General features: G+C 51.8%; 53 protein-coding genes and 1 tRNA gene (1 of these 54 running past the window's edge). 22 read left to right on the forward strand and 32 right to left on the reverse strand.

Translation table 11 applies throughout. The annotated features are described in order from the left end of the window. The coding region (locus NZ653_03635) for a hypothetical protein (GenBank protein ID MCS7286210.1) at positions 1-748 on the reverse strand (748 nt) is incomplete at its 3' end. A 190-nt stretch (positions 749-938) separates the two neighbouring features. On the opposite strand from NZ653_03635, the gene NZ653_03640 reads away from it, so the two are divergent. The 3 genes from NZ653_03640 to gap are packed head-to-tail and all read left to right on the forward strand — an operon-like array spanning position 939 to position 3,955. Beyond that, positions 939-1,883, forward strand: a complete 945-nt coding sequence (locus NZ653_03640) for a radical SAM protein (protein MCS7286211.1) — start codon at positions 939-941, stop codon at positions 1,881-1,883. Positions 1,884-1,898: 15 nt separating this feature from the next. Next, positions 1,899-2,936 carry a YvcK family protein gene (locus NZ653_03645; GenBank protein MCS7286212.1) on the forward strand — a complete coding sequence of 346 codons (1,038 nt, stop codon included), beginning with the start codon at positions 1,899-1,901 and terminating at the stop codon, positions 2,934-2,936. Next, positions 2,933-3,955, forward strand: a complete 1,023-nt coding sequence (gene gap / locus NZ653_03650) for a type I glyceraldehyde-3-phosphate dehydrogenase (GenBank protein MCS7286213.1) — start codon at positions 2,933-2,935, stop codon at positions 3,953-3,955. The genes NZ653_03645 and gap overlap by 4 nt, the downstream gene beginning before the upstream one ends. 254 nt (positions 3,956-4,209) lie before the next feature. Here the strand turns inward: gap and NZ653_03655 are convergent, their stop codons facing one another. Genes NZ653_03655 through rplS form a run of 5 tightly spaced genes read right to left on the reverse strand, consistent with a single transcriptional unit; the run spans position 4,210 to position 8,580 of the window. After that, positions 4,210-5,451 carry an ABC transporter permease gene (locus NZ653_03655; GenBank protein MCS7286214.1) on the reverse strand — a complete coding sequence of 414 codons (1,242 nt, stop codon included), beginning with the start codon at positions 5,449-5,451 and terminating at the stop codon, positions 4,210-4,212. Next, positions 5,448-6,131 (reverse strand): ABC transporter ATP-binding protein, encoded by a 684-nt coding sequence (locus NZ653_03660; GenBank protein MCS7286215.1) that lies wholly within the window; start codon positions 6,129-6,131, stop codon positions 5,448-5,450. Before NZ653_03660 ends, NZ653_03655 begins: the two co-directional genes overlap by 4 nt. Positions 6,132-6,144: 13 nt before the next feature. Continuing rightward, positions 6,145-7,545, reverse strand: coding sequence for an efflux RND transporter periplasmic adaptor subunit (locus NZ653_03665; protein MCS7286216.1), 1,401 nt, complete (start codon positions 7,543-7,545; stop codon positions 6,145-6,147). Between the two features lie 26 nt (positions 7,546-7,571). Beyond that, positions 7,572-8,222 (reverse strand): ribonuclease HII, encoded by a 651-nt coding sequence (locus NZ653_03670; GenBank protein ID MCS7286217.1) that lies wholly within the window; start codon positions 8,220-8,222, stop codon positions 7,572-7,574. Between the two features lie 7 nt (positions 8,223-8,229). Next, complete coding sequence (rplS, locus tag NZ653_03675; protein MCS7286218.1) at positions 8,230-8,580, reverse strand: 50S ribosomal protein L19; 351 nt, start codon at positions 8,578-8,580, stop codon at positions 8,230-8,232. Between the two features lie 220 nt (positions 8,581-8,800). On the opposite strand from rplS, the gene NZ653_03680 reads away from it, so the two are divergent. The 6 genes from NZ653_03680 (at position 8,801) to NZ653_03705 (ending at position 16,665) form a co-directional block, all read left to right on the forward strand. After that, a complete protein-coding gene (locus tag NZ653_03680) occupies positions 8,801-10,798 on the forward strand; it encodes an ABC transporter substrate-binding protein (GenBank protein MCS7286219.1) in 1,998 nt (665 codons plus the stop codon). A 78-nt stretch (positions 10,799-10,876) separates the two neighbouring features. Then, positions 10,877-12,028, forward strand: coding sequence for an ABC transporter permease (locus NZ653_03685; protein ID MCS7286220.1), 1,152 nt, complete (start codon positions 10,877-10,879; stop codon positions 12,026-12,028). Between the two features lie 12 nt (positions 12,029-12,040). Beyond that, positions 12,041-13,036, forward strand: coding sequence for an ABC transporter permease (locus NZ653_03690; GenBank protein ID MCS7286221.1), 996 nt, complete (start codon positions 12,041-12,043; stop codon positions 13,034-13,036). A gap of 11 nt (positions 13,037-13,047) precedes the next feature. Further along, a complete protein-coding gene (locus NZ653_03695; GenBank protein MCS7286222.1) occupies positions 13,048-14,694 on the forward strand; it encodes a DUF885 domain-containing protein in 1,647 nt (548 codons plus the stop codon). A 12-nt stretch (positions 14,695-14,706) separates the two neighbouring features. Beyond that, positions 14,707-15,675 (forward strand): ABC transporter ATP-binding protein, encoded by a 969-nt coding sequence (locus NZ653_03700; protein MCS7286223.1) that lies wholly within the window; start codon positions 14,707-14,709, stop codon positions 15,673-15,675. A 3-nt stretch (positions 15,676-15,678) separates the two neighbouring features. Next, positions 15,679-16,665, forward strand: coding sequence for an ABC transporter ATP-binding protein (locus tag NZ653_03705; protein ID MCS7286224.1), 987 nt, complete (start codon positions 15,679-15,681; stop codon positions 16,663-16,665). Between the two features lie 61 nt (positions 16,666-16,726). Here NZ653_03705 and NZ653_03710 read toward each other — a convergent pair whose 3' ends face one another. Genes NZ653_03710 through asnS form a run of 4 tightly spaced genes read right to left on the reverse strand, consistent with a single transcriptional unit; the run spans position 16,727 to position 21,818 of the window. Then, positions 16,727-18,247, reverse strand: a complete 1,521-nt coding sequence (locus NZ653_03710) for a S8 family peptidase (GenBank protein ID MCS7286225.1) — start codon at positions 18,245-18,247, stop codon at positions 16,727-16,729. Beyond that, positions 18,241-19,497: a S8 family peptidase gene (locus tag NZ653_03715; protein MCS7286226.1), complete on the reverse strand. Its 1,257-nt coding sequence runs from the start codon at positions 19,495-19,497 to the stop codon at positions 18,241-18,243. Before NZ653_03715 ends, NZ653_03710 begins: the two co-directional genes overlap by 7 nt. Next, entirely contained in the window at positions 19,494-20,453 is a 960-nt protein-coding gene (locus tag NZ653_03720) for a GDP-mannose 4,6-dehydratase (GenBank protein ID MCS7286227.1), read from the reverse strand. Before NZ653_03720 ends, NZ653_03715 begins: the two co-directional genes overlap by 4 nt. Positions 20,454-20,465: 12 nt before the next feature. Further along, a complete protein-coding gene (asnS, locus tag NZ653_03725) occupies positions 20,466-21,818 on the reverse strand; it encodes an asparagine--tRNA ligase (protein MCS7286228.1) in 1,353 nt (450 codons plus the stop codon). A gap of 176 nt (positions 21,819-21,994) precedes the next feature. Between asnS and NZ653_03730 the strand changes: the two genes are divergently transcribed. Then, positions 21,995-22,957 (forward strand): alpha/beta fold hydrolase, encoded by a 963-nt coding sequence (locus NZ653_03730; GenBank protein MCS7286229.1) that lies wholly within the window; start codon positions 21,995-21,997, stop codon positions 22,955-22,957. Here the strand turns inward: NZ653_03730 and NZ653_03735 are convergent. The 3 genes from NZ653_03735 to NZ653_03745 form a co-directional block, all read right to left on the reverse strand. Continuing rightward, positions 22,874-23,680: an ABC transporter permease gene (locus NZ653_03735; protein MCS7286230.1), complete on the reverse strand. Its 807-nt coding sequence runs from the start codon at positions 23,678-23,680 to the stop codon at positions 22,874-22,876. The genes NZ653_03730 and NZ653_03735 overlap by 84 nt on opposite strands. After that, positions 23,677-24,609, reverse strand: coding sequence for an ABC transporter permease (locus tag NZ653_03740; protein ID MCS7286231.1), 933 nt, complete (start codon positions 24,607-24,609; stop codon positions 23,677-23,679). The genes NZ653_03735 and NZ653_03740 overlap by 4 nt, the downstream gene beginning before the upstream one ends. A gap of 190 nt (positions 24,610-24,799) precedes the next feature. Next, on the reverse strand, positions 24,800-26,317 hold the full coding sequence (locus NZ653_03745; GenBank protein MCS7286232.1) for an ABC transporter substrate-binding protein: 1,518 nt from the start codon (positions 26,315-26,317) through the stop codon (positions 24,800-24,802). A 289-nt stretch (positions 26,318-26,606) separates the two neighbouring features. On the opposite strand from NZ653_03745, the gene NZ653_03750 reads away from it, so the two are divergent. Further along, positions 26,607-27,689: an inositol-3-phosphate synthase gene (locus tag NZ653_03750; GenBank protein MCS7286233.1), complete on the forward strand. Its 1,083-nt coding sequence runs from the start codon at positions 26,607-26,609 to the stop codon at positions 27,687-27,689. Positions 27,690-27,719: 30 nt separating this feature from the next. Here the strand turns inward: NZ653_03750 and NZ653_03755 are convergent, their stop codons facing one another. The 19 genes from NZ653_03755 to NZ653_03845 all read right to left on the reverse strand — a co-directional run bounded on the left by NZ653_03755 (position 27,720) and on the right by NZ653_03845 (position 46,416). Beyond that, on the reverse strand, positions 27,720-28,595 hold the full coding sequence (locus tag NZ653_03755) for a class I SAM-dependent methyltransferase (protein MCS7286234.1): 876 nt from the start codon (positions 28,593-28,595) through the stop codon (positions 27,720-27,722). After that, positions 28,588-29,298, reverse strand: a complete 711-nt coding sequence (locus tag NZ653_03760; GenBank protein MCS7286235.1) for a ubiquinone/menaquinone biosynthesis methyltransferase — start codon at positions 29,296-29,298, stop codon at positions 28,588-28,590. Before NZ653_03760 ends, NZ653_03755 begins: the two co-directional genes overlap by 8 nt. A gap of 6 nt (positions 29,299-29,304) precedes the next feature. Further along, entirely contained in the window at positions 29,305-30,006 is a 702-nt protein-coding gene (locus NZ653_03765; protein ID MCS7286236.1) for a C4-type zinc ribbon domain-containing protein, read from the reverse strand. A gap of 278 nt (positions 30,007-30,284) precedes the next feature. Continuing rightward, a complete protein-coding gene (gene selA / locus NZ653_03770) occupies positions 30,285-31,652 on the reverse strand; it encodes an L-seryl-tRNA(Sec) selenium transferase (protein MCS7286237.1) in 1,368 nt (455 codons plus the stop codon). Then, complete coding sequence (locus NZ653_03775) at positions 31,649-32,413, reverse strand: transaldolase family protein (GenBank protein ID MCS7286238.1); 765 nt, start codon at positions 32,411-32,413, stop codon at positions 31,649-31,651. Before NZ653_03775 ends, selA begins: the two co-directional genes overlap by 4 nt. A gap of 30 nt (positions 32,414-32,443) precedes the next feature. After that, positions 32,444-33,319 carry a protein kinase gene (locus tag NZ653_03780; protein MCS7286239.1) on the reverse strand — a complete coding sequence of 292 codons (876 nt, stop codon included), beginning with the start codon at positions 33,317-33,319 and terminating at the stop codon, positions 32,444-32,446. A 7-nt stretch (positions 33,320-33,326) separates the two neighbouring features. Continuing rightward, positions 33,327-34,559, reverse strand: a complete 1,233-nt coding sequence (gene fabF, locus NZ653_03785; protein ID MCS7286240.1) for a beta-ketoacyl-ACP synthase II — start codon at positions 34,557-34,559, stop codon at positions 33,327-33,329. Positions 34,560-34,609: 50 nt separating this feature from the next. Beyond that, positions 34,610-35,101 (reverse strand): hypothetical protein, encoded by a 492-nt coding sequence (locus tag NZ653_03790; GenBank protein MCS7286241.1) that lies wholly within the window; start codon positions 35,099-35,101, stop codon positions 34,610-34,612. 39 nt (positions 35,102-35,140) lie between these two features. Then, the gene (gene larA, locus NZ653_03795) at positions 35,141-36,412 is read right to left on the reverse strand and encodes a nickel-dependent lactate racemase (protein ID MCS7286242.1); all 1,272 of its coding nucleotides are present in this window, start codon (positions 36,410-36,412) and stop codon (positions 35,141-35,143) included. A 1-nt stretch (position 36,413) separates the two neighbouring features. Next, a complete protein-coding gene (locus NZ653_03800) occupies positions 36,414-37,151 on the reverse strand; it encodes a pyrimidine 5'-nucleotidase (protein ID MCS7286243.1) in 738 nt (245 codons plus the stop codon). Continuing rightward, positions 37,148-38,032 carry a DMT family transporter gene (locus NZ653_03805; GenBank protein MCS7286244.1) on the reverse strand — a complete coding sequence of 295 codons (885 nt, stop codon included), beginning with the start codon at positions 38,030-38,032 and terminating at the stop codon, positions 37,148-37,150. The genes NZ653_03800 and NZ653_03805 overlap by 4 nt, the downstream gene beginning before the upstream one ends. A gap of 116 nt (positions 38,033-38,148) precedes the next feature. After that, entirely contained in the window at positions 38,149-40,644 is a 2,496-nt protein-coding gene (locus tag NZ653_03810; protein MCS7286245.1) for a mannose-1-phosphate guanyltransferase, read from the reverse strand. A gap of 10 nt (positions 40,645-40,654) precedes the next feature. Next, positions 40,655-41,236: an indolepyruvate oxidoreductase subunit beta gene (locus NZ653_03815; GenBank protein ID MCS7286246.1), complete on the reverse strand. Its 582-nt coding sequence runs from the start codon at positions 41,234-41,236 to the stop codon at positions 40,655-40,657. A 215-nt stretch (positions 41,237-41,451) separates the two neighbouring features. Further along, positions 41,452-42,399, reverse strand: coding sequence for a carboxypeptidase-like regulatory domain-containing protein (locus tag NZ653_03820; GenBank protein ID MCS7286247.1), 948 nt, complete (start codon positions 42,397-42,399; stop codon positions 41,452-41,454). Between the two features lies 1 nt (position 42,400). After that, the gene (locus NZ653_03825; protein MCS7286248.1) at positions 42,401-42,574 is read right to left on the reverse strand and encodes a zinc-ribbon domain-containing protein; all 174 of its coding nucleotides are present in this window, start codon (positions 42,572-42,574) and stop codon (positions 42,401-42,403) included. Positions 42,575-42,577: 3 nt separating this feature from the next. Next, positions 42,578-44,476, reverse strand: coding sequence for a cytochrome c biogenesis protein CcsA (gene ccsA, locus NZ653_03830; GenBank protein MCS7286249.1), 1,899 nt, complete (start codon positions 44,474-44,476; stop codon positions 42,578-42,580). Between the two features lie 11 nt (positions 44,477-44,487). Continuing rightward, positions 44,488-44,880: a cytochrome c maturation protein CcmE gene (locus NZ653_03835; GenBank protein ID MCS7286250.1), complete on the reverse strand. Its 393-nt coding sequence runs from the start codon at positions 44,878-44,880 to the stop codon at positions 44,488-44,490. 25 nt (positions 44,881-44,905) lie between these two features. After that, positions 44,906-45,364, reverse strand: a complete 459-nt coding sequence (locus NZ653_03840; GenBank protein ID MCS7286251.1) for an arginine decarboxylase, pyruvoyl-dependent — start codon at positions 45,362-45,364, stop codon at positions 44,906-44,908. Positions 45,365-45,375: 11 nt separating this feature from the next. After that, on the reverse strand, positions 45,376-46,416 hold the full coding sequence (locus tag NZ653_03845; GenBank protein ID MCS7286252.1) for a bis-aminopropyl spermidine synthase family protein: 1,041 nt from the start codon (positions 46,414-46,416) through the stop codon (positions 45,376-45,378). A gap of 168 nt (positions 46,417-46,584) precedes the next feature. On the opposite strand from NZ653_03845, the gene NZ653_03850 reads away from it, so the two are divergent. From NZ653_03850 to NZ653_03900, 11 genes are all read left to right on the forward strand, one after another. Continuing rightward, positions 46,585-50,016 (forward strand): ATP-binding protein, encoded by a 3,432-nt coding sequence (locus NZ653_03850; protein ID MCS7286253.1) that lies wholly within the window; start codon positions 46,585-46,587, stop codon positions 50,014-50,016. A gap of 9 nt (positions 50,017-50,025) precedes the next feature. Further along, positions 50,026-51,126 carry a response regulator gene (locus NZ653_03855; GenBank protein ID MCS7286254.1) on the forward strand — a complete coding sequence of 367 codons (1,101 nt, stop codon included), beginning with the start codon at positions 50,026-50,028 and terminating at the stop codon, positions 51,124-51,126. Between the two features lie 105 nt (positions 51,127-51,231). Then, positions 51,232-51,438: a zinc ribbon domain-containing protein gene (locus tag NZ653_03860; protein MCS7286255.1), complete on the forward strand. Its 207-nt coding sequence runs from the start codon at positions 51,232-51,234 to the stop codon at positions 51,436-51,438. 60 nt (positions 51,439-51,498) lie between these two features. Beyond that, the gene (locus NZ653_03865) at positions 51,499-52,143 is read left to right on the forward strand and encodes a thioredoxin family protein (protein ID MCS7286256.1); all 645 of its coding nucleotides are present in this window, start codon (positions 51,499-51,501) and stop codon (positions 52,141-52,143) included. A gap of 10 nt (positions 52,144-52,153) precedes the next feature. Further along, a complete protein-coding gene (locus NZ653_03870; protein MCS7286257.1) occupies positions 52,154-52,372 on the forward strand; it encodes a hypothetical protein in 219 nt (72 codons plus the stop codon). Positions 52,373-52,374: 2 nt separating this feature from the next. Continuing rightward, complete coding sequence (locus NZ653_03875) at positions 52,375-52,596, forward strand: 4Fe-4S binding protein (protein ID MCS7286258.1); 222 nt, start codon at positions 52,375-52,377, stop codon at positions 52,594-52,596. Further along, a complete protein-coding gene (locus tag NZ653_03880) occupies positions 52,589-53,770 on the forward strand; it encodes a 2-oxoacid:acceptor oxidoreductase subunit alpha (GenBank protein ID MCS7286259.1) in 1,182 nt (393 codons plus the stop codon). The genes NZ653_03875 and NZ653_03880 overlap by 8 nt, the downstream gene beginning before the upstream one ends. Next, positions 53,757-54,902, forward strand: a complete 1,146-nt coding sequence (sucC, locus tag NZ653_03885; protein MCS7286260.1) for an ADP-forming succinate--CoA ligase subunit beta — start codon at positions 53,757-53,759, stop codon at positions 54,900-54,902. The genes NZ653_03880 and sucC overlap by 14 nt, the downstream gene beginning before the upstream one ends. A 422-nt stretch (positions 54,903-55,324) precedes the next feature. Beyond that, positions 55,325-55,415, forward strand: a tRNA-Ser gene (locus tag NZ653_03890). A gap of 7 nt (positions 55,416-55,422) precedes the next feature. Next, positions 55,423-57,276, forward strand: coding sequence for a hypothetical protein (locus tag NZ653_03895; protein ID MCS7286261.1), 1,854 nt, complete (start codon positions 55,423-55,425; stop codon positions 57,274-57,276). Beyond that, positions 57,273-57,671, forward strand: the start of a protein-coding gene (locus tag NZ653_03900) for a glycosyl hydrolase (protein MCS7286262.1). 1,080 nt of this gene lie beyond the right edge of the window; only the first 399 of its 1,479 coding nucleotides appear in the window; it begins with the start codon at positions 57,273-57,275; its stop codon lies beyond the right edge, outside the window. Before NZ653_03895 ends, NZ653_03900 begins: the two co-directional genes overlap by 4 nt.

The raw sequence follows: 57,671 nt of genomic DNA on the forward strand, positions 1-57,671 counted from the left end.
AGCCTTTGGTGTGGGCAGCGGAGGCTCCGTGGATTTCCTTAACCTTCACCGAAAGGGGCTCTATTCTGGCCCCAGGGCCAGCAGACGGACCGATCTTCTCCTTCCCAGGAAAGGATGGCTTGGGAAGGGGAGCCCTCTGGGGCCTTATCTCCTGCAGCTTCTGGCGCAGGAGTTTCTTTCCCCCCTTGCGCAGGATCTCTCCGATTTCCTTCTTTGTGAGCTTAATTCGGGCAGGTTTGAAGTCCTCTTCCCCTGGCACATCTACAGGTTTATAGGACTCGGTGGAGATAACGGAGATCACACCGGGGATGCCTGCCAGCTTCTTGAGGTTGGTGTCCAGAATCTCCCCTGTAGCCCAACGAATCCCGTTCAGAGGCCTGGAGTAGACCACCCGTTTCATCAGGCCACTGAGGTTGACATCCCTGGTCATAAGAACGCTGATCAAGATGGACCGGCCAGTGGGGTTCCTGGCAGGCCCACGCAAATCGGGAGCCAGTTTGGCTAAAGAAGGGTCAGATGCTGTTTGAACTTTCTCCGGCAAAGGCTTTTGAGGTTCTGGCGAGGAGGCATAGGCATAAGGGGCTAATCCTACCAGGAGGGCTGCTATGAGCAACAGATACAAAACATATATCTTTTTGTTTTTGACATCGGACCCTCCTTTGAGGCTTGAGCCCGCTTCAGCTCCAAAAGTATTATACCACGGAAAAATTTTGAGAGCAAATTGATAACTTATGGGTTCCTTCCCCATTTTTAAACCAGATGCATGATAGCTTGCCTTGCTCACATCTTCCAGGGATAATTGAACCTCACAAAAGCCACCGCTGCTGGCATCCCCATCGTGGCCTGAGTGAAATCCCCTTCGGCACTCTGGATGCCTCCTTGACAAACATAAATCAGTGTCTTATATTAACCGTAGGAAAGGCAAAGGGAGGTAGGCGGTGGATTTTGTGCCTTCTTATCTTGCCCTTTACGAGTCAGGTGAACTGAAGAGAAGAGTAGAAGAGGCGGTGGCTCGCCTGGCTAAGTGCGATATCTGCCCCAGGGAATGCGGAGCTAATCGTCTGGAAGGAAGCAAAGGGGCAGGTTGCCGCACCGGAAGAAAGGCCGTGGTTTCAAGCTTTCACCCTCACTTTGGGGAAGAGGATCCTCTGGTTGGTATCCACGGCTCTGGAACGATCTTCTTCACCTGGTGTAACCTCCATTGTCAGTTCTGCCAGAACTACGAGATAAGCCAGCTGGGTCAGGGAAGGGAAGTGGAACCCGCAGAGTTAGCAGCGATGATGCTTTACCTTCAAGATCTGGGCTGTCATAACATAAACCTGGTATCTCCAACCCATGTCGTCCCCCAAATCCTGGAGGCTCTCCTCATAGCAGTGGGAAAAGGCCTCCGTCTCCCCCTCGTTTACAACACCGGAGGTTACGATTCTCTCAAAACCTTAAGCCTCCTGGACGGGATCGTGGACATCTACATGCCCGATATGAAGTATTCCGATCCTGAAATTGCCTGGCGCTATTCAAAAGTCAAGGACTATCCAGCCGTGAACAAAGCTGCTGTCAAAGAGATGCACCGCCAGGTTGGAGACCTGGTCCTGGATAAAAGGGGAATAGCCTTAAGGGGGCTTCTCGTCAGGCATCTGGTCCTCCCAAATCGCCTGGCAGGGACAGAAGAAATAGTCCGGTTTTTAGCGGAGGAGATTTCCACCAATACTTACCTCAACATTATGGACCAATATCGTCCGTGCTACAGGGCTCATCAGATCCCGGAGCTTTCCCGGCGCATAACCTTTGAAGAATACGAAGAAGCCATAGAGATGGCTCGCAAAGCAGGCCTTAACAGGTTAGATAAACGTCGGCCAAGGTTTATTTGGCTTTTTCCCCAGTGATTTGGGAGAAAACCAATGCCTTTCCATATTAACTCTATTGCAGGTATTGGCTGCGGTTTTTTGCCTTTTCTAATCGTTTTCCTCAGAAAATTGGGCCGCAGGCCCTCTCCTTCGGGCCCCAGGGTGGTGGCCATAGGAGGAGGGCATGGCCTTTATACCCTGCTCAGAGGGCTTAAAAAATACACTCCCAACATAACAGCTGTTATTACAGTCGCCGATGATGGCGGCTCCTCAGGCAGGATCCGCAGGGACTTTAACACCCTCCCGCCGGGGGATTTTCGCAACTGCCTAGTAGCTCTCGCCGATGACGAGGACCTTATGGCCAAACTTTTTCAATATCGCTTTGGGCGAGGGGCAGGGCTTGATGGGCACACCCTGGGTAACCTGTTCATAACTGCTCTAACTGAGCTAACCGGAAGCTTTGAGAAGGCCCTCTCCAGATCCGCCCAGGTTCTGGCCATCCACGGGCGTATCCTCCCCTCCACCACCGAAAGGATAACCTTATGTGCCGAAATCCATTGCCCCGAGACCCTTGAAGTCGTCCTGGTGGAGGGAGAATCAGCCATCCCCCGGAAGATGGGGAAGATTGAAAGGGTTTTCATAAAACCCGAAGGGGCAAGAGCCTACCCGGAAACCCTTAAAGCTATCCTTGGGGCGGATATCATAACCCTCGGGCCGGGAAGTCTCTTTACCAGCATAATGCCAAATTTACTGGTGGAAGAGATAGCCTGGGCTATAAGGGCTTCAAAAGCAATGAAAATCTACATCTGCAACATAGCCACTCAGAAGGGTGAAACCGATGGATTCACTCTTGAGGACCACGTGAAGGCCCTCGAAAAAATTGCAGGAAAAGGACTTTTTGATATAATAATAGCGAACAATAACCTGGATTTCGAAGTCCCTGGGGGCGAACCCGTCCGCCCCACCATGACCGAGCTCAGCTACCGGGTAGTGGTAGCTGACCTTGTGGATCGAGAAAATCCCTGGCGGCATGACCCTGTGAGGCTCGCCGAGGTTATCATGACAATATACCATCAAGGAGGGTTGAAATGATAAAGGTAGCTATAAACGGATTCGGCCGAATAGGACGGCAGGTTTTCAAGGCTATGTGGGAAAATTACCCCCAAGTCTTCGAAGTAGTCGCAGTAAACGATCTGACCGACGCTAAGGTTAACGCCCACCTTCTGAAATACGATTCCAACTATGGGCGTTTTCGGGCGGATATAAAAGCTGAAGGCGATTCCATAACAGTGGATGGTCATGTCATAAAGGTTTTCTCTGAAGCTAACCCGGCAAATTTACCCTGGGGGAAACTGGGCGTGGACATAGTGATTGAGTCCACCGGTGTCTTCACCGACGCTGACAAAGCCAAGGCTCACATAAGCCCAGCCGGGGCCAAGAAAGTTATCATCACTGCCCCCGCCAAAGGCGAGGATATAACTATAGTAATGGGAGTCAATCACGATAAATATGACCCTGATAAGCACCACATCGTTTCCAATGCTTCTTGCACCACCAACGCTCTGGCTCCGGCCGCCTACGTGCTTCTCAAAGAATTCGGAATTCAGAAAGGGCTTATGACTACCGCCCACTCCTACACCAATGACCAGCGGATACTGGACTTGACCCACAGGGACCTGCGGAGGGCAAGGGCTGCGGCTTTGAACATAATCCCCACATCTACAGGTGCGGCTAAAGCTATCCACCTGGTTATACCTGAACTCAAAGGCAAGATGCATGGCATCGCCCTTCGGGTCCCGACCCCTACCGTTTCCGTGATAGATTTAGTGGTGGTGACAGACAAAGAAACCACCGCTGAAGAAGTCAACGAAGCCTACAAACGGTGGCAGAAGAAGTGGGAGGACCAGGGATTCAAAGTATTGAGGGTTGAGGAAGAACCTCTGGTTTCCTTGGACTTTAAGGGCGATGAATACTCCACCATCATTGACGCTGAAAACACCATGGTTATGGGCGGCAACCTGGTGAAGGTCCTGGCCTGGTACGATAACGAATGGACCTATAGCCTTAGGGTGGCCGATCTGGCTAATTACATGGCTGGCTTCATGAAGTAGCTTTAACCTTTGAATTGACGGCTATAGCCAGCATTAGACAGTAAAATAAGGGAAAACGCTCCAGAGAGAGGCTGGTAAGCCCTCAATGCCTGCGGTTTGCACCGTTTAGGCGTAAAGATTGTTTTTGAGGCTGGTGGATCTTCACCACAGCCTAAATCATGATTATTCCCGCAGGTTCTGGACTTCAGGCCACCTGACGGTGACCAGAGAGCGATTTGACTAAAGAGATGCCAGGCACAGGTTCAGCCTCATAACTATTCGTAGCGCAGCGCTTCTATGGGATTGAGATTGGCCGCCTTATTGGCAGGATAGATCCCGAAGAAAAGCCCGACCGCTGCTGAGAAAATTACAGCCAGAATTACAGACCAAGGGGTGACCAGGGTTTCAATGTTGCTACCTCCAATGTTTATCCTACTCACCCCCCACGAAACCAGCCACCCAAGAATTATGCCTATTATTCCTCCGAGGAGACTCAGAACTGTGGCTTCTGTCAAGAATTGAAGGAGTATATCCCTTCTCTTGGCCCCCACGGCCATCCTTATGCCTATCTCGCGGGTTCGCTCCGTTACCGAAACCAGCATTATGTTCATTATCCCAATCCCACCCACTATGAGGGAAATAGCCCCTATGCTCCCCAGGAAAATGGTGAAAATGTTGGTGATAGAGTTTGCCATGCTGAGCATATCTTCCTGAGTGACTATGGAGAAGTCATCATCGGCTGATGGGGCAAGGTTGTGGCGCTCCCGAAGCAGGCTGCGGACCTCTTCTATGGCCTGGTCCAGGAGATTTCTGTCCCTTGCCTGAGCGTAAATGGCCGTTACACTCGGCTGCCCCCGCCAATCGGCGCGGCGCGGGAAATAAGTAAAAGCGGTAGTTATGGGAATTATCACCAGATCATCCTGGGTGAACATTCCAGCCCCGCCCTTTCTCTCCAGGACCCCAATCACCCTGAAGGAAACCCTGTTAATTTTCACAACCTGCCCCACCGGATCCTGATCGCCAAAGAGGGTTTTGGCCACATCGTTTCCCAGAACAGCCACCAAAGAACGCGCCCTTATGTGAGAATCCGTGATGAAGGAGCCTGATACTACCTTGTGGTTGCGCACCCTCGTGTAATCGGGGGTCGTCCCAATCAGGTTGGTCTGAATGTTGGAATCCAAGTAAACCACTTGAACTGAGCTCTGAATTATAGGAGCTACACCTCCTAAGGAAGGAAGTCTCTCCAGTGCTTCCGCATCAGCGTAGGTTAGGGTTATGGCTGAGCCAATCCCTCCCCTTATGGCTCCCGTAGTTAAACGGCCCGGAAGGATTATGAGAAGATTAGTGCCGATGCTCTCAATCTGCCTTGTCACCGATGCCTGGGTACCTCCCCCTATAGAAAGCATGGTTATTACAGCCATCACTCCAATGACTATGCCCAAGACGGTAAGGCCAGAGCGAAGCCGATTAGCCATTATGCTCTGAAAGGCTAATTGAAGGTTTTCCATAAAGCTCATAGTCTTTCCTCCCCCACTATCTGCCCATCAAGAAGCCTTACGATTCGACCTGCGTAGGACGCAACTTTCTGGTCATGGGTCACCAGCACTACCGTGATGCCCATTTCCCTGTTGAGCCTCTTGAAGATCTCCATTATCTCTGCCCCGGATCTGGAGTCCAGGTTACCTGTGGGCTCATCAGCCAGGATAATTGAAGGGTTGTTCACCAAGGCCCTGGCTATGGCTACCCTCTGTTGCTCCCCTCCAGAAAGTTCTGCAGGCCTGTGGTTCAACCTATCCCCAAGCCCCACTATTTGTAGGGCTTCGATAGCTCTCCTCTTTCTCTCTCTACCATTGACCCCCGCATAGATGAGGGGAAGCTCCACGTTCTGAACTGCAGTAGCTCTGGGCAGAAGGTTGAACAACTGGAAAACAAAACCGATTTTGCGGTTGCGCACCTCAGCCAGCTGGTTCTCGTTGAGAGTTTCAACCGCAACTCCTTCAAGCCAGTATTTTCCGGAGGTTGGCTGGTCAAGGCAGCCTATTATGTTCATCAAGGTTGATTTGCCCGAGCCTGAGGGGCCCATTATGGCCACCATTTCCCCCTTCTCAATGGAGAGAGAAACACCTCTGAGGGCAAAAATTTCCACCTTGCCCATCCTGTAAATCTTTATGATGTCCCTGAGCTCTATAAACGCCATAGTTTCCCCCCTTTTACCTGCCTCGGAAAGCTCCCCCTCCGAACATGAAGGGTCCGGGAGGACGCATCACCGGCTGAGGCAAACTGACCAGCACAAGGTCCCCTTCCTTTATATCTCCTTCCACTACTTCAGCCATCGTTTCGTTAGCCATCCCTATTTTAACGGGAACTGGGGTAAAAGTTTCACCTCTTTTCACCATAACCACCTGCCTCCCCTGGCTGGAACGAACAGCTCTGATCGGAATCAGAAGGGCATTTTCAACGCGCCCCACTAAAATATTGAGGTTAGCTGTCATCCCAACTTTTACACGTTCATCGGGGTCTTCCATAAGGATTGTCACTGGATAATTGACCACGCCCTGGACGGTTTGGCCCACTTTGCCAACTTTTGCCACCTTCCCGCGGTAGGTTCGATCGGGAATAGCGTCGAAGGCGATCTCCACTTCCTGACCTTCCTGGATTTTGCCTACGTCCAATTCCACCAGCTGGGTTTCAATTTCAAGGGAAGAAATATCTGCCAAGGTAATAGCTGGAGTTCCGGGTCCTGCAGTGCCCCCCACTACGATGTTCACATCTGCCACTATTCCATTGAAAGGGGCTATAAGGGTAGCATTTTCCAGGTTGAACCGGGCCTGTTCCAGAGCTATCTCAGCCTGGCGAACTTGAGCTCTGGCTATGATGAGGTCTTCTTCGGAAGGATAATTTTCCAGTTCTTCAAGCTGAGCTCTGGCCTGAGCCAGCTGTGCAGCAGCATTGTAAAGGGCAACGTCGGTATACCTGGATACGGTGAGCTCGTAATTGAGCCTGGCGGCTTCGTAATCCAAAGTGGCCTGGTATAACTGCTGAGCCTGAGGCAGAGAGGCGGCTTCCGGCCTCCATCCTATTTTATCGTACTGGGCCTGAGCCTGTTCTAAAGCTATGCGGGCTTTTTCCACACTTATTTCCGCCAGACGGATCTGTTTTTCTCGGTTAGCTGCATCAATTTTGGCAGCTTCATAGGCAGCCTGAGCGCTACGAAGAGCCGCTTTAGCGGCTTCAATCTGAGCTCTGGATTTACCTTTTAGGAGCTTATCAAGCTGGGCCCGGGCTATTGCCAGGTTCACTTCAGCCTGAGCCACCTGCAACTCAAGGGTTCTGGTGTCAAGACGCGCCAGGGGCTGCCCTTCTTCTACAAAATCCCCTTCACTTACCAGTACTTCCGCTACCCTGCCTGAAGTCTGGAATGCAAGGCTTACCTGAGCCCTGGCTTTAACCGAGCCAACAGCCGAGACCGTTATGAGCAGATTCCCGCGCCTGACAGGAACCGCTTCCACAGCTGCCCGATCGGTGCTCCTGGGTCTGAAGGCAAACCAGTATATTAGCCCCCCAGCAAGCACAAGGAGAACAAAACCTACTATCATCCGTTTGAGGCGCATCTCCACCTCCTGATTTAATGGGCCCTTTATTTTCTATTATGCTGCAACTCTGTAAAGGAGTTGTGAAGAAGCTTTAAGGGGGCGAAGGATAAACGGTGTATGGGGCAAGGCCCCAGCCTTTTCAGAGCCTCCCAGTGCTGGGGAGTGCCATAACCTTTGTGTTCTGAAAACCCATAACCGGGGAAAAGTTCCTCCATAACCGCCATCCACTGGTCCCTCAATACTTTGGCTATTATAGAAGCAGCGGCAATGGAGAGGCAGAGAGCATCGCCTGAGGTTACAGCCTCCTGTGGGATGGAGATCTCGGGAAGGCGGAAGTAATCAATTAGAAGGAACTGAGGAGGCGGATTAAGTTGAGAAATAGCCAGGGCCATCGCCTCTCTTGTAGCCCTGGCTATTCCCACCCGGTTAATACGCTCCGGGGGAACAAACCCAGCTCCCCAGGATACCGCCAGAGAGGAAATGAGTTCGAAGAGCTCTTCTCTCTTCTCGGGCCTAAGCTTTTTGGAATCGCACACTTCGGCCAGAGCCGAACAGATTTCGGGATTGTCAAGGGGTAAGATCACTGCCCCCGCCACTACCGGTCCAGCCCAGGCTCCTCTGCCAGCTTCGTCAACACCAGCGATATAACAGTAGCCTTTTCCCAGGAGCTTTTTCTCCAGGGATGAAATTCGCATCGCTTTTTTAGTCTCTTTTTTCCTTCAAACGCGCGGCTTTACCGCTGAGGCCTCTTAAGTAATAAAGCTTACTTCTCCGAACCTTGGCCCGGCGCACTATTTCAATTTTCTCTATCCTTGGGGAATGGAGAGGGAAAATCCTCTCAATGCCTATATTGTGGGCCCCAATCCTCCGGACAGTAAAGGTAGCTCCTGTTCCGGTTCCCCTTACCCTTATGACCACTCCCTCGAAAACCTGGACCCTTTCGGTTTCATCCTCTACGAACTTATAGTGAACCCTGACAGTATCCCCCGGGCGTATATCCGGGACCGAAGGCTTCTGGCTTGTGCTCTCCACTGCCTTTATAGCCTGCTGCACGTTCATTTCCCTTCACCCCTTTCCAGATAGTGCCCAATATTTTATCACACCGCCTCTGAAAACACAAATTGAAAAAGCCATAGATTCCACGCGATCTTACGGAAGCCTTTCCCGATGGGGCAAGGTCACAAAGTTGAGCTGTTTTGACAAAACAGGTTATTTGTGGTATTAATGCATAAAGAAGCCTCCCCGCCAGTAAAAATTTAATGGAGGAGGAAACATGGGTAGAAAACTTTGGATAATCGCAGGGTTGCTAACGGTCCTTGCCATGCTGGTGGCAGCCTGCAAGCCTGCCCCAACCCCTACACCCACGCCGGTTGCCACCCCAACGCCGGCCCCACCCCCCACACCCACACCTGTGCCGGCTAAGCCCTATAAGGTAGGCATTTTCTCTGACCTCACCACCATAAACTACTGGAACTATCTGGGGCCAGCTGCTACTGTTTGGAACGCTTACGTCCTTGCCCCCCAACGAGTCTCCCTCTACGCCCTCGCTGACCGAACTTTCCAGATTGTCCCAGCAGTTGCCGATGGAATGCCTGAACCTCTCAAGCAGGAAGGGGAATTCTGGGTCTCCACCGTCAAGATGAAAAAAGGTATAATGTGGAGCGACGGCAAGCCTCTCACGGCCCACGATGTTGCCTTTACTGTGAACTCTGCCCTGGAACTCAAGCTTCCCGGCAACTGGGCTACCATTTATGATCCCAACTTCCTGGACCGCGTTGAAGTGGTAGATGATTACACCGTCAAGTTCGTCTACAAGAAGAAGCCTGGTCTTGCCGTCCATGAGTACGGAGCGCTTCAGGGTCCCATCCTCTCCAAAGCTTACTGGGAGCCTGTAGTGGAAGAGGCCAAGAAGGCCCTGGCTGCCCTTACCCCTCCACCTGAGGGTGCTCCAGAAGAGGAAGTGAAGGCCTATGAGGAGAAGCGTGCCGAAGCTCTGAACGTCCTCTTCGGCCATGAACCCAAGAATGAGCCAGTGGCTGGCGCCTTCACCTTCAGCAAGTGGGAGAAGGGAGCTTTCGCTGAGAACCTCGCTAACCCCAACTACTTCTTCAAGGGCGTGAAGGTCACCCAGTACAAGAACGGGGCCTACAAAGAAGTTAAAGAAGGGGTCTACGAGTTCGTGGGCTATGGCGAGCCTGTTGGCGATATAGACAAAGAATGGGAGGTTGGCCCCTTCGTTTCCTCCGTCATCTACACCCTCTACGGCACTCAGGATGCAGCTGTCCTGGCCCTCAGGAACGGTGAAGTCCACTTTGTCCTTAACCCGCTTGGCCTCCACCGGGGTCTGCGCGCTCAAATTGAAGAGGATCCCAACCTGGCCGTCATTGAGAACCCCACCAACGGCTTCCGCTACATGGGCTTCAACTGCCGCAGGCCTCCTATGAACGACAAGGCCTTCCGCCAGGCTGTGGCTGTCCTCATCGACAAGGAGTTCGTGAGCAAAACGGTGCTCCAGGGAGTAGCCTTCCCAATGTATACTCTGGTCCCGCCCGGGAACAGGGCCTGGTATACTGACGATGTGCCCAAGTTTGGCCTCAAGGAAGACGGCACCCCCATGACCCGTGAGGAGCGCATCAACAAGGCCATTGAGATCCTGGAGGCCGCTGGTTACAAGTGGGAAGGCAACAAGAAGCCCGCCTGGGATCCAGAAAACCGCGAGGTTATCCCCGGTGGTCGCCTGATCATGCCCGATGGCAAGCCAGTGCCTGAGATGGAGCTTCTGGCCCCCAGCGCCGGTTATGACCCGCTCCGCGCTACCTTCGCTATCTGGATCGAGAAGTGGCTTACCGAGTTCGGCATCCCCGTTAAGGCCAACCTCACTGGCTTCAATATCATCGTTACCAAAGTGTTTGATGAGCAGGACTTCGATATGTGGATGCTGGGCTGGAGCCTGGGCATCTTCCCCGACTTCTTGCGCGACTTCTTCCACAGCGAGCGGTCCGGCCTGGGTGACTTCAATGCCGGTGGCTACTCCAACCCTGAATTCGACAAACTGGCTGACGAGATCAAAGTATGTGACACTTACGAATCCTGCAAGAAGATTGCCGATCAGATCCAGAAGATCCTGGCTGAAGAGCTTCCTTATGTAGTCCTCTTTGACACCGGCATCATGGAGGCTTACCGGGCCGCCGAAGTGGAGTATCCTTACACCGATACCCTGGGAGGCCTCCAGTATGTGAGCGGTCTGCCATCTCTGGTCCATGTAAAGTAAACCTGGGGAGGCTTTCAGGGGGTAGGGGGAATCCCCTACCCCCCTTTTATATGGGGAAGAATCCGGGGAGGAGGATTTATGACTAAATACGTGTTGAGGAGATTGGGGCAGATTGTCATAACCTTGTTTATTTTTCTTACCCTCGTTTACTTTCTGCTGGAAGCCCAGCCGGGGGATTATGCCCACACCTTTTTATCTAATCCAAAGCTCACTAAAGAACAAAGGGAAGCCCTCAAAGCTCAGTTTGGCCTGGATAGGCCTGTCTGGGAGCGCTACTTGCGCTATATGGGTTCCCTGCTCAGAGGCAACCTGGGAATTTCCTTTGAATATTACCCCAGGCCAGTTATTTCCGTAATAGCTGAAAGGGCACCCCGCACTATCCTCCTATTCCTCACAGCCCAAATTTTATCGTTCCTCCTGGGCTTTTCACTGGGCAAAATCCTGGCCTGGAAGAGAGGCCAGGCCTTTGAATACGCCCTTACCGTAGGAGGAGTTACTCTTTACACTGTTTTTACCCCCTGGTTTGGCCTGATGATGATATGGATATTTGCTTACATCCTGGGCCTTTTCCCCGTGGGTAAATTTGTTACTCCCACCTTGTGGCGTGGCGCACCCGTGGATGCTAACTATGTCTTCATAAGGATGTTGCTTTCAGCTTTTATAGCTTCGGTCATCCTTTTTGTAATTTTACTAACCACCAGGCGTCTGGAGCTGAAACTGAGAAGGGGATTGAGGTGGGCAGGAGTTTTAGTGATTGTGGCAGGCCTTCTTGCCTACTGGCTCCCCTCAGGCATAGCCCGCTACGCTCTGGATATCCTCCACCACCTCATTCTGCCAGTTATGACCCTCACCCTCATAAACTTCGCTGGAATGATGCTTCTTACCCGCAACAGCATGTTGGAAACCATGCGGGAAGATTTCGTAATGGCTGCCAGGGCCAAAGGCCTGCCAGAGGGAGTTATAAGAGATAAACACGTAGCCCGCAACGCCATGCTCCCAGTTGTGACATCCTTTATCTTCTCCATCGCCTTTGTGCTGGATGGCGGAGTAATAACTGAAACGGTTTTCTCCTGGCCCGGGATGGGCCTTACCCTCATGGAAGCAGCTCTGTCTCATGATATACCCATGGTTATGGGAGCTCTCGTCTTTACCGGAACCCTCGCCCTCATAGGCCACCTTGTGGCCGACATAACTTACGCTTACCTTGACCCAAGGATCCGTTACAGCTAAGGGGGGAAAATAATGAAAGAGGTAACCAGAACCGTTACTAGGCCTAAGGTTGAGATCATCTTAGAAGAGGAGGAGCGGAGAAAGCTACGGGAAATGCCCCTATGGAGGGTGCGCCTCTATCTAACCTGGCGGGAAATTCGCAATAACTGGAGGCTTTTCTCCGAAAACAAGATAGGCCTTATAGGGCTGGGAATCATCATCTTCTTCGCCCTTATGGCCATAGCTCATCCAATCTTGATGAAATGGGTGTGGGACCCCACCATCTATGACCCGATAGTTGGATATGCCTTTGATGAACCGGTGCAACCGGCTCCCCCCTCCCTGCGCCACCCCCTGGGTACCGACCCCCTGGGTAGGGATGTCCTGAGCCAGCTTATGTATAGCACCCGCTCCGAATTCGCCCTGGGAATCCTGGCAGCTATTATAACCGTAACTATCGGAACTACCGTGGGAGCAGTGGCTGCTTACTTCGGCGGGATAATTGATACCATCCTTATGCGCCTGGCTGACCTCATCATAATGCTACCATTCGTTACTATCCTTATAGTTCTCAGCGCTATGTTCAAGATGAACCTCATAATTTTGGCCATAGTGATAGGCATCCTTTCAGGTTTTGGAGGCACAGGCATAGTTATAAAGTCGCAGGCTCTCTCCATCAAAGTGCGAGCGTACATAGAGGCAGCCAGAGTTGCAGGAGGCTCTCACTGGCATATTATTTTCCGTCACATCATCCCCAACCTCATGCCCCTTTCTTTCCTTTACATGATGTTTTCTGTAACCAGCGCTATCTTCTCCGAAGCAGTGCTTTCCTTCTTCGGCCTCCTTAACATCCGAATGTCATGGGGCCTGATGATCCACACTGCCCAGACAGCCGGCTATCTCCTTAACCCTAAAACCTGGTGGCTCATTGTTCCCGCAGGTATGTCCATCACCTTGCTCTGCTCTGCCTTCTACCTGGTGGGTAGAGCCCTGGACGAAGTAGTTAACCCTCGCCTTCGCAAGAGATAGGGGGGAGTGTGTTGAGCTCAGAAACTCAGTTTTATCGGCGCTTTGAAAAGTGGCTGGAGACTTTCCTGGAAGAATATCCTGTCGTTGCTACTTTCCTGGGCGATCACCGCTTTGACCATCGCCTTGGCACCTATTCTCCTGAGGCCGTTGAGGCTCGAGTCCGGGGCCTCAGGGAAGCCCTTGAAGAGTTCACCCGGATGGATTCCCCAGCCTTTTCCCTTGATGGCCGCATTGATCACACCCTGACAGTGCAAATAATCAAACTGATATTGCGAGAATACGAGCATGAAAAGCTTCAGAGTCACCTTCGCAATCCCGGTTTCTATCTGGAAGAGGCGATGGAAGGGCTTTTCGGCCTTTTGGTAAAGGATTTTGCCCCTCTGCCGGAGCGCCTGCGTTCGGCCCTGGGTCGCCTGAAGGAGATGCCCAGGCTCTTGAAAGAGGGAATGAGCAACATTGTGCCTGAGCGCGTCCCACCCGTTTGGGCAGAAGTTGCCTTGGAACAAGCACGCATGGCCCCCCTTTTCTTCTCAAGCCTGTTTTTGCCAACAGTTCAGGAGGCAGCGCCCGAACTTTTACCGGAAGTGGAAAGAGCAGCGGAAGAGGCTTCTAAAGGGCTGGATGAATACGCATCCTTTATTCAAAACGATGTTCTGCCCCAGGCCCGGGGGGATTTTGCCGCAGGGGTAGAGCTCTTCAATGAGTTGCTTCGGGAAAAACACCTGGTGGATTACGATGCCGAGGCCTTGCTCAGGATCGGGTGGGAGCAGTTTGAGCGAACTCGCTCCCAGATGGAAGAACTCGCCCGGCAAATTGATCCCCGTAAAACAGCCCGCGAACTCCTGGAGGAAGCCAAAGAGGACCACCCCGCAGAAGAAGAGCTCTTAAAGGCCTATGAAGAAGCGATGAGAGCAGCGCGGGATTTCGTGATAGAAAAAGAAATAGCCACAATCCCGGAAGGCGAAAGCCTCCGAATTGTGGAAACCCCTCATTACCTGCGCCCCCTGATACCCTATGCTGCTTACATGAGCCCCGGCATTTTTGAGGAAAAACAGGAAGGGCTCTTTTTCGTAACACCAGTGGACCCAGATGCTTCTCCTGAAGAGAAAAAGCAAAAGCTCCGCGGACACACCTACGTGAAACTGCCCATCACAGCCCTTCACGAAGCATATCCCGGCCATCACCTCCAGCTGGTTTGGGCTAATAGACATGAATCCCTCCCCAGGCGCCTTGGGTCATTTATTGCCACTTTATTCATTGAAGGGTGGGCTTTCTATTGCGAGGAGATGATGGAAGAGATGGGCTTCATTGATAAACCTATCCAGAAGTTAGGCCGCCTTGCGGATCAGTTGTGGCGCGCAGCGCGTATCATCCTGGATGTTTCCCTGCACTCTGGGAAAATGACTGTTGAAGAAGCTGTTAATTTCTTGGTGGAAAGATGCCAGCTGGAGCCCGCCAACGCCCTCGCGGAGGTGCGTCGCTACACCCAGACGCCCACACAGCCCCAATCTTACCTTATGGGCAAACTCTTAATCCTTGAGCTTATATCAGATTACCGCCAGGTGAAACCAGGAGCTTCGCTGAAGGAACTCCACGATTCAATTCTGGGATGTGGGAGCTTGCCACCAGCTCTGATGCGACAGAGACTCTTGGGTTAGGGAGGGGAAACAGTGACCAGAAGTATTCTGAAGATAGAAAATTTTACGATGCACTATGCCACCAAAGCAGGTGAGGTCTCCGCAGTGGATAACGTTGACCTTGAGGTATTCAAGGGTGAATCCCTGGGCTTGGTGGGTGAATCGGGCTGCGGCAAGACATCTCTGGCCATAAGCATAATGAAACTATTGCCAGAAAACGCTATCATAAAGGGCGGTCACATCTATTTCGATGGCACGGACCTTATCCCCCTTAAGGAAGAGGAAATGAGGCGCTTCCGCTGGCGCCGCATATCCATGATATTCCAGGCCGCTATGAACTCCCTCAACCCTGTTTACAAGGTAAGCCACCAGATCATAGAGGCGATGGAAACCCATTTTGGGAGCATTAACTACTCGGAGGCACGAGAAAAAGTGGCCAATCTTTTCCGCCTGGTTGGGCTGGATCCCAAGTTTATGGACCAATATCCCCATGAGTATAGCGGAGGAATGAGACAAAGAGCAGTTATTGCCATGGCCTTGGCCTGCGACCCGGATCTTATCATCGCTGATGAGCCTACTACAGCCCTTGATGTTATCGTCCAGGATAATATCCTTCGGGAATTGAAAAACCTTCAGGAAAAACTCGGCACCACCATGATTTACATCTCTCACGATATAGCTGTCATCGCCGAGGTAAGCCATCGCATCGGTATAATGTATGGAGGTAAACTTGTGGAACTGGCCAGCGCGGCGGAGATCTTCCACCACCCAATTCACCCCTACACTGCCGGGCTGATGTCAGCTTTCCCCAGCATTGTGGGGCCCAAGAGGGAGCTGGTAACCATCCCTGGAGAGCCTCCAGACCTCCTGAACCCTCCCCCCGGCTGTCGTTTCCACCCCCGCTGCAAATTCGCCACAGATATTTGCCGGGAAAAGGAGCCGGAATTAAAGGACTATGGCGCTGGCCATCTGGCGGCGTGCTGGAATCCTCTGGAGGGATGAAAGATGAGTGAACCCCTTGTGCGGGTGGAAAACCTTCGTAAGCACTTCCCCCTCACCCGGGGCCTCTTCAGAAAAACAAACCTTTTTGTCCATGCCGTTGATGATGTAAGTTTCGTCATAAACTCCGGTGAAAGCCTTGGCCTCGTAGGTGAATCAGGCTCCGGAAAGACCACCACCGGGAAACTCTTAGTGCGCCTGCTGGAACCAACCTCCGGACACATCTTCATGAAGATGGATGGCGAAGAAGTGGATATTTCGACCCTAAAAGGTAAAAGCCTTAAACTTTTCCGCCGCAAAGTTCAGATGATTTTCCAGGACCCCTACGAGTCCCTCAACCCCCGCTTTACCGTCTTTGACACAGTAGCAGAGCCCCTCGTAGTTCAAGGCATAGGGGACGTTCTGGAAAGAGAGGAAAGAGTAGCTCAAATGTTAGCTCTGGTGGGCCTTACCCCCCCTTCCTCCTTCCTCTTCCGCTTCCCCCACGAGCTTTCGGGCGGTCAGAGGCAGAGGGTAGCCATTGCCAGGGCCCTCATCATTGAGCCTTCCTTCGTGGTAGCGGATGAGCCCACTTCCATGCTGGATGTATCCATCCGCACCGGCATAATGTATCTTATGCTGGATTTGGCTGAACGCCTCGGAGTTACGTATCTTTATATAACCCACGACTTGGCCGTCGCCAGATATATGGCCAGACGCCTGGCTGTAATGTATCTCGGCAAAATTGTGGAGATGGGAGAAACAGAGGAAGTGCTTCAGAGGCCACTGCACCCTTATACCCGGGCCCTTATCTCCGCTGTCCCCGTTCCCGACCCCCTCTACAAGCGCTCGGTGCCGCAAATAAAGGGGAGCATAACGGAACCCATAAACCCACCGCCTACCTGCCGCTTTCTGGAAAGGTGTCTGCAGGCAGCAAAAATCTGCAGGGATAGCCCCCATCCGCCCCTTGAGGACAAAGGCGGAGGCCACTATGTAGCCTGTTACCTTGCCTGAGCTGACCTCGGGCACGGAGAGTTCGTTCTATCAAGCCGTGGGGTTTTAGCCCGCGGCTTTTTTATCTGAACACTACCGGTAAGAAAATCCGGAAAAGGCTCCCGGTGTAGTTCACGGTCACAGTAACAGTTTCCCTTATGACCTGACCGCCAGGGGCAGTTCCTGTTATAAAGATTCGCTCTGTGTAAAGGCCGTAGGTGGGCGGAAGGGTGGCTGTAATGAGCAGAGACCCTCTGACACCCTGAAAGATAGGGCTTCCACTGGTATAGAAGCTCAGCCACGAGACCGAAGTTGCTCCTGCAGTCCAGCTTGTGGGCACGCACCCGGGGTTTTCCACTGAAACGGTCGCCATGGAAGGCCCGACAAAGCCGGAAGAATCGGCCAGGAAAAAGACCCTCGTCGGTGCACGGATCACCCGGGCCCTGAGGGCTTCAGCCGCATTGATTGCTCCGTAGCCATAATAATGATCGCGCCCCGGAACCCCCAGATCCACAGCGGTGGAAGTAATGCAGTAGCGAACCTGCGCCGCGGTAAGGCCCGGATTCACAGACCAGATAAGCGCCGCCAGGCCCGCCACATGAGGGGCGGCCATTGAGGTCCCTGCATCATATCCATACCAATCATCCGGAAGGGTGCTGAGTATTTCATAAAAACTGTCCCCGCCCGGCGCCGCTACCTCTATCTCCGGCCCGTAGTTTGAATACCACGCTGTTCCAGAATAATAATTGATGGCCGAAACAGCCATAACCTGGGGGTAAGCTGCAGGGTAGAGAACTTGATTGCTTGCAAAATTGCCGGCAGCAGCCACCAGAAGACAGCCTTTCCGGGACGCATAGTCCACCGCACTGGCCATAACTGCGGAAGAGGGTCCTCCCAGGCTCAAATTTATGACTCTTGCTCCCCTATCGGCAGCGCTAACGATGGCGTTTGCTACATTATAATCGTAGCCCTCACCTTTGTTGTTCAGAACTTTATAGGGCAATATTTTTACGTTCCACGCCATCCCGGCGATGCCTATATAGTTGTTCCCGCGCGCGCTGGCTATCCCTGCTACATGGGTTCCATGCCCATTATCATCGCCGGGATAAGGGTCATTTTTGACAAAATTCCATCCCTGGACAATCCTTCCGGAAAATTCAGGATGGTCAAGGTCAATCCCGGTGTCTACTATGGACACCGTTACAACGGAGGTCCCCGTTGTAACATCCCAGGCCTGAGGGGCTCCGATAAGGCTCATGTTCCACTGGTAGGACCAGAAGGGGTCATTGGGCGTAAGGAGAGCTCTCACCAGCTGGGCAGGCTCAGCATATTCCACAAGGGAGCTTGCTCTGAGACGGTTGATCCACTCTTTCTCTTTCCCGCGAGGGACCAAGAGCACTTTGACCCTGAGAGGTGGTATCTCGCTGATTACCCTGACCTCGCGGCCCAGGAGGGATTGAAGGGAACGCTCGGAGACGCCCGGGCGGAGCCCCACAACCACTTTCCCGGAGGTGGAGGGGATCTCAGCTTCTACCAGCTTGAAAAGCAACCAGATTAAAGTGAGGCTGGAAAAGATGGGAATAGCGAATTTCCTTGCTAACACTTTCGTCTTTCCTTCTGGAAGAGTGCGTTGAGAAAATAGAGACAGCCCCTGGGTTTTGGAGGTTGAGGCACCTCTGTTTCAAGGGCACCAAGGGCATCCCCACGTCCTGCGCCCTGGGTATTAGGGTCCTGATTGAGGTTCAGAGCAGAGTTCATCATCTTAGCCTTTACCTGGGCTGGGGTCAGATCGGGGTAAGCCTGGAGGAGAAGAGCAGCCACTCCTGAAGCATGAGGCGTGGCCATGCTGGTCCCGCTGGCAGAAGTGTAAAAATCGTCCACAGGATTGCCCATAGAAGTCCCTGCGGCGCGGCAGGACACAATTCCAACACCGGGGAAAAGGATATCCGGTTTGGTCCGGCCATCAGCGGTAGGGCCACGGGAGGAGAAATCAGCCACCTGGTCGTTATCATCGGAAGCCCCTACGGTTATTACTTCCTCAGCGCATCCAGGGCTTCCGATGGTTCCCGGATCTGGGCCATCGTTCCCGGCAGCGGCACACACCACAACTCCCGCTCTTACAGCGGCATCACACATGGCCGAGAGAGCATCAGTTCCGTCACAAGGCCCCGGAGAACCCAGGGAAAGGTTTATGACTTTTGCCCCCTGCTCCACTGCCCACTCTATCCCGGCCATTGCATCGCTCATCATCCCAGAGCCATTGGCTTTCAGGACTTTGGCGCTCAATATGAGAGCTTCCGGGGCTACTCCCCGGTACTTTCCCCCAGAGGCTTCCCCGCTCCCGGCTATTATTCCGGCCACGTGAGTGCCATGGCCGTGGTCATCTTGCCCATCCCCGCCGACAAAGCTGGTGAAAGCCAGGATCCGTCCAGCGAAATCGGGATGCCGGTAATCAATGCCTGTGTCCACAACAGCCACCTTAACCCCTCGTCCGGTAAACCCTTTTTCCCAGACCTGAGGTGCTCTTATCAGGGGCACGGAAACATCCAAAAGGGCATAGACGGGCTTATCGAGCCATATAGCTTCCACCCTTGGATCCTCTTCCAGGGCTTTGAGCTCTTCCACTTTTACCCTTAAAGCTGAAGCGGGGACGAGGCGAAAGTGGCGGAAAATAGTTTCCCGCCACGGCCCGAGGATTTCCTCGGCTAAACGGGCCAGAGCCTCCAGACTCAGGGCGAGGCCCTCTACAAGACCAGCTCTCACAAGGAAAGCGGAACTATATTTCACAATCACCGGGACAAATTCTTCAGGGGGTAAGGTAGAAATTTCAGGAGGACGTTTGTAAGGGCTCATTCCCCCTCCTTGACTTTCTTTCTCCAGTAATCCATTATGTCTTCCAGGGTCTTCTCCAGAGGAATGGAGGGTTCCCAGCCGGTATCACGCTTAAGCTTGGAGTAATCGCAAAGGGTTACTGGGACATCGCTGGGACGCATTAAGGCTGGGTCCTGCTCCACTTTAACTTCTATCGGGCACATTTTCAGGAGCATATCCAGCACCTCTTTTATGGAGTAAGCTTTCCCGGAGCCAACGTTGTAAACTTCCCCAGGCTTCCCCTTTGTGAGGGCTAAATAATAAGCCCGAACTACATCCCGCACATCGGTGAAATCACGCCTGGGCGATAGATTCCCCACTTTTATGACCGGTGGACGCAAGCCGGCTTCAGCTTCTGCCAACTGTTTGGCAAAGGCCGGGATTACAAAATCGGGCCTCTGGCGGGGCCCAGTGTGGTTGAAAGGCCGAACCCTAACCACATAAAGGCCATGGGAAAGGTGAAACTGGAGGCCGAGGAAATCCTGGGCCACTTTGCTGACCCCGTATGGATTGTTGGGGCGAAGGGGAGTATCCTCACGGACGGGAAGGTCTTCTTCCGGGATTATCCCGTATTCTTCATTGGATCCGACCACCAGGATGCAGGAATCCAGCTTGATGTTTACCACTGCCTGGAGGACGTTGAGCTGCCCCCGGACGTTGTTTTCAAAAACACCCCAGGGATCTCGCCAGGAATCGGGAACAAAAGCCATGGCTGCCAGATGGAAAATGTAGTGAGGACGTATCCGAGCCAGGATCTCTTCTATGCTCTGGTAATTTCCCAAATCGCCTCGCTCCAGGCGGACCCTATTCTTGAGGTGTTCCGCATTTCCTGGCGAACGGTGTATGAGGCCTGAGATTTCCCAGTCAGTATTTTCCAATAGGAATTCCGCCAGATGGCTTCCAGCGAAACCCCCTATGCCTGTTATAAAAGCGCGCACCAGGTCCTCCGCTCAGGGGTATATTCTTCCCAGGGTTCTCGGGAAGGGGATAGTTTCCCGGATGTGTTGCAATCCACATATCCAGGCCACTGTGCGTTCCACGCCCAGCCCAAAACCGGAGTGGGGAACCGAACCGAATAACCTCAAGTCAATGTACCACTGGTAAGCTTCCCTCGGTAGGTTGTGCTCCCTTATACGCTGTTCCAGCAATTGGGGATCTGAAATCCTCTGGCCTCCCCCTATTATTTCTCCATAGCCTTCAGGAGCTAAAAGGTCTACCGAGCGGCAAACTTCGGGGCGATCCGGTTCCGGTTCCATGTAGAAAGCTTTGGCTCTGGTGGGGTAATGGTGGACAAAAACAGGTTTGTCAAATTTCATGGAAATTATGGTCTCATGGGGAGCTCCGAAATCCTCACCCCATTCCAGGGGCTCCCCGGCTTCTTCCAGGATTTTCAGAGCTTCATCGTAAGAAATGCGGGGGAAAGGCGGCTCCACTCTTTCCAGAAGGGAAGTATCCCTTTCCAGAACTTTAAGCTCGCTTGCCCTTTCCTTTAAAACCGTCTGGACCACGTAGGTTACCAGCTCTTCTTCAACCCGCATGCAATCTTCCAGGTCAGCGAAAGCCATTTCAGGCTCCACCATCCAGAACTCCATGAGGTGGCGGCGGGTCCGGGACTTCTCAGCCCTAAAGGTGGGACCGAAACAATACACTTTCCCAAAAGCCATTATGGTAGCTTCGTTGTAAAGCTGCCCGCTCTGGCTCAGATAAGCCGGCTGCCCGAAGTAATCGGTGGCAAAAAGGGTGGTAGTGCCCTCGCAGGCGGCTGGAGTTAAGATAGGGGCGTCAATGTTTATAAAGCCGTGGGAATCAAGCCAATCCCTTATAGCCTTTATCACTGTAGCTCTTATGCGCATAATAGCCCATTGGCGGGTGGAACGAAGCCACAGGTGTCGGTGGTCCATGAGGAATTCTATTCCGTGCTCCTTCGGGGTTATCGGATAATCCTGGACGAACTGGAGCACTTTTAAGTCCTTCACTTCCACTTCATACCCACCCGGTATACCCGGGGCTTTGGGTTCGGCTTTGAGAGTGCCTTCAATGACAAGGGATGACTCCTGGCCTATCCGATGCGCGGCCTCAAAGACTTCTGGAGAGACATTTTTAACGAAGACAACAGCCTGAATTATCCCTGTCCCGTCCCTTACCTGAAGAAACTGAAGTTTGCCTTTATCTACCTTGCCGTAGAGCCAGCCCTTTATCCTGACCTCTTCCCCCACAAATCTCGGAGCCTCTTCAATCCTTATATCTCTCGCCACTTCTTCGCCCTCCACTCCTAATTTTGCATCCATTATATCATTATCCAAGAAGCCTGACAAAAAAGGAAGTTTTCACCTCCCTTTCCTCAAGCATTTTCCCAGAGGCCAAATCCGCTGCCCCTGCTGCCCGGTGGCGACTTGCACGCACAGGAACTGGTGAAAATTGCCATATCGCGGCTCCCTGGCTATAATAGGCTATCAATTGCCGGAAAGGAAAGGAGGAAATGGAAAAGTTCATCCTGAAAGTCTTAGTATCTCTCAGCGGAGGCATCTTCGGCACCTTCTCCCTGTTCATCCTGGTCTCGGTAATTCTGGAATCCTGGATGACAAGCGCGCCTGCCTTCCCCAGAAACTGGCAAATCCCACAGTTTGGCTTCCCCTTTGAAGAAGTAGTTTTTACCTCCCAGGATGGAATTGCTCTCAGGGGATGGCTTTTCCCGCCCCTAAACCCCGATGGACCCGTTGTAATCTACGCCCACGGTTCCGGGAAAGACCTGAGGGAAGGACTGCCTTTCGTTCCTCTGCTCAGAGAAGCCGGCTTTGGAATACTGCTTTTCAGCTACAGGAACCACGGTTTCAGCCATCGTTTTTTAAAAGGACATACCTATGGTTTGAAAGAGAGCGAAGATTTAGAGGCAGCAGTGCACTTCCTGAAAGAGCGAGGTTATAAATCCATAGCGGTAATAGGTTATTCCCTGGGAGCAGCAAGCGCCGTAATGACCGCTGCTCGCTCTCAAGATATAAAAGCGGTGGTGGCCGTAGCTCCCTTCGCCTCGGTCACTGACCTGTGGTTTTCCAATAGTCCTCCTTTCATCCCCAGGCCGTTCCTCTACATCACCATGTGGTTGACGGAAAAACGCAAAGGCATAAAGTTTTCGGCTATATCTCCAGTGGAAGCTATAAGGAAAATAACTCCCCGGCCTATCCTTCTGATCCAGGGCGCTAAAGATTCTTACATCTCACCCGAACAAACCTGGAAATTGTTTGAAGCCGCAGGGGAAGGAGCCACCCTGCTTCTAATTGAAGAGGCTGACCACAAGTCCGTTCTCCTGCCAGGGATTGTGAAATATTGGCGTTTTGTACTCAATTTCCTCAAAAAAGCCTTAGCTACGAGTACGACGCCAGGGGTCCATCAGATCCCGCAAACCATCTCCCAGGAAATTGAACCCGAGTACGGTCAAAAATAGGGCAAGTCCGGGGAAAATTGCTATCCAGGGAGCCCTTTCCATAAAGAGGCGTGCTTCTTCCAACATCCTTCCCCAACTGGGGTGGGGCGGTTGGGTTCCAAGCCCAAGGTAACTGAGAGAAGCCTCAGCTAAGACCGCAGTAGACGCACCAACAGAAGCCTGGACCAGAAGAGGTCCGAGGCCATTGGGCAAAATGTGGCGCCAGAGAATTCTGAACCTGGAGGAACCCAGGGCCTCGGCTGCCAGCACAAAATCCCGCTCTTTCAAAGAGAGAACGACGCTGCGAGCCAGGCGTGCAAACACCGGCACATTCACAAGACCTATCGCCACCATCGCATTCAGAGGACCAGGCCCTATAATCGCTACGATGGCTATGGCCAGCAATATGGAAGGGAAAGCCTGCATAGCATCCATTATGCGCATAACAATCTCATCCAGCACACCACCCGCAAGGCCTGCCAGGAAACCCACAGGAGTTCCTATCAGGGAAGCGATCCCAACTGATATTAAACTTGCCCCCAGAGCCACTATTCCACCCCTCAATACTCTGCTGAATAAATCCCTGCCGTACTGGTCAGTCCCGAAGGGGTGACGCCAGGAAGGAGGGGAAAGGCGCTCGGTTATATCCATAGAAAGAGGATCAGAAAGGGGCAAGAACAGGCTTCCCACCGCACCGGCAACTATAATCCCCAGAAGGGTTGCTCCCAGCACAAAGGATCTCATTCAAGCCTTATCCTCGGGTCAAGATAGGCATAAAGCAGGTCCACGATAAAGTTGCTAACCACTACCACGGTGGTTATGAACATCACAAGTCCCTGGATCAGGGGGATATCTCTGGTATAGACAGCGCTCAGGAGGAGACGGCCAAGGCCAGGCAGAGCAAAAACCTGCTCTATAACTATGCTTCCCCCCATCAAAAAGCTCCACTGAATTCCCGCCAGAGTAATAACCGGAATGAGAGCATTTTTGAGGGCATGGCGGAAAATTACCTGATAGCTCGTTAAGCCTTTAGCTTTGGCTACGGTAATATATGCCTGGTTCAGGACTTCCAGCATGGATGAACGAAGCATTCTGGTGAGAAAAGCCGCGGCCACTAACCCAAGGGAAACCGATGGAAGGAGAAGGTGCCTGAAAGCCTCCAGAGGATTTTCCCACCAACTCACAAATCCCCCCGTGGGGAAAAGGCGAAAGTAGAGAGAGAAAACGAGGATCAAAAGGATGCCCACCCAGAAGGAGGGAATGGCTATGCCCAGCTGAGTGACAAATAAGAGGAAATAATCCAGAGGTGAATTCCATTTCAAGGCCGAAAAAATGCCAGCCGGGAAAGAAATGACCAGGGCTATGAACATAGCCGCAAAGGCCAGGGATAGAGTAACGGGAAGCCTTTCGGCGATGAGGGCAGAGACTGGCCTTTCCAGCCGGATTGACATCCCCATATTGCCCCGGAGCATATCCGCAAGCCACGCTATATACCTGAGAGGCCATGGTTTATCCAGGCCCAGACGTGCTCTCAATGATTCAAGAGCTTCAGGGGGGGCCTCAATCCCCAGGATCAACTGAGCCGGATCGCCCGGGATAACCTGGAGGAGGAAGAAAGTTAAAAAGGAAACAAGCCAGAGAACTATAATCAGGGAAATCAAACGCCTCAGCACATATCTCAAATTTTACCCCACCCTCTTCTCCGGATAGAATAAACTTCAGGCGAAAAAGGTCCATCGCGCTCCTGGCTGAAGCCAGGAAAATAAGGCCTCCCATAAACTTGCTATGGGGATTAACCGCTGGAGTTTACCCCCGACCCCACCCTTTATAGGGCAGGGCCGGGGTAAGTTCGATTGGCGAGCGCTACCCGGAAGTCTTGTAGACGGTGCGCAGGTCAAAGATGTCTACCGGGTAAATCTTCCACCCCTCCACCTCTTTCCTCATCCCGACCGTCCAGAGGGGGGCCATGAGGTATAAGGCTACCGCATCTTCAGCCAGGAGGCGCTGAGCTTCGGCGTAAAGCTCTTTTCGTTTCTGGAAGTCGGTAATGACAGCCGCCTGGCGCATGATCTCATCGTAGCGGGGGTTATTGTAGTTCATGTAATTTTCCTTGGAATCGCTCACGTAGCGGTTGAGGAAGGGGTCGGGGTCAAGTCTACCAGTATGGCCTATACAGGTAGCCTGATAATCGCGCCCTTTGTAGACTTTCTCCAGCCACGTGCCCCACTCGTAAGTTTCCAGTTTAACCTTAATCCCTATTTTCTTAAGGTAATCGGCGATGACTTCGCAGTTGCGGATGTGGAAGTCATAAGGCTGAGGCATTATGAGGGTGACTTCAAAACCTTCGCCGTAACCAGCTTGAGCCAGAAGCTCACGAGCTTTATCTGGATTGTATGGATATTTATCGGTCAGGTCTACGTAGAACGGGCTTACAGGAGGCATGTGGCTTCCTATGGGAGCCCCCTGGCCCCACTGGGCAGCCTCAATTACCCCTCTTTTATCCACCGCGTAAGAAATAGCCTGGCGAACTTCCTTTTTATCAAAGGGTGGGCGAGCATTGTTAAGAGCCATTATGTAAATCCCGTTGGAAGGAGCCTGGACCAGCTTTATTTCAGGGTTCTTCTTGAGCTCCTCCACTTCCTGAGGAGGAACCTGATCCACCACGTCTACTTCGCCAGCTTTGAGGGCAGCCAGCTTGGCGGCTGGGTCAGGCATTATCTTGAAGATCACCGTATCCAGGTATGGCTGTCCCTTGATGAAATAATCAGGGAAGCGTTCCAGCTTTATGTGACTATCGGGCACCCACTCCACAAAACGGAAAGGCCCAGTGCCGACAGGGCGATTCCGCAGGTCCTTCTCCTCCACCGGGACAATGGATGCCCAACCGTAGGCCAGGTTGGAGAGAAAAGCAGCCTGAGGCTCCTTCAAATGGAAGACGACGGTGTAATTATCTGGAGTTTCAATGTTCTGGATAACGGCGTAATCCCTGGCTCTCGGAGCCTTGGTCTCAGGATTGAGGATGCGCTCGAAGGAAGCCTTTACATCGGCCGAAGTCATTTCCCGCCCGTTGTGGAATTTGACACCTTTGCGGAGGTAGAAGGTCCAGCGGAGGCCATCGGGGGATGCTTCCCATTTTTCTGCAAGGCCAGGCACAATGTTCCCCAGGGTATCGCTTTCTACCAGAGTATCGTAGAGGTTTTTAACCACTTCAAAGGTGACAGCAGCCACAGTTTTGTGAGGGTCAAGGCCATCAGGATTGGCGGAGATAGCCACCACTAAAGTTCCACCCCTTACGGGCTTGGCCTGAGGAGTTTCAGCAGGACGGGCACAGGAAACGGCCAGAATCAAGAATAGGGTTGCTATAAGCATACCCTTTCTCATGTTACACCTCCGTTTGTGAAATTACCACCGGGAGGCTACGCAGGAGGAGATTTTCTCCGTCCCGGTTAATCACTAATCCGGGCGGTTAAAGAATCCTAAAAAACTTTTCCCCCTGCTCACCGCCACATGGTCGGTGGCGGCCAATATTATACAGAGAATGGGCTTCCATGTCAAAACAAGCCTTCCGCGACCCCGCTCAGAAATGGAACTTACAAGGGAGTGCATTTGCTTTCTTTCCCCCTTTGTGGTAATGTTTAAACCCACAAGGCCTTTCAAAGGAGGAGCCAAAATGGGTAGGAAAAAAGTGAGAGTGGCCATCATTGGGGTTGGAAACTGTGCCTCCGCCCTCGTGCAGGGAGTGTATTACTACCGCAATGTCCCGGATGATGCCCTGGTCCCGGGCCTCATGCATGTTAACATGGGGGGCTATCACGTCGGAGATATAGAGTTCAGCGCAGCTTTTGATATTGATGTAAACAAGGTAGGCAAAGACCTATCGGAGGCCATCTTCACCTACCCCAACAATACGGCCAAATTTGCCGATGTCCCTTATCTGGGAGTGCCTGTGCATCGGGGAATGACCCATGACGGCCTTGGCCGTTACCTCAAACAAGTGATAACTAAAGCTCCTGGTTCCACAGCCGATATAGTCAAAATTCTAAAGGATACGGGAACTGATGTGGTGGTTAATTTCCTCCCGGTGGGGAGCGAGATGGCCACCAAGTGGTATGTGGAACAAATCTTGGACGCAGGATGCGCTTTCGTGAACGGCATCCCGGTTTTCATTGCGCGGGAAGAATACTGGCGCAAGCGTTTTGAAGAGAGAGGCCTTCCCCTCATCGGCGATGACGTCAAATCCCAGGTCGGAGCTACCATCGTGCACAGAGTCCTCACCAAACTGTTCCGGGACCGAGGAGTCAAAATTGAACGCACCTATCAGCTAAACTTTGGTGGCAACACAGACTTTCTTAACATGCTGGAAAGAGAACGGCTTGAGTCCAAAAAAATCTCCAAAACCAGCGCCGTAACCAGCCTGCTGGATTACGAAATTCCACCAGAGAATATCCACATTTCTCCAAGCGATTACATCCCCTGGCTGGCTGACCGTAAGTGGTGCTATATAAGAATTGAAGGGAGGACTTTCGGAGATTTGCCCTTGAATTTGGAGCTTAAGCTTGAGGTCTGGGATTCTCCCAACTCTGCCGGGGTAATAATTGATGCAGTAAGATGCGCTAAGATTGCCCTGGATAGAGGATTGAAGGGTGCCCTCATAGGCCCATCAGCTTACTTTATGAAATCCCCTCCCGTCCAGTACCCGGATGAAGTGGCCAAACAGATGGTGGAAGATTTCATCCAGGGCAAGGGTATTTAGGCATTTCCTGAAACTCCAAGGCCGGAGGTTTCAAAGCGACCTCCGGCTTTTCGCTTTTCTAAAAAGGAAAGCAAACCCTGGGGTCCGCAGGGTTCTGCACAGAAGTTCGGAAATTTTTGAGCGCGCCCCTTGAAGGCGGCGAGGCAATCTCCCGGGTGGTCTTTCCCGGCCGCAGGGTTCGGAATTAACCGCTTTCTCCGCCACCAAAAAATGGGAGAGCCCGAAAGCGTTCAGAGGGCCTCTCTCCAGCGCGTAAGTTATGCGCTTCAGCCATTTAGCCAGGGAAGGCCGCCGCAAAGCAATTCTGTCATAGCCAGGATAAATGCGGGTATGGATTACAAAACGCACAGGATGTCCTTCAAAGAGCTTTTTCAACCCCCCAGAAGTATATGCTCTTACGTGAGGACAAAGCCGCTGGCGCAGAAAATTGGGCATATAGTTTACCAGGGGTATATTGCCGAAGAAATACCTTTTGCCCAGAAAAATACCGTGAGTTTCAAAAGGGTAAAGCCTGTTGGGGGCGAACACCACCACCTTGCCACCGGGACGCAGGACCCTTATCGCCTCTTCAACAGCTTTTGCATCATCTTCCACGTGTTCCAGCACTTCGTGCAAAAGAACGACGTCAAAGGCTTCAGACCGGAAAGGCAGGCACTCTGCCAGAGCAACTGCAAGGTTGTGGAATTGAACGGAGGCCTCGGCTATCTTCTCTTCATCTACATCTATCCCAAAGGTTATTGCCCCGTGCTCCTTTAACTTCCCGAGGTATAAACCGATGCCGCAGCCTATGTCCAGCACCTTTTTCCCTTCAACAGGGGCATAGTGCAAAATTAGCTGGAGCCTTCTTTCCTGTCCTGTCCGCCATACGTAACTGGGATGACCGAGCCGCACATGTTTTTCATCCAAGGTTTATGCTCCCTGAAGGTTTAAAGCCCCGGTGCAACACTACAGCACCGGGAAAGAGCCTCCGGAAACTAACGTGAACGAAGCCCACCTCCTCCATCAGACGAGCGAATCCATCGGGAGAAATGAAATTTGCCACCGAGAAAGGCAGGTATTCGTAAGCTTCCGGATTGTGAGCTATGAGTTTACCCATGAGAGGGACAAACCTGCCAAAGTAAAGGTCAAAGGCAGGACGAAGGGGCTTTGGGGGCAGGGTGATTTCCAGACAGATAAAGGGGCTTCCGGGCTTGAGGACTCTAAGGATTTCCCCCAGAGCTACCCTTAAGTCGCTCAGATTCCTCATAGCGAAAGCCGATATTACCCCATCAAAAGATGAGGGGGCGAAAGGTAACTCCAAAGCATCGCCCTGGACTAAGGAAAACTTTCCGCTGAACTTCCTGAGCTTGGGGGAAGCTCTTCTTAGCATTTCTTCACAAAAATCCAGAGCAACAGCCTTTGCACCTCTTTTCACTTCTAAGAAAGCCAGGGTAGAATCTCCAGTTCCTGCTGCTAAATCCAGAACCAATCCCGAATCGGGCGCCCACAAGGCCATTTCCTGCCGCCATTTCTGATCCAGAGTTAAGCTTATGAGGCGATTCATAAGATCATAGTACGGGGCTATGCGGGAGAACATGGAACGGACAAAGAGAGCCTTGGGAGTTCGCATTTGCTTCTACATCGGGAAAAGTATACGACCGCAGTGAGGACACATAACTAGCTTGCTTCCAGAGCGTGCCTCCTGCGCCACCACTGTCGGGATGGTTATCCCACATCCCTGGCATGTAAGGCCTTTGAGCTGGACTACAACCCTTGGCCCTTTACGGTTGCGGAGCTGTTCATATAAACGCAAATCTTCAGGAGGAATTGTTAGAAGGATAGTTTCTCGCTCCCGATGGAGCCTTTCCAGAGCTTTTTCCAACCTGGCTTTTTCCTGACGCAGGAGTTCGCTCTCTCTGTGCCAGGCTTCTTCCATCTCTTTGAGTTTTCTCTCTAAATCTTTCAGCTCCTCGTTTTCTCTCTCCAACTCTTCCATCAGTTCCAGATACCGCTCTTCCATCCGGGAGTAAGTTCCCTCCATTGCCTGAACTTCCTTTTCCAGGTTCATAAGCTCCTTGGGGCTGCGGACCTGCCCGCTGTAAAGTTTTTTCTTAGCCTCTTTGAGCTTTTCCTCCAGCCCTCTCAAGCTCAGCTCTATATCCCTGAGGGTTATCCTGTTTTCCTCGCAGCGCGCTTTGAGGCTTTCCAGCTTAGCTCTGTGGGCTTTCAGGGCCAGGTCTTCCTCCAGCTTTTTGTTTATCGCTGCTATCTGCATCCCCTTTTCAGCTATTTCAGCCTCAACGCTCTGAAGCTGAAAGAGAAGGGTAACCCTGTTCATAACTTCACCCCCTCTTTTAAAAGAAGAAGGCCTGATGCCTCCAAGCACCAGGCCCCTGTTCTTGACTTTTTGCCCCTGCTTCTAAATGCTTCGCTTCCATTTCCTTCTTCCCATTTTTTGAGGATTATACCATGTTTTGCTCAAACTGAAAAGCTCAAAGGGCCTGAATAGTCACCGCAGACTGCTCTGGCCAAAAGCCCGGATTTCACCGTTGATAAATTTTGGCGACTATTTTGAACGCTTCGGAAAACGGAGCCTTGAGATTCCGACTTCACTCCTTAAGGGACGAGAGCTGTTCTAATTCCCCGCAGTAGTATTTCTTCCTCCTCCGGAAGAACCGTGCGGGGGTCAAAGAGAACCAGGTCCTCCTCTATCCGCACAATTATGGGAGGTTTATAGCTCCGTAGAGCACGAGCTGCGGCGGCTGGTGAGGGTACCCGCAGGGCCAGAAGCCAGGTGGGAAGAGTATCACCGGGCAAGCTCCCTCCCCCAATCGCTGACTGACCCTCTATGACCTCAGCCCTGAAACCAAATTCCCGCAGTCGCCTGGCCCAGCGTTGCGCCCTCCGTTTAAGTCCCGCCAGGTCTGCCGATATCATGCGCCAGACAGGAACCTTCTGCTCAGCCTCCCCTTTGAGGTAATGGAGAAGGGTGGCTTGAAGACCTGCGAGGGTTATTTTGTCAACCCTCAGAGCCCTGGTAAGGGGAAATTTCTTGAGGCGTTCAATTATTTCCTTTCGTCCTACGATTATTCCAGCTTGAGGGCCACCTAAGAGTTTATCCCCGCTGAAGCAAACCACATCAGCTCCGGCCGCTACGCTTTCCTGAACCATGGGCTCGTGGGTTAAACCGTAGCGAGAGGTGTCCAACAGCGCCCCACTTCCGAGATCATCCATAAGCCAGAGCCCACGGCGGTGGGCCAGATCGGCCAGCTCGCTCAGAGGGACGTCATGGATAAAGCCGGTGATGCGGAAATTGGAGCGATGCGCCCTGAGAATAAGGGCGGTGTTTTCGGTTATGGCTTCCTCATAGTCCCGAAGGTATGTGCGGTTGGTGGTGCCTACTTCTATAAGAATTGCTCCACTCTGACGCATAACATCAGGGATGCGGAAGCCACCCCCAATTTCCACCAGCTGGCTCCGGGATATTATAACCTCTCTGCCTCTGGCCAGAGCCGAAAGGACAAGCAGCACTGCTCCAGCGTTGTTGTTCACCACAAGAGCAGCTTCTGCTCCCGTTAGACGCGTAAGCAGGTTTTCAGCGTGAACGTAACGAGAGCCACGGCGTCCCTCTTCAAGGTCAAATTCCAGATTGCAATACCCCCGAGCCACTGCTTCCATAGCAGCTCTGGCTTCAACGCTTAACGGCGCTCGCCCCAGGTTGGTGTGAATGATAACACCGGTGGCATTAATAAGGGGGTAGAGGGAGGGGGAGATGGTTTTCAGAAAGATGTTCTTCGCCTCGCCGGCTATTTCTTCAGAGGGAGGGCACTTCTCCCCGGCGAGAATCCGCCTGCGAGCTCTATCTACCGCTTCCCTGGCTGCTTCTACCACCAGCTCCCGACTGTATTCTTCAATAAGGGGGGAAAGAAGTTCGCTCCTTAAAAGTTCATCCACACTTGGGAGCCTTCGTAGTTCCTCGTTCATGGTCTTACACCCTTAACCTTCTCCCAGTCCTCCATGAATCGCTTTATGCCAACATCAGTGAAATGGTGCTGGATGGCTCTCATAAGGACATCGTAGGGAACAGTGGCGATATCGGCTCCGGCCAGAGCCGCCTCAGTAATGTGGCGAGGATGCCGTATGGAAGCAGCGATTATGGATGTTTCAAACCCGTACCTTTCAAAGATTTCCGCCAGTTCTGAAACTACTATCATTCCCTCATGGCCGGCATCATCAAGTCTTCCAATGAAAGGTGAGACATAGGAAGCACCGGCTATGGCTGCCAAGAGTCCCTGATTGGCCGAAAAGACCAGGGTTGCGTTGGTGCGTATCCCCCAGGTCATTATTATATTCCTCGCTTCCTCCAGGGGTGTATAGCACTTCCCCAGCCATGGGCACCCAGAGCATACCTTTCCCGCGATAGACTCCAGATCTTTTTCTTCCAGCGAGGCCAACTGGCTTATCGCTTTAAGGCCTTCCTCACATACCGGAATTTTAACGGCGACGTAAGGTGACCAGCAGGCTATTTCCTTTGCCTGCTCTACCATCTCTTCAGCTTTCAAAGAGGTGACTTCGGCGCTAATATGGCCCTGGACTATGTAGCATATTTCCTGCACCACGGCTTTGTAGTCAGCAGTTCCGGCTCGCATCATTAGAGTTGGGTTTGTGGTGACACCGGTTATTATCCCCAGTTCTGCAGCGTGGCGGATTTCATCTATTTTGGCCGTGTCAAGGAAGATCTCCATTTTTCCCTCCCCCCAGAGATTTAAGCAAAATCACAAAAGCCCTGCATAGCGGTAATAGACTATAGTCCACAGTATAACCACCCCCACCACTGCCAGAAGGGCTATGGCCCCAAGAAAAAGAGCTACCCAGTCAAAAACTTCCTCTTCTTCCACAGCTTTAAGCTCTTTTTCCTCCTTGATTAACCTGAGCTCCTCCGAGAGGAGCATTTTGACCTGATGGGCATTTCGGTAACGGCCGTGGGGTTCGGGAGAAAGGCATATTCTTATAATCTCCTCCAGCCTCGGGGAACCAAACGCAATCCTTTCGGCCGCAGGGTAGGGACCTGCAACCATCTTCTGCAGCAGAAGGCCTATGGAATAAACGTCAGCGCCCGGAGTTAGCGGCCTCCCCACGTGCATCTCCGGTGCTATCCATAGAGGATCAAGCCATATCCTGTAAGGTAAACCTAACTGATAAATGGCTTGGGTTAAGCCTATCCCCAGTATCTTGACCCCTCCCTCTCGCGTAAGAAGGATATCATCGGGAGAAAGGCCACCGGTAACCTGTCCAGCTTTGTGAAGCTCTGCAAGGCCCTCGCTTATTTTTACACTTAATTCTAAGGCCTCCGTTAGAGTTAATTTCCCCTTTGAAGCCAGGACCTCGGACAGGAAAAAGCCTTCATCGTATTCGTAAAGAACTCGGAAGTCCTCCGTTCCCTGGATCCCATAAAACCGGGCGATGGACGGGGAATATATCCCCTGGAAAGGAGCAAGGCTCCTGGCCAGGCTTGCCCTCACCTCCGGATCGGCAGAGAGGGCAGGGCGAAGGCGAAAGCAGTAAAACTTCCTGCCTGAAGAGTCCTGAGCTATCCATAAAGTGAAGGCCCTAAGTTCTTTCCTTATGGAAAGGAGCCGGAGGTTTTCCATGGGATTTTTACTGATATTTGCCGAAAATTACCGCTACGTTCTGACCACCGAAGCCGAAAGCGTTAACCATAGCTTTTCTTACTTCCATTTTCCTGGCCACGTTGGGGACATAATCCAGATCGCACTCGGGGTCCGGCTCTTCCAGGTTTATGGTAGGAGGGACCACGCCATCCCTTATGGATAAAACTGCAGCTAAGGAGGAAATGGCTCCAGCCGCCCCTAAAAGGTGCCCCACCATTGATTTAGTGGCAGTTATAGCCAGACGATAAGCGTGCTCGCCAAATACCCTTTTGATGGCTTTGGTTTCGGAAACATCGTTAAGGGGTGTGCCGGTTCCGTGAGCAAAGATAACATCTATGTCTTCAGGTTTTAGTCCAGTGAACTCAAGGGCGAGCTTCATAGCTCTGGCCGCCCCATCGCCTTCAGGATCAGGAGCCGTTATGTGGTAAGCTTCACCTGTAAGAGCTCCCCCAAGGAACTCGGCGTAGATTTTAGCACCCCTTTTCAAAGCGTGCTCCTCACTTTCCAGAATCATCACGGCAGCTCCCTCACCATATACCATCCCACAGCGGTTTTTGTCAAAGGGTCTGCAGGCTCTGACAGGGTTGTCGGAATCAGCCAGAGCTCCCATCCTTTCAAAGGCAGCAAGAGCGAGAGGCACATTGGTTGACTCAGTCCCTCCAGCAATAACTACATCGGCTTCACCCCTTTGGATAAAATGCATTGCTTCCACAAAAGCATAGTTGCCACTGGCGCAGGCCAAAGCGCTGGTGAGGACAGGGCCTTTGGCTCCGGTAACGAGGGAAACAAGGCAAGATGGAGCGTTGGGCATTATTATGGGCACGAAAAGGGGATTAACAGAGCGGGGGCCTTTCTCAATGAACTTTACTCCTTCGGTAAAAACCTCAGCCACTCCCCCTGCTCCGGTATTTATCACAACCCCCACCCTTTCGGCGTTTTCTGGGGTTATATCGTATCGGGCGTCCCTCAGAGCCTGGATAGCGGCAGCGACGGCGAATTGTGAACTGCGGCTGGAACGCTTTATTGTCTTATAGTCCATATAATCTTCTGGGCGGAAATCCTTGACCTCGGCTCCAAATTTAACCTTGAGGCCTGTAGTATCAAAGGTTTTTATAAAATCAACGCCGGAGACACCGGCAACGAGGTTTTTCCAGAAGGTTTCCACATCATTACCAATAGGAGTTACGGCCCCAAGGCCTGTAATGACCACGCGGCGCATAAAATACCTCCTTCATCCGGGGGCTTGAGGTACCCCCATTTTAAAGGAATTTAACGCACTCTCTCCACCCAATCGCCTGGAATCTCGCAACGGCGGAGGGTGCCCAAAAATTCCAGCAAAATTCGGACCCGTTTGGAGGCAGGGAGAGGAGTCTCAAATACGGCTTCCAGCCCCTTCAGAGGCCCTTTCACTATCCGCACTCTCTCCCCAGGCATTATCCCTCCATAGCCCTTTTCCTTTATTTCCTGAATTCGGATTTTAATGTACTCTATAACCTCTTCCGGCACCACGGTCCAGTGGCCGTCAAAACCGACCACCCTTTTAAGTCCTGGGGTCCACTGGAGAACTGAGGGCCCCATCCTTTCAACGTCTAAGCGAGCAAAAAGGTAGCAAGGGAAGAAAGGCTCTTCTTTTTCACGGCGCAGGCGGGCTCTCCAGACCCGGATAGTGGGGAGAAAAACCTCCACCCCTTTCCCTTCAAGGATTTCCGCCACCTGGAACTCCTTGAAGGGCTTAGTGTATAGAGCATACCAGCAAAGCAACGATTAACCTCCCCCTTGGCTGGGAAGCCGGCCGAACTTTTAAGCGACTTTCTCCAAATAGGGGAAAGAAGCACCACCCACGGGAAGTACCAGAACATCGGCTCTGATGTACCTGTCCTTCAGAGTAGTCAGAGCTTCTTCAATTCCAGGAAACCATCCCATTTCCATATCGGCCAGCTGCTGTGGAGTTAAACCCCCTGTTACCAGATAGAGATTTTTGGTCTGAAGGAGCCGGCGGAGCCTTGAAGCCATAGGACCGCCCGTGGGAGAAGCTTTGCCTTCGGCAATCCAGTCCACCACTTGCTCAGGAGTGGGCTTCTGGCTCAGGGTTTCATACATCAAAGGGCCGGCTCCATCTTTGCAAGCCGAAAGAACCAGGATCGTTCCTCCGGGCTTTGTGACCAGATCCGCCAGAAGGATGGCTTTGCCCGATTGGATAAGGTCTATTTCCAAAGGATAACTGGAAGTGATGGTAATATCGGCCTGGGATGGTACGGGAACACCGTAAACTTTGAGGAACCCCTCAATGGCTGCTTTCTGGGCCTCAGCTACATCCCCCGCATAGAGGCGATGTATCTCCTGCTCAGTATTAAGGAGCACATCTATCTTCATGTTAAGCCCGGCGATGCGGGCTGTCTCCAGCATGTCTTCCCAGATAACATTACCTTCCCTCTGGCCCTGCACCGTGCCTTCATGCCGGATAAGGACGTGATTGCGCCTGATGGTTTCCCTCCCGCTTATACCCGGTAGAATTATCTTAGGCCCGCCGCTATAGCCGGCAAAGTAATGGGGGTTAATGGTTCCAACCCCTAACTTGAGGGCAGCCTCAGCAAAAGACTTGTTGATCCAGCACGGCGTGCCGCGGCTCGTGGTCCCCATGAAAACCAAGCCGTTGGGATCGTCGGGATCATGCAGTGAGACCTTAACCCTCTTCAGAATTTCCTCTCCCAGCTTTTCCCGAAGCTCCTCTTCCTTGATTTTGCGGTGGGTACCCAGGGCCACGATTATTTCTACCTGGTCATCCGATACTCCAAGTTCATTGAGGTGTTCAAGCAGTGGAAGGATTATAAGGCCGGTTCGCGTTGGCCTGGTCTGATCCTCACTGAGAATCACCACTTTGCCTTTCCCAAGCCCCTTAACCATTTCCGATAAGGGCGGACAACCAATGGGGTTCTCCACTGATTTCACCACTTCGGAAGCCAGGTTTTCAAGAGGTGGGGCTTCCCGGGGCTCGCTCATTGCTAAAAGGTTCCACCCTTCAGGAAGCTCATATTCCAGACGTTTGCCTTCGTAATAGCTATAAACCTGCATTTCAGCCTCCCACTTTGCCCGAATTTTGTTCTTCCGACCTGTTTCCCCCTTTCCTTGCGGGGCCGCTTTGTTCTTGAATTTTCAACACCCTGACCTGGTCCGCGGTTGCGGTGATTTCCTTCACCACCCTTTCAATCTCCACCAGGTCTTTTATCACAAAATCTATGCCTTCCTGCGGTTCCCCATTCACCAATACAGTGATTATACCAAAGGCCTTGGCCGCCACTAAATTCCTTGGGGTATCGTCTACCAGGATGCACTCCTCCCCTTTCGCCCCAACTATTTCTAGGAAGAGCCTGTAGGCTTCCGGATGAGGCTTGCAGAAAAAATTCAAATCCCTTATGTCTACAATGCGGGAAAAGTGCTCTGCAAGCCCAAGGTAATTTAACACCTTCAAAGCGTGTTCCCGGGAAGCGTTAGTGAAAATAACTTTTTCCAGGGGAATGCGCGAGAGAACCCTACGAAGGGGCTGGTTGTTGGGAGAAAGGTAGCGCTCCAGTGGAACATCATGCACAAAGTGCAAAAAATCGTCGGGGTCTATGCCATACTCTACCATGAGACCCCGGAGGCTCGTCCCATAGTGGGCATAGTATCTTTGCCTTATCTGGTCCACCTCTAAAGGGTCAAACCCCAGCCTCTGGACCATGTAAAGCTTTATGCGTTCGTTTATGGCTTCCATTAATCTGGTATCGGTAGGGTACAGAGTTTCATCCAGGTCAAAGGCGATGATTTTTATCATTTAGCTGTTACCTCTTGCACGATTGGCTCTTCCTGTCGGCTCACAATGAATATTCCTGTTAAGACAATTATACCTCCGATTAACTCCAGAGGCAAAGGCGTCTCCCGGAGTATGAAGTAAGCCAAGAGGGTAGCACCAACAGGTTCTCCCAGAGTGGCAACGGTAACTAGGGTTGAAGAAAGGTAACGGAGAGCCCAGTTGAAGGAGGAATGGCCCAGAATCTGAGGGACGAGGGCCAGCAGTAAAAACATAAGATATGTGCGGAGGCTGTAACCGGTGAAGGGGTGGCGGGCTATTATGGAGGCTAAAATCAAAGAAGCAGCTGCCGTGCAGTAAGTAGGATAAATGTAAGCAAGGATGGATAAGCGGCGCCGCAGAGCTTTGCCAATAAGGAAATACCCCGAGACCGCCACCGCTCCCAGAAGGGCAAGGATATCTCCCCAGAGGGCTCCGAGGCTTACCTCTAAGCCCCCTGCGCCTATTATGCTGGCTCCCAACATGGCTAAAAATATTCCTGCAATCTTCAATGGGGATAACCTTTCTCCATAAAGAAAGTGGGAGGCGATGCCTACAAAGAGAGGGGAAGTGCTTACCAGAACCACTGATGCTGCTACTGAAGTGTATTCAAGGGAAGCAATCCAGGTGGCAAAGTGCGCCCCGAGGAAAAGTCCGGAAAGGATTGCCAGACCCAGATCTCTGCGGGAAAGGGAAAGAAGCTCATCCCGCACTTTGGACCAGACCACAGGGGTAAGGACTAAGGAAGCGATAGTAAGCCTATAAGCCCCAATTACCAGGGCAGGGGCATCAGCTAAGCGTATGAAAATGGAAGCAAAGGATACGGAGATAATGCCTACTAAGAGGCCAAGATATGCTGCTTTCATTGAATCCTCCTTTTGGGAAAATGAAAAAAAGGGCACAAATTTCACCGCTGGGAAAAGGAAAAATTTAGGGAGTTTATGCTTCAACTTCAGGCCCCTTTGCGCCCGAACAGGCTTCGTTATTCTCTGAAACCTTCAATTATGCGAGCGTATTTTTCGGCCAGATTATTGGCTTCAGCACGGGATCCAGCCTCTGAGTAGACATGGAAGGAGGGTCTATCAGGATCGGGATGGATCAGAACCCAGGTTTCTTCCCCAAGCCATATCCTGATACCGTCAATGTTATCGTGAGGAGCGTCCTTGTATTGCTCGTTCAAAAGCCGCATAACCTGGCCTTTGGATTCCCAGGAGCATGAGACTTCGCGATGCATAAGGTGGAAGGAGGGGATTGAGTCTATCACCTCCGAAAGTTTTACTTTCTGAAGCGCAAGGAATTCCAGAAGAGTGGCCAGGGTAAAAAGAGCGTCGGGAGCGGGGTGGAAGCGAGGGAGAATGATGTTGCCTGTGCCATCGGCAGCAATTATCACTTTCTCCTTGTCCGCTGTCTCCATAAGATGTCCAAGGTCAACCTTTGTGCGGATGACTTCTCCTCCGTAGCGGGAGGCGATCTTTTCAAAGACCAGGGGCAGATTTACAGGAACAGCCACTTTTCCTGGCCCCCAAACTCTGAAAGCCAGTTCCACCATGGCTGCAGCGAATACAGGATCGGGAATGAGCCGGCCTTTGTCATCTACCACGAAAAGCTTTTCCCCTCCTACTTCAAGCCTGACTCCAAGGTCAGCTTTTACTGCAGAACATATAGAGCGAAGCTGCTCCAGGGCGGCTTCAAACTCTTCCCTGAGGATAGCAAGCTTGTTTTCGTCCAGGCTGGCGTTAAGGGTTACGGCATTGACTTTGAGTTCATTGAGGATCTCGGGCAAGACCAGAGCATTGGGAGAATTGGCATAATCCACCACGATGCGGAAGGCTCCAGCTCTTATAGCTTCAAGGTTAAGAGCAGCCAAGAAATTGGCCTTGTAGCGCTCCACAGCATCAGGGGCATATTCAATAAATCCGATTTCATTTAGATAGGCCCGGCGGAAATCCTCCTGGAAGAAAGTGCGCTCCACATTGCGAGCTTCAGACCTTGAAAGGTCAAGGCCCCGGTGATCGAAGAACTTTATATCCACAACCCTCTGGTCGTAAGGAGATAGGCGCACATGAATTCCACCGGCGGCGTGAGTTATGCGCGTGTAGTACCGTGCTACCGGGATGGGGACCGTCCTTAGATCCAGGACGTTAATGCCAGCGGAAGGCAACCCTGAGATTATGGCCCTCTTTATCATCCTGGGGCTGCGGTGGGGGTCGCGATTTATGGTAACAGTGGAGCCTTTGGGAAGAGTTGCACCATAAGCAGCCCCCAATTTAGAGGCAAATTCTGGGGTTAAATCAACGTTAACGACACCCGTTATCCCATATCTTCCGAACAGGGTGCGTCTTACCTGCCCACCCCATATTACAGTGCTTTTAACTGTAGCTCCTGCCTCCACTTCCTTCCCAGGCCATAGCCTCACTTTGGGGTGGATGACCGCATCCCTTTCCACAAGGCAATTATCGCCCAGGACTGCCCCTTCAAAAATAGCCACATTAGCTTTTATCGTGCACTGCCTTCCAATAACAGCACCTCTTATTTCAGCCCCCTCTCCTATATAACAGTTGCGCCAAATTATGCTTCGCTCCAGGAATGCCCTATTATCTATTACGGAGTAATCCCTGACAACAGCAGGTCCCTGAATTACAACTCCTCCCTTCACCTTAACCTCAGTCCCCAGATATACGGGGCCGTATATCTTGGCATCGGGGGCTATTTCCACTCCTTCCCCAGCCCAGATTCCTGGCCCAATTCTGATACCGGGGTCGGGAAGATTTACTTTCCCCTGTAAGAAATCAAAGGAGGCTCTCACGTATTCCTGGATGTTTCCCACATCGCACCAGTAGCCTGAAGCCATATAACCAAACATAGGGGCTTTTTTCTTGAGGAGCACTGGGAACAGGTCTTTGCTGAAATCAAAGGGCTGGCCTGGGGGTATGTAATCCAGAACTTCCGGTTCTAAAACGTAGATTCCGGTGTTCACCCAATCGGATATGACCTCGGCCCAGCCTGGCTTTTCCAGAAATTGGATTATGCGGCCTTCTTCATCGGTTATGACCACACCGTATTCCAAGGGGTTGGGAACACGGTAAAGGGCGATGGTGACCAGAGCACCTTTTTCCCGGTGAAAGTTAATGAGGGAACTTAGATCTATATCCGTCACCGCATCGCCGCTTATCACCACAAACGGTTCGTCCAGGAAAGGCTGAGCGTTCTTAACGCTCCCTGCTGTCCCTAAGGGTTCATCTTCTATAAAGTATATTAACTCAACCTCAAAAGCGCTTCCATCGCCGAAGTAATCCTGGATATCTTTAGCCATATATTGGAGAGTTGCAGCAATGCGGGTCAAATTGTGGCGCTTTAGCAAGTCAAGGATATGGGCCATAACAGGCTTGTTGACCAGGGGAACCATAGGTTTTGGCCGCCCCATGGTAAGGGGGCGCAATCTTGAACCTGCTCCTCCAGCCATAACTACAGCTTTCACGATCCCTCCTTTAAATCAATTTCCGGCCCTCTTGGAACGCTTTAAGGTTAAGTTCAAGGTACCGCTGAGGTACACGCCTCTCCAGAACTTTCTGCCACACTTCTTCAGGAACGTCCAGTAAAGATGAAAGGGCTCCCAGCAGGATAATGTTAGTAACTCTGGCGTCCCCAAGCTCTTCGGCCTTCCGCAAAGCAGGGATAAAAAGGATTCTCCCTGCTACCTGAGAAAGGGTGTTTTTAATCCTCTCATCATCGGGATAAGATATGGCTCCAATGTTGACAGCCACTGGGGGTATAGCATGGTCATTTACGAGAGCAGTGCCCCCTGGCCGGAGGAATTCAACGTAGCGAAGGGCCTCAAGCTTTTCCAGAGCCAATAGAAAATGTGCTTCTCCCTTTCCAATAAGGGGTGAATAAACCTTTTCACCCCAGCGAATGTGCGTAATAACACTTCCGCCTCTCTGAGCCATACCGTGGACTTCAGCTTTCTTGGCATCGTAGCCTGCTCTGAGGCCTACTTCGGTTAGGATATCGCTGGCCAGGATTGTTCCCTGGCCTCCCACTCCCACCAAAACAAAATTCAGGGGCGCCATGAAGGTCTCCCTCCAGAAACTGGATTAGCTCAATTCAATTTTAACATGCACAGAAGGCAAACGCAAGAAGCCTTCGCACCAGGAGATTGTTAGCTGTAGAGGTAGTGCGCTATTTCAACCAAACCCTCAGGGGAATTGATGTAGTTTTTTTCACTCGTTGGCAACAGCTTAAGTTCACATAGAGGTCGAGTAATCTTCAAAGGGCAATTGGAGGATTATCTTTTGCGGATATAAAGCAGAAGCAAACCCAAAAGCGCCAGGGCTACCGCAAATACAATGGCCGCAGTTCCCCCAAAGTCCCCAATCCGCTTTGCCTTGGTAAAGCCTGCAAATTTTACGGAGATTTCCCCATTTTTAGGAAGCTTCTCTCCGCTATAATTGAGAAACTCCTTCCCTTCCCGCCTGATCCTGCCAGCCATACGGGCTCCCACAACTTCCACTGAAAGGCCTACATCAGTCACGAGTATATTGTAGCTTTCCACAGGGTATAAGACAGGACGCCGCACTTCAAAGAAATCGCCCTGAACGGGTAAAGAGTATTCCAAGACTATGGGCTGAGGCATGGGACCAGGATAAACCGGTAAAGTATAAATGGCTTTTCCAGCCTCAAACCTGAGGGTATCAGAGCTAAAGTCCTGAACCCCTGAGGGCAATGGGAAGCGAAGGCTTCCCTCCTCCCCAGCTGCCAGGGTTTTCAAGCCATTGTTAGCTACAAGGTACATCTCCATAACCAGGACAATCCCTGCATCCAGATCCACGTTGAAGATAAAGTGGGCTTTTTGAATAGAAACGTCCGTGTCCCTTTCAGTGGCTTCATAAACCAGAACTGGTAGGTGAAGCTTCTGCTGCCCTTCGGTGAAGGAAAGTGCTGGGCTCCGGTAGACTATACCCTCAAAGTTTACCGCGGTTACATAAAACAAGCCCTTATTGGTATCCAAACCTTTGAAGGAAAAACGGCCTTCCTGATCTGTGACGGTAGTGAACGAAGCTTTCCCTATCCCCCGGGAATCAAAGACATGAAGGGTAACCGTTATGCCAGGGACTGGTTTGCCCTCCCGGGAGCCATTGGTCACGTCTCCTTCCACCGTGCCGGAGCCTTGGGCTAAAGCCAGAGATACAACCAGGAATCCGCTCAGAAAGAGAAAGAAAGCGATTCTTTTCATTTTACCCTTCTTTCACAAGCTTACGGCCACATCGGGAGCAGTATTTATCATCAGGTCTATATGGAGTTCCGCAGGACGGGCAAAGCCTCTTTTCGCCCTTCATCCCTTTTATAAGAGGCCAGGTAACCCAGAGCAGAACTCCCAAAGCCAGTGCCACAACTGCTACCCTTTCCATTTTTCAGCCTCCCCTGGGCCAGAGGGAAAGAACAGCTCCGAGGATTAACAACCCTCCCCCAACCCATATCCAGAAAACTCCAGGATTTATTTCCACTTGAAAAGTTGCCGTGCCGTCCTCCTCAAGACCAGCCAGGATTATGTAAAGGTCTTCAGCTGGAGTGCTTCTCAGACCTATCTCACTCACCCATTGTTCAACATGGTAGTGGAAATTCTTCTCTGGGCGGACTTCTCCTAAGAGACGATGGTGGCTGTAAACCTCCACTCTGGCCTGGAAACGTTCTTTATCGGGAAGGCTCTGATGCTGGAAGTTTACATACTTCAAAGTATAACCACCAACCTCCACCGTCTCTCCTGGCTTCAGGGAAACCAGGACGTCGGTTTTATAGAAGGACGAACCTGCAACCCCAAGAGCCAGAAGGATTATCCCCGCGTGGGCAAGGTAGCCACCGTAGGGGCGTGGGATAAACCGGCGCTTGCGCCAGAACTCCCAGAACCCTCGGAAAAGCTCTCGAGCTACGCCGGCTCCAGAAAAACCTACTACCCCCCAGCTAAGAAGGGGAAACAGGTCTCTTTCTCCCAACAGGAAAGGTACTGCGAACCCAAGGAAAGCCCCAGCGGTGGGGAAAACAAATCGGCGAAACCATGATCCAGTGAACGTCGCTTGCCAGCTGAGCCCAGCGCAAAAGCCCATGATGAGCAGCGTCAAAGCAACCAGGGGCATGAAAGTCTGGTGGTAAAAGGAAATACCCACGTTGGCCTCGCGGCCCTGGAAGAGGAGAACAAGGGCAGGGAAAACAATTCCCAGAAAAAGCATCAATGCTTCTCCTAAAAAGAGCCAGTTCAGGAGATAAAAGGCCGTGTCCCGGGAAAGCCAGTGGCCTTCCACCCTTTTGTCCGAAAGACTTGTCCGACGCTTAAAGAAAATTACACCGGCCAGGAGGCTCCAGAAAACGATGAAAGCCAGGAAATAAAGGCCCACAGGCGACTCGGCAAAGGCATGGACCGATTGGATAAAGCCTGAGCGAGTTACGAAAGTGGCGAAAAAGCAGAGAAGGAAGGACAGGGTTATGAGCCAGAAACTCCAATTTTTTAGATAATGCCTTCTTTCCGTCACCACCGATGAGTGCAGGAAAGCTGTGGCAGTGAGCCAGGGGAGGAGGGAAGAATTCTCCACTGGATCCCAGGCCCAGTACCCTCCCCAGCCGAGCTCAATATAAGCCCACCATCCCCCTATGATTATTCCGGCTCCCAGAAAAACCCAGGCCACAATAGTCCAAACCCTTACCCTTCGCACCAATTCCTCAAAGGGTTTTCCAGCTAAAAGGTAAGCGATAGCATAGGCAAAGGGAACCGTTAGACCAGCGTATCCAGCGAAAATCGTTGGAGGGTGGACTACCATGCTGAGGTTTTCCAGAAGGGGGTTGAGGCCCATCCCTTCGGAAAAAGGGTGCGGAGAAAAGGAGAAAGGGTTGCTCAGCAAAGCTATGACCAGAGTGAAGAAAGCTTCCACCGCTGCCAGCACGGCTAAGGCGTAATCCTGAACGGCCTCTTCATCCTTTCGTCCGTTAATGGAAACCAGAAGAGTGAAAATTGAGAGCAACCATAACCAAAGGAGAAGGGAACCTTCCTGACCAGCCCAGAAAGCTGAAAAAGCATACAGGGGCGAAAGGGTGGTACTGGTGTGGCGGAACACGTACTCCACCGTGAAATCACGCCGCAGCAAAAGATATATGAGAGAAAAAGAAGCCAAGGTAACCAATATTGTTGTAGCCTGAAGGGCCCTCCTTGCACTTTCCCTGAGCTCTCTGTAGCCCCTGGCTCGAGCCACCAGAAAACTCAAAACAGCATAAAGACTCACCACTAAAGCCAGCTGGACGGAAGCATAGCCAATGATGGCCATTACTGGACCCCTTACGGACTTTTCTCCTGATATCTTGAGGGGCACTTGAGGAGCAGGCCTTTGGGATTGACTTTAAAAACTCCCTCTTGAGTGTAACGCCCTTCCACAACGGCCTCGGCACCTTCCCGAAGCATATCAGGGCGGGGCCCATGGTAGATCACCGGGAGTTTACCGCTTTCATCAGCAATTTCAAAGGTGAGGGTTAAGGTTTGAGGGTCCCACTGGATAGAGCCTTCCACCACTTTCCCAGCCACCCTCACAGTCTTTCCATAAATGGAGGGAGCTTTAGCCTTCAATTCGCCCACTGTTATGTAATAAACAGAAGAACTTCCCAGCCCTGTCGCCACTAGATAAAGTAAAGCCCCCGCTATGAGAATTATCCCGACCACCAGTTTTCTGTTCATGACCCTTACCTCTTTTCAGAGCCTTTCAAAAGAAGATGCACGCTGCCACCACTGCAGCGCAGTTCTTCACCTTCCAGGAAACTGAAACCACGCGGAGCTCTTTTAGTTCCAGACCCCTGCGAGCCAGAGCGAATTTAACCTTATTTTCCACTTCCTTTCGCACCTCTTCCTCGCTCTGTCCAACCCCTCCGGCCTCCATAATCACCCCAAAGCCGTCCTCGCACCGCCCAAATCCCACCGCCGCCGAAATTATATCCCCTGGAGTGCAGGAGGATACCGCAGCATATACCACAGGGAGGAAAGCCCCTTTAGGCAAAGGGTTAAGTTTCTCCACAACTTCCACACCTGAAGGCATTATGCTGGAAACCTTTACCAGGTTTATATCCCCTATTCCTGCTTCCAAAAGAGCATTGTCGAAGGCATTGAGTTCTGTTTCTCCCTCTGAAGCTCCGCTCACCAGGCAGGCAAACCTTGGTTCGAACATGGCCCCTCCCTTCACACCGTAGCCGTTTCTTCATCGTAAAGGTCCAGGGGAAAAACCTCAATGTCCGGGCCTGGTTTCTCCAGAAGTTCTATTCGGTAATGAGCCGATTTATACCATTCCCTCCTGGGTAACACCTGCACAGGGAGGTGCTCCCAGGCCCGCATTGATTCTATATAAGGCCAGTTGGCGTAAACATTGAAGTCGTCAATAATATCGGTTATAACCGCGCCCTTTTCCAGGAGAAAGCCCTGGATGATTCTCCATTTCTTCAGAGAAGCCTCCCGCCGGGTAAAGCCAAAGTAACCAGCACTACCAGGGCCTTTGAGGCAGGAAAGGCTGCGGCTCAGAAAAGCTTTCATCCCCTTCAGGGATTCCGTCGGGTCAGTAATAAAAGTGTCAAAAGCTCCCTGGAGCTCTTCGGGGAGGGGATAGCGTAGATCATGCTTTGTAACCTGTATCCCGAGGCCCTCTCTATCCGACACCTTCTGGATAAAATCCAGGAGCCTTTCATCAATATCAAGAACTGCTACCCTCTTAGGCACTCCGGTCAAAGCGGCGGCGATGCTCACCAGGTCATCATCCCCCAGAACTAAAAGCTCAAGGCCTGCCAGGTCTCCCTTCTGCCACATCAGAGCCACCCTCGCTACTGTTACGTACTCCAGGACATAGCCCTGATCGTAATCCCTTATAGCGTTAGGGCGGTTTTGGGCGATGGCTTGAAATCTCTCAGCTATGTCTTTGATCAGTTCTACCGATATTCCTGTTCCTTTACAGCGAGGGCAGACAAATTCTTGGGAAGGGGCTATGCTTAGAGAGGCGGCCAGCTCTCTGCCCTTAGCGGTCAACCTCAAGGAGGAATCCTTTACCTCCACGAGCCCTTCCTGAGCCATGACCTTCCACATTTCGCAGAAAGCCATAATAGGCACATCCATCAGGTCCAGAATTTCCCACTGGTCATCGGTTCTGAGAAGGGCCTCAAAGGCACGCCTGAAATCCCGCTCCCTTACAGGGAACTTATGGGCTACCCTCTCGGCCAGAGCTCTAAGTTCCATAGGAAAATTACCCCCTCAAGTTGTTTTGTGAGTAAGATTATAGCTTCAAAGGGCTAAAAAGCAAAAATCAGGCTTAAAAACCCCGAAGGCAAATTCCCTCTCGTTGCCTTCTTCCGCAGCTGAGTGTATAATTTTATCAGGCAAAAGTAAAAATGTTTGAGGTTTAGAGTGCATTTCAACGTTCCTATCCGGAAAGCTTTTGCAGATTTTGTATGGTTTCGGCTGATGCCAGCAGCCCTGGCAACCTTTCTCCTGGCCGTTACCTTCACCAGTTTCTACGGAGCTAAAATCTCAAGCGATCGCCACGAAGCCTTAGCTAAATTTTCCGCCCGAAGGCTGGAGAGAGAAATTGACCACCTCCACCGCCACCTTTCCTCTCTCGCCGAAACCCTCAGGGGAAAACCCCCAAGGGAAGCCGCTCGTATCCTAAACAACGCCCTCAGTGAAGGGCATTTTGAAAGCTTTTTCCTGATTGACGCTTCCGGAGCTGTCATCCTGATTATGCCTTCCACTTCCCTGCTCCCTTCCGAATTTCCGACCAAGGGTTTTTCCTTAGCCCAAAGCCCTTCAGGCTATACCTCCTTCTACCTTGCTCATGAAACACCAGAAGGTGTCCTCATTGCAGCTGTGAGCCATTATTACCTTAAAAGCACCATGGCCCGCGAGTTTGGCCCTTTTTACAGAGGCCAGCTATTTTTAGCCAGCAGCCAGGGGCATTTCTTCCCTCTCTACCCCATGGAGCTGGAAGAAAGCTCTCTGAGGTTTGAACCTCTACCCCCCCTGAAAACAGGCCATCAGATATACATGGCAGGCCACAACTTGCTCATAAGAGGATTTCACCCTCTTGGAAACTCTGGGATTAGTGTGATTGTTCGCTCCTCGTTCCTGGGGATCTTAGCTCCTTTTCTGGGTATAGGATTCGGATTTCTCGCCTTGGTGTTTTTGATATGGTTTGTGATAATACACATCACCTATCGTGACCTCGAAAGGATGGCCATTGCGCCCATTGAAGTGCTCCTTGAAGGGATCAAAAACCTGCGGAAAGGCCTTGCTTCGCCTTATTTCCCTGCCCAGCTACCGGGCGCTGCGGCCGAAATAAACCAGCTTCTCTCTTCTTTCAAGGAGGTGGCTAACGAAATTACGGCCACTCAAGCCGCTTTAGCTCGCTCTGAGAAAGAGAAAAGCCTTGTCCTGGAAGGAGTCTCGGACCTGGTAACCCTTCAGGATCTGGACTTAAGGATCCAGTGGGCCAATAAAGCTGCAGGAGATTCTGTAGGGAAAAAGCCCGAGGAACTTGTAGGCAGGCACTGCTATGAAATATGGCACGGAAGGACATCCCCGTGTCCAGGATGCCCTGTGGTGGAAGCAATTCGGACCGGTTCTCCTCAGCAAAATGAGATAACTTCTCCTGATGGCCGGATATGGTTCATAAGGGCGAGGCCCTTAAAAGATGAAGGTGGAAATATAATAGGCGTAGTGGAGACCACCACCGAAATAACTCAGATACGCCAGGCCGAAGAGGAAGAAAGAGCTCTTGCTGAAATCTCCAAAGCCCTCAACGCCGCAGATGTTAGAGAAGCTTTCCCCACCCTGGCTAAGACTCTATCCCGAGTCCTCGATTGCCAAAGAATCGTGCTTTTGTTCTTTGATGAAGAAACGAGGACCTTCCGTATAACTAACCTCCTTTCAGAACTTCCGGTTCCGGAGCTCCACGATGGCGCATCCTTCGCTGCTGGAGATACGGCTGCTTTTGAGGTTCTCATGGCCGGAGAAATGTGTGCCACCACCAACCTGGAAAAAATGGCCTCCTTCCCGGTGGAAAGAGCTCTCGCGCAGGCAGGGTACCGGTCCAGAATTATCTTGCCTCTAAACTTCATGGGCAAAATCCTGGGAGCTCTGGCTCTGGTCAGCACACACCCTGAACCCTTCTGGGAAGGCAAGGAGTTTTTCCTCAAGCAGGTGAACGAAGTCCTGTCTATAGCGCTGGCCAGAGATCATACCTTTCAGAGAGAAAAGGAGGAAAGGTCTTTCACTTCAACTGTAGCCGAAACCCTGACCCTAATCCTCAAGATTTCTTCTCCAGAAGACCTCTTTGGCCCCATACTGGAAAAAGTGGAACGCATCATCCAGGCTGACGCTTACAACTTGATGCTCATCATAGGAGATTATGCTCAAGTAGTCAGCCACAGGGGCTACGAAAAATGGGGAGTGGAGGAAAAGATCGCCTGGTATTCTTTTCCCATCAGCGATTATCAAGGCCTCCGGACCGTTTACGAAAAAGGAGAACCTTTGATTATCTATGATACTGCATCTGTTTCTTGGTGGGTGCAGCTGCCTGGTTTTGAGTGGATAAGGTCTTACCTGTGTGCGCCTCTTAAAATTGAAGGCAAAGTAATTGGCTTCTTAAACGTAGATGGGGCCCGGCCTTTCCAGTTCACCTCTAAAGACCTCCAGCGCCTCCAGATATTTGCCGATTACATATCACTGGCTCTTGAGAAAGTTAAGATGCTGACGGTGCTTGAGGAATACTCCGAACAAATGGAAAGGCTTGTTCAAGACAGAACCGAGCACCTTCAGGCCCGCCAGGCCTGGCTTGAGGCTATCTTCAAGGGTTCAAGCGATGGCTATATCCTATTTAACCCTCAGGGAGAAATCCTGGAAATGAATCTACTGGCATGGGCCTGGTTAAACCAGGTCGCCTCGCCGGAAGAAGCCAAGTCTCTGCGGGAAACCCTGAGAGAAATGGCCCTGAGGGCTCAAACCTATCCTGAAATCACCCGCGATTTGGGGTCGGTAACCCTTCACATCAAGGTTATACCCCTTGAACCTGGCTATCCTGGGGCTCTTGCCATCTTACACGACATAACCTATCTGAAAGCTCTGGACAAGATGAAGACCAAATTCATAACTGATATATCCCACGAACTTCGCACTCCTATGTCCGCTCTCAAGCTTTACGGTGAGCTTATCCGCACAGCATTTCCCGAGAAACAAAGCATTTACATCAAACAAATTGTGGAACTGATAGACCATATGGCAACCCTGGTGAACGACATAGAAGAAGTGGCGAGGTTGGAAGCAGGGAGGATAGAACTTAACCTTAAGCCTGTGGAACTTAACCCGGTTGTGGAAAGAATTCTGGAAAAACACCGTCAAAAAGCCAGAAAGCATGACCACCGCCTGGAGTTCTTCCCTTCCCAGGATAACCCTGTGGTCATGGCCGATTCCCACCGTCTGGAGCAAATACTGGATAATCTTGTAGACAATGCCATTCGCTACACGCCCGATGGAGGGCGCATAACTGTATCCATCGGCATCCGAGAGGAAGGTGGCCGCCTGTGGGGGGCTATAGAAGTGGCTGACAATGGCATTGGAATACCGGAAGAAGAGCTTCCTCATATTTTTGAGAGGTTCTTCCGGGGCGAGGGAGCACAGGCAAAGCAGATTCCGGGCACTGGGCTCGGCCTGGCCATAGCCAAAGAGCTGGTGGACCTTCACAGGGGAAAGATAACGGTAAAAAGCAAACTAGGGGAAGGGAGCACTTTCACCGTTATGCTCCCTCTTCTGGAAAAGCCTTTCAGCAAGCTGGAATGGAGGTGAAAGAGCAGAATGGCTACGATATTAGTGGTTGAAGATAACATCCCCCTCCTCTATGGCCTCAGAGAACTTCTAAGACAAGAAGGCTACCAGGTGCTTACCGCTCAGGATGGAATGGAAGCACTAGAGATTATGGAAAAAACCTGCCCTGACCTTATAATAGCCGATATCATGATGCCGCGCATGGATGGCTATGCCTTTTACGAGGCTGTTAGAAGCCGGCCGGAATGGGTGCCGATACCATTTATATTCCTTACGGCAAAAGCGACCCGTGAGGACATCATAAAGGGCAAAGCCATGGGAGCCGAGGATTACATAACCAAGCCTTTTGATATCCGGGAACTTCTGGCCACAGTTCGCTCCCGCCTGGAGAGAGCTAAAGCCGTGCGGGAATTTTCTGAAGCAAAGGTGGAAAAACTCAAGGAACAAATCATAACGGCCTTGAGCCATGAGCTTCGGACCCCCCTCACCTACGTGGTGGGATACACCGAATTAGCTCTGGAAGGTCTTAAATCCCTTCCAATTGAGGCTTTCCAGGATTATTTGCAGGAAATTAAAAAAGGAGCAGATCGGCTCACAAAACTGGTGGGAGATTTTCTCTTCTTGCTTCAGATAGATACTGGCCGAATCAAAGAGCAGATCCAGCAATTTTCGGAGGTGCGGGAAGATTTAGCGGAAATAGTAAGGAAAACGGTGGATAAATATCGTCCTCTGGCTGAGAGCCAGGGAGTTCGCCTTGAATTTCAGGTAATCCCCCCCATCCCGCCGGTTCGCCTCATGGAGCCCCTCTTTGTTGATGCGCTGGGGCGACTTTTGGATAACGCCATCAAATTTTCTCTGAGAGAGGAGAAAGAGGTGCGGGTTTATCTTCAGAAAGAGGGCGAGCATGTAAAGCTGACCGTAAGGGATAAGGGTATAGGAATTCCGCCGGAGGAAATCCCTAACCTCTTTGAGAGGTTCCGGCAGATAGGAAGAGATAAAACCGAACAGCAGGGCGTGGGGCTTGGATTGGCCATTGCCTGGGAAATAATAAACCTGCACGGGGGAAGAATAGAAGTGGAAAGCGAGCCTGGCTCCGGGAGTTCGTTTACCATCTGTCTTCCCCAGGCATAACTATATAACCAGCCACCGAGCGGAGAACATAACCTTGACAAAATTTGAGTTTTGGTATAGATTTATACCCCCGGTGGGTATAAATCAACAGAGGAGGTGAAGGGTATGCCCATTTACGAGTATAAGTGCACGAAGTGTGGGGAAGAATTTGAAGCCTTTGTCCTTTCCATTTTGGCCAAGGCTGATGAAGTGGAATGTCCGCGGTGTAGGAGCCGAGAAGTCAAGCGTAAAATTTCACTTTTCGGCTTTGCTGGCTCTAAGGGGAGCACTGGCATTACGGGTTCATCCTGCTCTTCCTTTTCTGTAGGCTGAGGGGTTTAGAAGAGAAATGGGGCCGTCGGCCTCGAAAATTTTGTTAAAAGGAGGGTAATCATGCCCTTGATTCCCGCCAAGGAGAGAGAGCATATAAAGAAGTTCTTCGAAGAAAACCTGGTAAATCCCGTTCGCCTGGTAATGTTCACCCAGGAGATTGAGTGCGAATACTGTGCCGAAACAAGGCAATTGGTGGAGGAAATAGCTCAGCTTTCCCCCAAAATCACTGCCGAAATATACAATTTTATAACTGATAAAGCCGAGGCCGAAAAGTATAAAGTGGATAAAATCCCGGCCATTGCCGTAATCGGCCAGAAGGATTACGGCATCCGTTTTTACGGGATACCCTCAGGCTATGAGTTCACCGTCCTCCTGGAAGGCATTGTGGATGTATCGCGCGGAGAATCAGGCCTTTCGGAAGCCAGCAAAAAGGCTCTGGCAACTCTTTCCAAGCCCGTCCACATCCAGGTTTTCGTCACCCCAACCTGACCATATTGCCCTATGGCGGTCAGGTTGGCCCACAAAATGGCTATTGAAAGCGATTTTGTCCGGGCGGATATGGTAGAAGCTATAGAATTTCCCCATCTCGCTGTAAAGTATCACGTCCACGGCGTTCCCAAGACTGTCGTTAATGAAACTTTCTTCATCGAAGGGGCCATGCCCGAAGTGCTTTTTGTCCAGCAAGTAGTTAGATCCGTAAAGTAAGAGGGTAAAAATGCAGGAGCTTATCCTCGTTATCCGGAAACAAATAAGTCACTGGATTGAGCACAATAACGAGCACGCAGAAAAATTCCAGGAGTGGGCCGCTAAGGCCGAGGGAGCCGGCTTCAAGGGAGTCTCTGAAAGGCTTCAGAAAGCTTCTTCCCTCCTGAGAGAAGCCTCCAGAGAACTGGAAGCTGCTTACAAGGAACTTGAAACTGTCCAGCTCGTGTAGCCATGGCTCTCCCACGCATTGAGATCAATGCTGAATGGTGCAAGGCTTGTTACCTTTGCGTGGAGATGTGTCCCCGCAAGGTGCTGGAAATTGATTATTCTCGTTTCGTCAATGGCTTGCATCCGGTTATTCCAGTTCACCTGGAAAAGTGCACTGTCTGCAGGCTCTGTGAGCTCTGGTGCCCTGATGTAGCTATTGTCGTTTCCGGGGAGGAAGATGCCTGAAGGGGGATGGATTACCCGTAAAACTCTGCTTCCAGCAGGACGATATTTCCTGCAGGGGGATGAGGCTTGCGCCGAGGGGGCTATTGCCGCTGGGTGCAATTACTACGCCGGTTATCCCATCACCCCCGCAAGCGAGATTATGCATTATATCTGCCGCCGCTTTCTGGAACTTGATGACGGCAGGGTTTTTATCCAGATGGAAGATGAGATTGGCTCTATTGCTTCCTGCATCGGAGCCTCGTGGGCTGGAGCAAAGGCTATGACTGCCACCAGCGGCCCGGGTATATCCTTGATGCTGGAAAACATCGGTTACGCCATAATGACTGAAACACCCGTTGTGGTGGTGGATGTCCAGAGGGCAGGACCCGCTACCGGCCAGGCTACACGCCCCGCTCAAGGGGATGTGATGCAATTACGATGGGGAGCCCACGGGGATTACGAAATAATCGTTTTGGCCCCGTGGTCGGTTCAGGAAATGTTTGACCTCACATTGAGAGCTTTTAACCTCGCCGAAAAGTTCCGGGTCCCGGTTATAGTAGCAGCTGATGAGGCCGTAGGGCACATGAGGGAAAATTTGATTATACCCCCAGAGGTGGAGGTTTACGAGAGAATTAAACCCCTGCCAGGGGAAAATATCCCACCCTTCGGCGGGGTGGAGGTCCCCCCCATGCCCATCTTTGGGCGGGGCCATAAGGTTCTGGTAACTGGCTCAACTCATGATGAATGGGGATACAGGCGGACCGTCAGCGCCAGAGCCCAGGCTTCTCTCATTTCCCGTTTTCGGGAGAAAATCCTCAACCATCTGGTTGAAATTGTCCAGGTAGATAGAAGGTTCTGTGATGGAGATATAGACGTGCTGGTTTTCGCTTACGGTTTTACGGCCAGGAGCGCTCTGGCGGCTGTAAAAGAAGCCCGTAAGAGAGGGATTAAAGCAGCTCTCTTCCGCCCTCAAACCCTCTGGCCCTTCCCCGAACAGGAGCTTCTGGCTCTCAAAGGGAAGGTGGACAAAGTGCTGGTGGCTGAAATGAACCAGGGCCAGATTTTGAGGGAAGTGCAGAGATTTCTGCCCCAGGCTGTGGGGTATAACCGAACCGATGGCGAAGTGATAACTCCCTCTGAAGTCCTGGAAGCCATAGAGAAGCTTCTCGGGAGGTCGGCAAATGAAGCTGCATGAGTATCAGTCAAAGCAACTTTTTGCCCGCTATGGAATACCCATCCCTCAAGGGGAAGTAGCCTCAACCCCAGGCGAAGCCAGAGCCATCGCCGAAAAGCTTGGGAAAGCGGTGGTGGTAAAAGCTCAGGTTTTAGTGGGGGGGCGGGGCAAAGCTGGTGGGATACGCCTTGCCTATAGTCCTGAGGAAACTGAAAAGGTTGCCTCTCAAATCCTGGCTATGGAAATAAAAGGCATACCAGTGCGGAAGGTCCTGGTGGATGAGGCGCTGGATATAGCCCGGGAGCTTTATCTGGGTGTGGTCATTGATAGGGTTCAGGGTAAGCCTGTAATGATGGCTTCTTCTGAGGGAGGGGTTGATATAGAAGAGATAGCTCGCCTTAGCCCTGAAAAAATTATCAAAATAACCGTTGACCCTTTTTTGGGCCTGAAGCCATATCAGGCCCGGGAGTTAGCTTTGAGAATTGGGCTGGATAAATCTCTTTTCAATACTTTTGCCTCCATAGCTGTTGGGCTTTACCGGTGCTTCGCTGAAAACGATGCCTCTTTAGCCGAGATAAATCCGTTAGCCCTTACTTCAGATGGGCGCTTGTTGGCTGCTGACGCTAAGGTGGTAATAGATGACAATGCCCTTTTCCGCCATCCAGACCTCGCTGCCATGCGCGATCCGGATGAGGACACGCCTTCCGAGCGGGAAGCTCGTGCTCATGGTATAAGTTACGTCCAGCTGGATGGGGAAATCGGCTGCATGGTGAACGGTGCGGGTCTTGCCATGGCTACGATGGACATTATCAAGCTCTATGGGGGCAATCCGGCCAATTTCCTGGACATAGGTGGGGGTGCACGGGCAGAACAAGTGGCGGCAGGGTTACGGATAATCCTATCGGACCCCAAAGTTAAAGCGGTGCTTATAAACATTTTCGGAGGGATAACCCGCTGCGATGAAGTGGCCAGGGGAATTCTGGATGCAATGAAGAACATTGAAGTGAAGGTGCCCATAGTGGTGAGGCTTGTGGGGACTAATGAGGAAGAGGGGCGCCGTCTCCTGGCTGAAGCTAACATCATTACAGCGGTTTCTCTTAACGAAGCTGCTGAAAAAGTAGTGGCTCTGGTGAAAAATCCATCTGCTCTTTAAGGGGGGCAAAGCTGCTGAGATAAGGAAGGGGCTTCGCTCCCTTCCACCCCCAAATTTTTCCCACCCTCGTGGGCGTAGGGTTTGCTACGGTTAGGGTCCCACTCGTGGGCGGGTTGCAAAGGGTGGTTGATGGCTCCCTTTTTGAGGTTTTTTGGGGGACACCCCCAAACCCCCGGGATGGGGGCTTCGCCCCCCTCCAACCCCCGATTTCCCACCCTCGTGGGCTCAGGGTTCGCCATGGTTTTGGGTCCCCACTCGTGGGCAGGATGTAAGGGGTGGCTGATGGCTCCCCTTTTGAGGTTTCTGGGGAGACACCCTCAAACTCCCGGGAGGAGGGTTCAGGGTTCGCCACGGCTAAAGGTCCCACTCGTGGGGCGGTCGCTTGACGGTCACGCTTACAATTGATATAATTTAGAATGAACGGAGAGGTGCGAGAGTGGACGAATCGGCGCGACTGGAAATCGCGTGGGCGTCTAAAACGGCGCCTCGTGGGTTCGAATCCCACCCTCTCCGCCTGAGAATGAAGAGTTGGCAGCTTAAAGTTTTAGCATGCCAACTCTTATTTTTTACCCCCCTTGTCCTCCTGGCCTGCGCTCACTCCCCACAGTGGCAACCCATTCACAATGACCTCAAACCTCAGGTGTTTGTCCTTTCCGTAGCCGAAAATTCTTCAGGGCTATGGGCCGCAGTCTATGCTAATCCAGGCCTCTACTTCTCCCCCAATGGAGGAAAAACATGGCAACCGGTTGAGGCTGGCCTCCACCCCGGGCCCGTTTTTTCCCTCAAGCCCGACCCACTAAACCCTGAAACCATTTACGCTGGAACATCAAAAGGGGTGGTTAGGTGCAAAGGCAAACCTCTTTCCTGCATTAGTGTGGGGGAAAACCTCCCTCCCGTTAGAATTTATGCTTTAGCCTTTTCTTCCGATGGCACCCTTTACGCTTCCCCCGATGAGGCCCCCATTCATCGGCTCCGGGGTGAAGAGTGGGAACCCCTTTCGCCTATAAAAGCAACAGCTCTCGTTCTGCTCCCACACCCACAAGATCCTTTGACCCTTTATGCCGGAACAGCTGGCCAAGGGGTATGGAAAACTGAAGATGGTGGTTTGAGCTGGCGCAATACTTCGGTAAATTCGGGAATGCGTCACGTCTACGCTCTGGCCGTTAACCCCCTTAATCCCGGGGAAATCTTCGCTGGAACAAGAGAAGGTTTGTTTTTCTCGGAAGACGGGGGAGAAACCTGGAAAAAGCTTGATTCGCCCCTTTCCGTTCCAGCGGCGCTTCTATTCTCTTCCGATGGAGCTCTGTACGCCGGAGAGCAAAGCCCAGACCCCGCCCGTAACCGTTTCGGAGTTTACAGAAGCTTTGACAGGGGAAAATCGTGGGAGAAGCTTCCCGGTTTTCCCTCCTCAGTTTCCATATTTTCCCTCGCCGAAGGCCCCTCCGCCTTTTATGCAGGTGGGCTACAGGGCCTTTTCAAAAGCGCCAGTAAAACCACACCCTGGAAAGAAGTGGAAACAGGCCCAGGAGGCCCTCTTATCCTCGGAATTGCCCTTTCTCCCAAAGGCGATGCCCTCTACGCCATGACGGGGAAAGGCTTGTACATCTCTCTCAACGAAGGCGAAACCTGGACTCCGCTCCTGGAAGGATGGGGAGTGCAGAGCATCGCTTTCCATCCCCATGATCCCCAGACCTTTTACGTGGGAGTTATAGGTCATGGGATATGGATAGGAGGAAAATGGGAGCCTATAAGTCCTTCTCTGACCGGATTGAGCGTTCCCCAGCTAATAATAGACCCCGAAAACCCACAGTTTTTCTATGCCCGCATCTCTTACGATCGGCTTTTCCGAAGCTCTGATGGGGGAAAAACTTTCAAGAGCATTTGGGAAGGTATGAAGCTTAGCGATGAGGTCCTCTGCGTTGCCTACGATGCCCGGAACCCCGGCACTCTCCTGGCCGGCGCCACCGAAAACCTTTACATCTCCCGCAACAGGGGCGATTTCTGGGAAATAATTCCCGGTCCTTTCCAGGGCCAAAGCATCCTGGCCGTAGCCATACACCCTGCTAAACCCGGCTACTTTTATGTCGGAGCTACCAGAGGTTTGTATGTAAGCACCGATTATGGCCAATCCTGGAAAATGGCAGGCTTTGAGGATACCACGGTATCAGCCATAACCCTTGACCCTCAAAACCCTGATACGATTTACATCGGAACAAGGTACTCGGGTTTGTTCCGGAGCAAAGATGGAGGGAAATCCTGGGAATTTATCGGGGATGGGCTGCCCCTGGAAATAAGGCAAGTACTGGTAAATCCGAGCGGCAGGTTATTTGTCCGTACCGCTGAAGGAATTTACAAAGGTGCGGTGAAACCGTGAGAAAGTTTCTCTTCCTTTTCCTCGCCGCAGCAACTTTCATCTTTCCCGCCCCCCATGCCCCTGAAAGGGGGAAAATTCGCTTCGGGGTTCATGTTCTCGATGCGCAGGATGAAACCCTCCGGAAAGTCCGAGAAATGGGAGCTACTTGGGTCATTTACCCCGTATTGTGGCGCGATATTGAACCATATCCAGGCCGGTACAATTGGGCCGGACTGGACCTGGCTCTCCAGGCTATGGAATATTACCGCCTCAACCCTGTCTTCAGGGTCGATCATCCTCCAGCCTGGGCTTCATCCTCTCCCCATCCCAACTCTCCTCCAAAGGAACCAGGCCTCTACGCCGAGTTCCTGAGAAAGCTCTCATCCCGGTATAAGGGCCGGGTCAAGGCCTATATA

This window comes from Anaerolineae bacterium, from assembly GCA_025062375.1.
Classification (GTDB): domain Bacteria; phylum Chloroflexota; class Anaerolineae; order SpSt-600; family SpSt-600; genus SpSt-600.

What these genes read in the sequence shown, in the direction of transcription:
- NZ653_03645 (MCS7286212.1), top strand. Translation starts at nt 1,899, where the DNA reads ATGCCTTTCCATATTAACTCTATTGCAGGTATTGGCTGCGGTTTTTTG.
- gap (MCS7286213.1), top strand. Translation starts at nt 2,933, where the DNA reads ATGATAAAGGTAGCTATAAACGGATTCGGCCGAATAGGACGGCAGGTT.
- NZ653_03655 (MCS7286214.1), bottom strand. Translation starts at nt 5,451, where the DNA reads ATGAGCTTTATGGAAAACCTTCAATTAGCCTTTCAGAGCATAATGGCT.
- NZ653_03660 (MCS7286215.1), bottom strand. Translation starts at nt 6,131, where the DNA reads ATGGCGTTTATAGAGCTCAGGGACATCATAAAGATTTACAGGATGGGC.
- NZ653_03665 (MCS7286216.1), bottom strand. Translation starts at nt 7,545, where the DNA reads ATGCGCCTCAAACGGATGATAGTAGGTTTTGTTCTCCTTGTGCTTGCT.
- NZ653_03670 (MCS7286217.1), bottom strand. Translation starts at nt 8,222, where the DNA reads ATGCGAATTTCATCCCTGGAGAAAAAGCTCCTGGGAAAAGGCTACTGT.
- NZ653_03680 (MCS7286219.1), top strand. Translation starts at nt 8,801, where the DNA reads ATGGGTAGAAAACTTTGGATAATCGCAGGGTTGCTAACGGTCCTTGCC.
- NZ653_03685 (MCS7286220.1), top strand. Translation starts at nt 10,877, where the DNA reads ATGACTAAATACGTGTTGAGGAGATTGGGGCAGATTGTCATAACCTTG.
- NZ653_03690 (MCS7286221.1), top strand. Translation starts at nt 12,041, where the DNA reads ATGAAAGAGGTAACCAGAACCGTTACTAGGCCTAAGGTTGAGATCATC.
- NZ653_03705 (MCS7286224.1), top strand. Translation starts at nt 15,679, where the DNA reads ATGAGTGAACCCCTTGTGCGGGTGGAAAACCTTCGTAAGCACTTCCCC.
- NZ653_03715 (MCS7286226.1), bottom strand. Translation starts at nt 19,497, where the DNA reads ATGAGCCCTTACAAACGTCCTCCTGAAATTTCTACCTTACCCCCTGAA.
- NZ653_03730 (MCS7286229.1), top strand. Translation starts at nt 21,995, where the DNA reads ATGGAAAAGTTCATCCTGAAAGTCTTAGTATCTCTCAGCGGAGGCATC.
- NZ653_03735 (MCS7286230.1), bottom strand. Translation starts at nt 23,680, where the DNA reads ATGAGATCCTTTGTGCTGGGAGCAACCCTTCTGGGGATTATAGTTGCC.
- NZ653_03745 (MCS7286232.1), bottom strand. Translation starts at nt 26,317, where the DNA reads ATGAGAAAGGGTATGCTTATAGCAACCCTATTCTTGATTCTGGCCGTT.
- NZ653_03750 (MCS7286233.1), top strand. Translation starts at nt 26,607, where the DNA reads ATGGGTAGGAAAAAAGTGAGAGTGGCCATCATTGGGGTTGGAAACTGT.
- NZ653_03760 (MCS7286235.1), bottom strand. Translation starts at nt 29,298, where the DNA reads ATGCGAACTCCCAAGGCTCTCTTTGTCCGTTCCATGTTCTCCCGCATA.
- NZ653_03765 (MCS7286236.1), bottom strand. Translation starts at nt 30,006, where the DNA reads ATGAACAGGGTTACCCTTCTCTTTCAGCTTCAGAGCGTTGAGGCTGAA.
- selA (MCS7286237.1), bottom strand. Translation starts at nt 31,652, where the DNA reads ATGAACGAGGAACTACGAAGGCTCCCAAGTGTGGATGAACTTTTAAGG.
- NZ653_03775 (MCS7286238.1), bottom strand. Translation starts at nt 32,413, where the DNA reads ATGGAGATCTTCCTTGACACGGCCAAAATAGATGAAATCCGCCACGCT.
- NZ653_03780 (MCS7286239.1), bottom strand. Translation starts at nt 33,319, where the DNA reads ATGGAAAACCTCCGGCTCCTTTCCATAAGGAAAGAACTTAGGGCCTTC.
- fabF (MCS7286240.1), bottom strand. Translation starts at nt 34,559, where the DNA reads ATGCGCCGCGTGGTCATTACAGGCCTTGGGGCCGTAACTCCTATTGGT.
- larA (MCS7286242.1), bottom strand. Translation starts at nt 36,412, where the DNA reads ATGCAGGTTTATAGCTATTACGAAGGCAAACGTCTGGAATATGAGCTT.
- NZ653_03800 (MCS7286243.1), bottom strand. Translation starts at nt 37,151, where the DNA reads ATGATAAAAATCATCGCCTTTGACCTGGATGAAACTCTGTACCCTACC.
- NZ653_03805 (MCS7286244.1), bottom strand. Translation starts at nt 38,032, where the DNA reads ATGAAAGCAGCATATCTTGGCCTCTTAGTAGGCATTATCTCCGTATCC.
- NZ653_03815 (MCS7286246.1), bottom strand. Translation starts at nt 41,236, where the DNA reads ATGGCGCCCCTGAATTTTGTTTTGGTGGGAGTGGGAGGCCAGGGAACA.
- NZ653_03820 (MCS7286247.1), bottom strand. Translation starts at nt 42,399, where the DNA reads ATGAAAAGAATCGCTTTCTTTCTCTTTCTGAGCGGATTCCTGGTTGTA.
- NZ653_03825 (MCS7286248.1), bottom strand. Translation starts at nt 42,574, where the DNA reads ATGGAAAGGGTAGCAGTTGTGGCACTGGCTTTGGGAGTTCTGCTCTGG.
- ccsA (MCS7286249.1), bottom strand. Translation starts at nt 44,476, where the DNA reads ATGGCCATCATTGGCTATGCTTCCGTCCAGCTGGCTTTAGTGGTGAGT.
- NZ653_03835 (MCS7286250.1), bottom strand. Translation starts at nt 44,880, where the DNA reads ATGAACAGAAAACTGGTGGTCGGGATAATTCTCATAGCGGGGGCTTTA.
- NZ653_03840 (MCS7286251.1), bottom strand. Translation starts at nt 45,364, where the DNA reads ATGTTCGAACCAAGGTTTGCCTGCCTGGTGAGCGGAGCTTCAGAGGGA.
- NZ653_03845 (MCS7286252.1), bottom strand. Translation starts at nt 46,416, where the DNA reads ATGGAACTTAGAGCTCTGGCCGAGAGGGTAGCCCATAAGTTCCCTGTA.
- NZ653_03855 (MCS7286254.1), top strand. Translation starts at nt 50,026, where the DNA reads ATGGCTACGATATTAGTGGTTGAAGATAACATCCCCCTCCTCTATGGC.
- NZ653_03860 (MCS7286255.1), top strand. Translation starts at nt 51,232, where the DNA reads ATGCCCATTTACGAGTATAAGTGCACGAAGTGTGGGGAAGAATTTGAA.
- NZ653_03870 (MCS7286257.1), top strand. Translation starts at nt 52,154, where the DNA reads ATGCAGGAGCTTATCCTCGTTATCCGGAAACAAATAAGTCACTGGATT.
- NZ653_03875 (MCS7286258.1), top strand. Translation starts at nt 52,375, where the DNA reads ATGGCTCTCCCACGCATTGAGATCAATGCTGAATGGTGCAAGGCTTGT.
- NZ653_03880 (MCS7286259.1), top strand. Translation starts at nt 52,589, where the DNA reads ATGCCTGAAGGGGGATGGATTACCCGTAAAACTCTGCTTCCAGCAGGA.
- sucC (MCS7286260.1), top strand. Translation starts at nt 53,757, where the DNA reads ATGAAGCTGCATGAGTATCAGTCAAAGCAACTTTTTGCCCGCTATGGA.
- NZ653_03895 (MCS7286261.1), top strand. Translation starts at nt 55,423, where the DNA reads ATGAAGAGTTGGCAGCTTAAAGTTTTAGCATGCCAACTCTTATTTTTT.